The sequence below is a fragment of the Lientehia hominis genome, assembly GCF_021044755.1.
Classification (GTDB): domain Bacteria; phylum Bacillota; class Clostridia; order Lachnospirales; family Lachnospiraceae; genus Lientehia; species Lientehia hominis.
In genome coordinates this window covers 1-54,852 of the sequence record NZ_JAJNOR010000005.1, presented here as the reverse complement: position 1 = coordinate 54,852, position 54,852 = coordinate 1, and the positions used below count along the sequence as shown (strand labels likewise).

The following is a 54,852-nucleotide window of genomic DNA, read 5'->3' as shown; positions in this document are numbered from 1 at the left end:
TAAAAAAGAAGATGGAAGAGCTGCTTACGGAGGCTATGCCGAAGGAAAACGCAGGCGATTTTAATCAGGCGTTGATGGAAATAGGGGCTTTGGTGTGTATCCCGAATGGACAGCCCCATTGCGGCGAATGTCCATTGCGCGGTCTTTGCCTGTCCAATAGGTACCAAAAAACGGACAGTATTCCGGTGAAGACGCCGAAAAAATCCAGAAGGGTCCAGGAGAGGACGGTCCTGGCGGTAGCATGCGGAAGTGAGGTGCTGATTCATAAAAGGCCGGATAAAGGGCTTCTGGCTGGTCTTTATGAGCTGCCAAATACGGAAGGGCATCTGGAAAAAGGACAGGTATATGCTTATCTGGGAATTTCCGAGGAGGATATCCTTGTTATGGAAAGACTTCCGGAGGCGAAGCATATTTTTTCCCATGTGGAATGGCGGATGACCGGATATTATATCAAACTGAAAGAAGAATGGGGAAAGCTGAGAGATTCCAGGGACAACCTGCCGGGAGAGCTGGTGGACAAAGCAGATGCAGAAAGCCGGTATGCGCTGCCGGGAGCCTTTAAGGCATATGTGGGATATCTGTTTCATTGAATATACAATGTGCACAGATGAAAAATGAATCGAGGGGGTAATCTTTTAAAATCTACCAAATCATATTTTCACACGGAAAAATTACTTGCTTTCTGAAAAATACCATGCTATATTTTTGAATAGCAGAGGGTGAACAAAGGGGTTCATGGATTACATTTTCGTGTGATTCTGGACTCTTTTCACATTTTATTGGGAATAATCCTTATGAAAGTCCTGTGCGATATTACTCAGGTAATATGGCTTGGCATATGTAGACGTCTTAGAAGACATCACAGCGGACAGCATGCGGACATCATAGCGGACAGCATGCGGACATCATAGCGGACACCAAAGCGGACAGAAAAACGGACACCTGGCAGACACAAAATTGACATTTCTGCGGACAACGAAGACGGCATCATGAGGACATCACAGAGAACTTCTGAGCAGACATCAAGGTAGACAGCGAAGGCGGCATCATGCGGACATCATTGAGGACATCAGGGCGGCATCCGGCGGACCAGACTGTATTTCAGGAAGGCTGACGAAAAGCGCAAAAAGGCAGGGCAGCTGCAGAAGCTGCTCTGCCTTTTTGGATTCTGAAAACCAGGATTGACGAAAATGCTGGGATAAGGTATCTTTATGTAGAGAAAGAGTGGACGAGATGAGGGGCAATCCAAGGGAATCAACCCATGTCAGGCAGATAGAAAATGGGCGTACACAGCCTGAGGATCAGTATAGTAAAAACGCGGATTAGATGGAGGAGACATGAAGTATCAGGTATTGGCGACAGATTTGGACGGGACACTTGTTACAGATGACAAGCAGATCACGGAACGGACGAAAGCAGCGATTCAGACAATGGTAAAACGAGGCGGGATTCTGGTCCTGGCTTCCGGCAGGCCCAGCTATGGCGTATGGCATGTAGCGAGAGAGCTTGGCCTAGACAGGGACGGAGGCTATATTTTGTCCTATAACGGGGGTGAGCTTTTGGAGTGCAGTACGGGCGAGGTGGAATTTTCCGTCAGTATACCTTCCGAGAGGATTCCGGATATCATAGAGCTTTCCCGCCGTTATCAGACTGCCATCCTCACTTATGAAGGAAGTGACATAATCACGGAAAACGGAAATGATATCTATGTAGCCGGAGAGGCTAGGAATGTGAAGATGGACGTGAAGGAAGTGCCGGATCTAATCTCCTATATCACTTTTCCCATCGTGAAGCTGATGATGGTCGGCTCGGAGGAGCAGATTCTTAAAATGGAGCCTATTGTGCGGGAGGCCCTTGGACCTGAGTTCGCGGTATTCCGTTCTGAGGCGTATCATCTGGAGATTCTGCCGGCCGGCATCGATAAAGGCACCGGACTCCAGAGAACGATGGATCATCTGAAGATTCCCAGGGAAGCGGTGATTTCCTGCGGCGATTATGACAACGATATCCCCATGAATGAAGCGGCGGGATTTGGCGTGGCTATGGCGAATGGATGTCCGAGGATCAAAGAGCTGGCTGACTACGTTACTTTATCCAATGAACAGGATGGGGTGGCAGAAGTGATTGAAAAGTTCATGTTATAATATATTTTACCTCAAGGAAGGGACAGAGATGGAAAAATTTATTCTGGATACTCATACCCATACGGTAGCCAGCGGACATGCTTACGGTACGGTTTTGGAAATGGCTAAGGCTGCTTCAGAGGAAGGGCTCGAGCTGCTGGCAATCACAGACCATGCGCCGAAGCTTCCGGGTACCTGCGGGGAAATGCATTTTCGGAATTTCAAGGTGATAGATAAGATACTTTTTGGTGTGGAGATCCTGATGGGCGTGGAGCTCAATATCATAGACTACAAAGGGACTGTGGATATGGAAAAGGGCCTTTTAAGACAAATGGCCATCGGCATTGCCAGTATGCATACGGTCTGTCTGACTCCGGGTACAGAAAAAGAAAACACTGCCGGGCTTGTTAAAGCTATGGAGAATCCGGGAGTCCATATTATCGGCCATCCCGATGACGGGAGATATTCCATAGACTATGAAACGCTTGTCAGAGAAGCGAAAGAGCAGCGCGTGCTGATCGAACTGAACAACAGCTCTTTGATGCCGGGAAGCGGCAGGAAGAATTCTGTGGAAAACCTGGAGAAGATTCTGAGCTTTTGTGAGAGATACGGACATGAGATCATCGTTAATACAGATTCTCATTTTCCGACTTCTGTCGGCCGTTTTGATAAGGCGAGAGAGCTTCTTTTGAGGGTGGGCTTCCCGGAAGAACTGATCGTAAACACAAATACGGGAAAATTGAAAAAATATCTTAATAGGTCTGGACTTTAAAGTGGTAAAATGCTAAAATGTATAGGAAGCCGAGTCTTCGGACGGAACAAGGCTTTTTCTAAAGCATTTTAAAGGAGAACGACAATGAATAAAAAGTTGAAGACGGAAGCCGTGGACCACTTATTTCAGGCTATCCTTACCTTGAAGGATGTCAACGAGTGCTATACATTTTTTGAAGATGTATGTACGATCAATGAGCTTTTGTCGTTGTCTCAGCGCTATGAAGTAGCCAGAATGCTTCGGGCTAAGAAGACGTATCTGGAAATTGCGGAAAAGACAGGGGCTTCCACTGCGACCATCAGCCGTGTGAACCGTTCTTTGAATTATGGAAATGACGGATATGACATGGTGTTTGAAAGGCTTGAAGAGGAAGAGAAGATGTAGATTCCGAGGTATCCCGTTCATTAAGACAGAGAAGTATGTATGGAATGCGGAAAATAGAATAAGAAAGCCGGGAGAAACCGACGCGGTTTCTTCCGGCTGTTTATGTTTTATTGGAATATAACAGGTCATTTTTCTTTTTTATCTGCAGGGCTGTCCTTTTTCTTGGCGGCCCGCATTTCATCGATGATCTGTTCGATCATCTGCTTCTTCAGGTATACATCGAAGCTGAGCGTACAGATAAAAGAAAAGAGCTGAAGATAATCTTTGTCTTCTTCCGGATAGCTGCTGAAGGAACGCTTGGAAAGTTCAAAACGGGACTGGACTTCTTTCATCAGATCGACCAGCTGCAGTTTTTCAATCTTGACTATTTCATTATAGACTTTATCCAGCTGGTCATGGTCTTCGGTAAAATACTTCTCTGAAAGAGACGAGAGCAGCACCTGAATATCTCCAATGGAGAGAAAGCCCTTGAAATAATAGATGAAGGCCAGCAGTATCAAATGATCCTTCGAATACTTTTTCTTCACAGGCGGAGGAAGAAGGTCATTCTTCGCATAATTGTTTATCATGGTTTTGGTGAGGACCTTGTCGTCGTCATGGCGTTTGCCGAATGACAGATGCTGTTCCATAAATGTCGTCACCTGGTCCATATAAAGGTCAATGTCAGGTATATCCTTTGTATGGATGTAACTGAGCCCTCTCAGTTTTGTAAGCAGATCGTCTATCAATTTTTCATTGGTTTTCATGTACTCACCTCATGTACCATTATATAGTATTTAATACCAGATGACAAGACATAAATATAAAACCAGGCGGCCGGAAATATCGGTTCCTTTTGACATTGTACAGGAAATAGCTTATAATAATAGGAAAAATGTAACATACAAGGAGGATACTAAAATGGGGATAATTCAGAGATTTAAAGACATTATGACTTCTAATATCAACGCGCTTTTGGATAAGGCGGAAGATCCTGGAAAAATGATAGACCAGTATATGAGAAATCTGGAAAGTGATTTAGGGAAAGTAAAGGCAGAGACAGCTTCTGTGATGGCAGAGGAAACCAGGAGCAAACGGGAGCTCGATGAATGCACGGCCGAGATCGATAAGCTGCAGCAGTATGCGGAAAAGGCTGTCATGGCGGGAAATGACGAGGATGCGAAACAGTTCCTGGCCCAGAAATCCAGCCTTGTGGACAAACAGGCTTCCCTCCAGCAGGCGTATTCCCTTGCGGCAGAAAACGCCGGCAAGATGAGGCAGATGCACGACAAGCTCTGTTCCGACATCGCCCTTCTGGATTCCAGACGTGACGCCATCAAGGCCAAGGTCAAGGTTGCCAAGACTCAGGAGAAGCTCAATAAAATGGGCGCCAGCATCGACGGGGCCAAAGGAAATCTCAGCGCGTTTGACCGCATGGAAGAAAAAGCGAATAAGATGCTCGATGAGGCAAATGCCATGGCAGAGCTCAACAAAGAGCCTAAGAGCGCTGATATGGATGCTTTGAAGAGTAAATACGATTCCCAGCCTGCAGCGGCAGTGGATGACGAGCTGGCGGCTCTTAAGGCAAAGCTTGGGAAATAAGATAACCTGAAAAGAAATCACGAAATAACAGGAGCGTGCTATGGGACTTTTTGGCGGCCAGATGGCCAATGTAGTGGAATGGGAAGAATACCGCGATGACGTTATTTTCTGGAAATGGAGCAACAAGGAGATAAAAAAAGGCAGCCGCCTTATCATCCGCCCCGGCCAGGACGCGATATTTATGTATAACGGCAAGGTGGAAGGTGTGTTCCGCGACGAAGGAAGCTTTGATATTGAGTCAGATATCATTCCGTTCCTTTCCACATTAAAAGGATTTAAGTTTGGTTTTAACAGCGGCATCCGCGCCGAGGTGCTGTTTATCAACACCAAGGAGTTCACGGTGAAGTGGGGGACAAGAAACGCGGTGAACCTGCCGGCGGAAGGACTTCCCGGCGGGCTTCCCATCCGTGCATTTGGAGTCTTCAACTGTAAGATTTCTGATCATATGACTCTTATCGATAAGGTGGCGGGGATCAGAGGCCAGTACGAGGTGGACGATGTGCGGGAACGTGTTTTGGCACAGCTGGATCCTCTTCTCATGAAATGGATTTCCAGAGAAGGAAAGGATATATTCAATCTTCAGACGAATGCCGCGGACATCGGAAAAGGAATCTGTACGGATTTGGATATGGAGATGAGAAAGATAGGGATTGCCATCACAGGTTTTTCCATTCAGAGTGTTTCTTACCCGGATGAAGTGCAGAAGATGATAAATAAGACAGCTTCCCAGAGTATGATAGGTGATATGGGCCGGTACCAGCAGGCAGCCATGACGAATGCAATGGAAAAAGGCGGAGCAGGCGGACATATGGCGGCAGATATGGCCGGAATGCAGATGGGAATGATGATGGGGCAGCAGATGGCGAACCAGATGCGTCAGGGTATGGAAGACGGTTTTGGAACTGCCGGAGGACAAAAAACAGGAGAAATGCCGTCCGGAAAGACAGATGACGGAAAGAAACCGAATTTCTGCCCGAACTGCGGCACCAAGACGAACGGAGCTAATTTCTGTCCGAACTGCGGCCAGAAGCTTTGAATTTCAGAAGCCAGATACCGGTATTTTCAGTGTCTGGCTTCTCTCTTCGGGAGTAAATAGATGAATAATTACGATACACTGAACCCCATGCAGCGGGAAGCGGTCGAAACGACAGAGGGCCCGCTCCTGGTGCTGGCCGGAGCCGGATCAGGAAAGACGAGGGCACTCACCCACAGAATTGCCTATTTAATTGAGGAAAGAGGAGTGAATCCCTGGAATATCATGGCTTTGACCTTTACAAACAAAGCCGCGGGAGAGATGAGAGAGAGAGTCGACGACCTGGTGGAATACGGCGCCAGTAGTGTATGGGTATCCACATTTCACTCCACCTGTGTGCGGATTCTGAGACGCCACATCGAATGTCTGGGATACACGACTAATTTTACCATATATGACAGCGACGATCAGAAAACGCTGATGCGGCAGGTGCTGAAGAAACTGGATTACGACACCAAAGTCTACAAAGAGAGGGCGCTGCTCTCCACCATTTCCTCTTGTAAAGATGAACTCATCTCTGCGGAGGATTTTGCTGCACAGACAGCTGGAGATTTCCGTCAGTCCAAGGTGGCGGACGCATATCTGGAATACCAGGCGCAGCTGAAAAAAAACAATGCCCTGGACTTTGACGACTTAATAGTAAAGACGGTGGAGCTTTTCCGGACAGACCCGGCGGTGCTCGACTATTATCAGGAGAGGTTCCGCTACATAATGGTAGATGAATACCAGGATACCAATACGGCTCAGTTCCGGTTTGTGGAGCTTTTATCTTCCAAATACAAGAATCTCTGTGTGGTGGGGGATGACGACCAGTCCATCTATAAATTCAGAGGCGCTAATATAGAGAATATTTTAGAATTCGAAAGCGCGTTCCCGGGGGCAAAGGTCATTAAGCTGGAGCAGAACTACCGTTCCACGGGAAATATTCTCAATACGGCCAATGAGGTCATCCGCCATAATATGGGGCGGAAGGAAAAACGGCTGTGGACGGAAAATGAGGAAGGGATTCCGGTCCATTTCAGACAGTATGATACGGCATATGAAGAGGCTGACGCCATAGCGGCGGATATTGCGGGAAGAGTGGCGGAAGGAGCGCAGTATTCAGATTTTGCGGTGCTTTACCGGACAAACGCCCAGTCGCGTCTTTTGGAAGAGAAATGCGTGAACAGGAGCATCCCCTACCGCCTGGTGGGAGGGGTGAACTTCTATCAGAGAAAAGAGATCAAGGACATTCTGTGTTATTTAAAAACCATCGATAACGGTATGGATGATCTGGCAGTTCAGAGGGTCATCAATGTGCCCAAGCGAGGGATTGGAGCCACCAGCATCGGAAAGATCATGACTTATGCGGAGGGAAATGGTCTGAGCTTTTTTGAGGCCTGCAGGGCAGCGGACCGGATACCGACCATCGGAAAGGCCGCGGGAAAAATACAGAGCTTTGTCACACAGATACAGGCCTTTAAAAGTAAATTGGAGTATTATTCCATCGAGGATCTGATTGATGATATTGTGGAATCTACCGGATACAAGGAAGAGCTTGAGAATGATGATACGGTAGAAGCAGAGACAAGGCTGGAAAACATTGAAGAATTGAAAAACAAGGCCGTGGATTATGAGGATGGCTTGGAAGAAGGCGAGGAAGCGCCGACCTTAAGCGGATTTCTGGAAGAAGTGGCGCTGGTGGCCGATGTGGATAACATGGACGATTCCGAGAACCGGGTTGTCCTGATGACCCTCCACAGTGCGAAGGGACTGGAATTTTTGCGGGTCTATCTGGCAGGGATGGAAGACGGCCTGTTTCCCGGCATGATGTCCATAAATTCGGATGATCCGGATGAATTGGAGGAGGAACGGCGGCTTTGCTATGTGGGGATTACCAGGGCGAGGGAAGAACTGGTACTTACATGTGCCAGACAGAGGATGGTGAACGGGGAGACAAGATTCTGTAAGCCTTCCAGATTCCTGGCGGAGATTCCGCCTCTGTGTCTGGAAAGGGACGAGGTACCTTCCATGTTTACGTCAGGCGGCCGGTTTGGAGGGGATGGCGTCTTTGGGGGCGCCAGGGCTTCCGAAGGACATTCCGGCTTTGGCGAAGATCGCCGGCTCGGCGACAATGTATTTGATCTCCAGAAGCCAGGAGGAAAGCCGTGGGCGGCTCCCCCTGCCCGCCGCCGGAATTCTCCTTCCGGGGATTCCGGGCTCAAACAGTCTTATATGGGGAAACAGTTTACGGTGACGAAAGCCGACGGGCTTTCTTATCAAGTGGGTGACAGGGTCCGTCATGTGAAATTTGGAGAAGGGACCGTGGCGGATATTACAGAGCAGAAAAAGGACTTTGAAGTGACGGTGGACTTTGATACGGCAGGAAGAAAAAGGATGTACGCTACTTTTGCAAAGCTGGTTAAAATCTAAGCCGTTATGTGTGGACTTCCTAAAAAATAAAAACACGGCGGATACCGAAAGTATCCGCCGCGTCTTTTACATTTAAGTCTGCTCAGCAAGTAATATTTTGTCAGTTTATGCGGCAAAAGTTGTATGCCCGTGTTTGAACGTGTTGTCGTGATGAGATTTTGAAGGAATCTCTACAGCTTCTTTGCGTGCCTGATATATTTCTACGATAGCACCTGCTACGAAAGAAACCGCTACAACTGCTGCAACCGCGATTGCTAATAATAATAATTCTGTCATGATAGATACTTCCTTTCCGCTGATATCAGCTTTATATAATTATTCATCGTTGTCTGTAGCTGTTACATATGCCCTGTAAACTTATACTGCCGTTCCGACAGGAAAGTTTTTCTTGGCGCCCATACCGACATTATCAGAATGTCTGTGAGCGGACACCAGCTTAACCACACAGCCCGCGATGCCGGCTGCTGCAGCTGCCGCTGCAACCATCCCAACTCTGATCAAAAAATAAATTCCCATATTATCCTTCCTTTCTTATGCCATATATCTCAAGTCTGTATAGTACATTTCTGTTTACTTCTATGGTTTAATTATAGCAGACTGCAAGGATTAATTTTGTGGAAATTATACGATTCGGAGTAAAAAAATTTGTGCAGAATAATGATGAGTTGTTTCAGAAGGAATACAAAATCCGGTATTTGTTAAAAATAGAAGAAGGAATGGAACATGGTTTTGTGAGCTGACAAAATATTTAAAAAGTATTAAATCTCTGAAATTTGGAAAGTTTTAATAGTAAATCGGACAGATTAGTGATATAATAACTGCAAAATGAGTTTTAGTGCAGAAAGGACGTGCAGGATATGAATAAAAAGCTGGAAGAGGTTTTAAGCGTGAGCAAACTGAATGAGCTGATTCACAAAAATGAAAAGCATGAAGAAAAGAAGAGCAAGGTGCTCTGGGTCTTGGCCATCATCGGCGCGGTAGCGGCAGTGGCAGGAATTGCTTACGCAGTATATCGTTTCTTCACGCCTGATTATCTGGAAGACTTTGAAGATGACTTCGACGACGACTTTGATGATGATTTTTTTGATGATGACGACGATGAAGTTACAGAAAAAGCAGAAAAGGCAGAGGATGAAGCCGAGGGAGATTCCATCGCCAAAGCGGCGGAAGAGGCTTTTGAGGAAGCATCTGAGGAAGAATGAGCGAAGAACGCGGATAGGTGAAAAAAATCATCAGGGCTGCCAGTTTGGCAGCTCTTTTTCATTTCATAGGAAAGTTCGTCCTATGAAATGAAAAGCCCTCTGGGCAAGATCGCACTGCGGTGTATACGGCGAAAACAGTAGAAAAGGACTGGATGAGTAATGAAAAAAGGTGATATTTTTAAAGGAACGATAGAAAAACTTGTTTTTCCGAATAAGGGGATCCTGTATATAGAAGGGGAGCCTGTCATGGTAAAGCATGTGCTGGCGGGACAAAAAATAGAGGCAGCTGCAGGGAGGAAGAAAAAGGGGAAAATGGAAGGAAGGCTGATCCGCGTGCTGGAAGCGTCGCCTCTGGAAACTGTACTGAATCCCTGTGTGCATTTTGGCGTCTGCGGAGGATGCAGTTATCAAACAATCCCTTATGACAGCCAGCTCGCAATTAAAGAGGCCATGGTGAGAGAATTAATACAGGACAGCTGTCCAGAGGAAGTATTTGAAGGGATAAAAGGAAGCCCTCTGCAGGAGGGATACCGGAACAAGATGGAATATTCCTTTGGCGATGAAGTCAAGGACGGCCCTCTTGCTCTGGGTATGCACAAGAGAGGAAGCTTCCATGATATTGTGACGGTCAGGGGCTGCCGGATTGCAGACCGGGATTTTGAAAGGATTCTTTCAGGAACATTGGAGCTTTGTTCTTCCGAAGGACTTCCCTTTTATAAGAAGATGAAGCACCTAGGATATCTCCGCCATCTTTTGGTGCGTAAAGCCTGGAAGACGGGGGAGATCCTTGTGGCGCTGGTGACGAGCGGCCAGCTGGAGGATGCGTTTCAGGCGGAGAACAGAGAGGCGGGAAAAGAAAAAGAGGAAGCTTTTTTTTGGCGTTTTTCCCGTATGCTGCAGAATCTGCACTTGGATGGGAAGCTGGCAGGTATTCTTCATATGAGAAATGACAGCCAGGCTGATATGGTGAAAAGTGACGAGACCACAGTGTTGTTTGGTCAGGATCATTTTTATGAGGAGCTGCTCGGACTGCGATTTAAAATCACTCCATTTTCCTTTTTTCAGACCAATTCTGCCGGAGCGGAGATATTATATCGTACAGCCCAGGAATATGTGGGAGATACAAAGGACAAGCTGGTTTATGATCTTTACAGTGGGACAGGAACCATTGCCCAGGTTCTGGCGCCTGTATCCAAAAAGGTGATCGGAGTAGAGATTGTAGAGGAAGCCGTAGAAGCGGCGAAAAAAAATGCCGTTTTAAACGGCTTGGACAACTGTGAGTTTCTTGCAGGAGACGTTCTTAAAACTTTGGATGTCATTGAAGAGAAACCGGATTTGATCGTGCTGGACCCTCCGAGGGATGGGATTCACCCGAAAGCGCTGCCGAAGATCACTGCGTATGGCGTAGAAGATATTGTCTATATAAGCTGCAAACCCACTTCCCTTGCGCGGGATCTGAAGGTGTTCACGGCTTCTGGATATGAAGTGAAAAGGGCCTGCGCGGTGGATATGTTTCCCGGAACCGCAAACTGCGAGACCATAGTTCTGCTGCAGCGCGTTGGGCGGTGAAAGTTATAATGGATTGTAAATTTATGAAATCTTAAGCAGCCTTTATTTATATGCTGATAAAGGATGTTTAAAATCTGAGACGAGGGTAAAGACTAGAGAATACAGGCAGATCTGCAGGTAACGTATCGCGCTTATGCCGCCAAACCTCGTGTTCATCGAATGGAATGAATGTCCCAGTTAGGCTCAGATCAATGATTCTGTTCCGAAAATGACAGAGTTTTAATATTCTTTATATATGAGGAGAATTCCGGCTGAATGAGACAAGTTAGATCAGACAGTGGAAAAAACAGCGGCTGCTTTTTAGAAAGGATAATAGAAATGCGGAAAATCAATGTGACATTTGATAATGTGGATATGGTTGAAGAATTTGTCCATGTTGTCCAGGATTATCAGACAGACGTGGATTTGAAAAGCGGACATTGTATGGTGGACGCGAAATCAATTGTGGGCGTTATCAGCATGGGGCTTCAGAAAAAGATGGATTTGATCATCCATACGGAAACCTGCGAAGAATTAGTTGAACGGCTGGGATTTTGCAGAGTTTCATAAATTTATAAACGAATAACAAAAGAGAAGACCGGAGACAGAATGCTGCTGTTGCATCTGATTCCGGTCTTTTATGTGCCAGGAAAGATATTAAAAGTTACTTGCAATGATGAGAGTTAGAAAAATAGGATAAAATCAGGAAAGTTGGAGTCTGATACAAAATGTCTGACAAATATGGGAAACAGGACCTGCCCAGGCGCTGGGAAAGGAAACAGCCCTTTAAGGAAAACGCTTCAAATGGCTGAAACGTTCTGCATGGGAATAAAGATTACAATAGTACTACGTTAAGATAAGAGGTAAGGATATGGGAGGGCTGATTGTTGTATTCATTGATTTATGTATAATCATTTTTGACCTTATGGTGTTTACTAAAATGATAGTTATGAAAAATGATGGAAAAAAATGGCGGTTTGTTATGTATATAGGCTGCGTGGTCATAATCTGTAGTTATTTTATAGCTACCTATGTATATCGATGGCCATCGGCTGTTGCTTCCGCCGTTTTTATGAGCATTCCCAGTCTGATATTTTTTTTCGTTTTATCGAAATATAAAGACGCCCGCTTTTTTCTTACGTTTTGTTTTGTGGATTCTGTCACTTTGATTTTTGCCTTTTTGGCTCGTTATATTGGAATACTCGCTGGAAACACGGGAAGTATCATTTTACTTTTTGTATTGTTTGCTGTGCTATTGACGATTTTCATGATTGGAAAGCCGTATTTCGGACGATATCGTACCCTTTTGGAATATGTGGATACTGGTTGGAGAGCCATGATGATATGTTCCATACTCATCTATTTTGCTCTGGTCTTTTTTGCGGCATACCCTAAGCCAATGGTGGAACGGATAGAATATGCGTCAACGTATCTTGTGTTTTCAGCGGTTGTACTGTCTTGTTACTCCGTGTTTATTACTTCAGCAATTAAGACCATCAAAATTTATGAACAGAGTATACAGCTGCAAAAAGAGAAGAAATGGCATCAAATGGCTTACATTGACGCGCTTACAGGCTGTTCTAACCGCATGGCGTATATGGAAAAGATAAATGATAAAATGGGGCATAACGCGGGAGATAACGTTTTAAAAGGTACAGTAACTTTGTTAGAAGAGATTTTTCAGGAAGATAATTTCTTTCTTTATCGGATTGGGGGAGATGAGTTTGCGGTTCTTGCAGTCGATGTAACGGAGCAGCAGCTCTTATGTAAACTTCAATTATTGAAATGCAAAACAGATTCTGACAAAATAACTCTGCCATGCAGTCTTTCTGCAGGATACTCTTTTGTTGATTCAAAAGAAAATAATGCTGTGGAACAGGCGTTTATCCGGGCAGACAAGATGATGTACAGAAATAAACACAGTAAAAAATAGAATCTTTACAAGTAGTATTATGATATTAAACATTTTCAGAGTTTGGAATATCCTAATCCTATAATCGTCTTGCCGTGCCCGGCAGGATGGAAAAACCAGGAGGATCAGGAATAAAATGAGAAAAAGAATTTCACTGGAACCAGAGGCGGTGGCAGTAAGCAATGCAAATGCCGTACCGCCCCTTATTTTTCAGCTTCCCCCCTGCGAAGGACGGCAGGTTCTGGAAAAGGCACAGGATACGCCGATATGTATGTTTCCGGCATGCATACAGAAAACCATGGTGAATACCGGAGAATGGGGAAAAGTGCGTGTCTTCGTGGTCAGGCCCGAACGGATATCCTGTCCGGCAAATGTAATATTTTACATCCATGGAGCGGGGTGGGTATTTGGCAGTTTTCACACCCATGAAAAACTGGTCAGAGAGCTGGCTGCGAGAACAGGATCCGTCCTGGTATTTCCGGAATATTCCCGGGCACCGGAGGCACGCTATCCAGTGGCCATTGAACAGTGCTATCATATACTCTGTATTCTGCCGGGACTGCTCAGACAGATGGGAATAGAGATGAACCCGGCAGGGCTGACAGTGGCAGGGGACAGCGCCGGTGGGAATATGGCTATTGCCATGACCCTGATGGCGAAATACCGGGGAGGTCCCTGTATCCATAAGCAGCTTTTGTATTATCCGGCGACGAACGCCTGCTTTGATACTTGTTCATACCAGCAATTTGCGGCGGACTACTATCTTTACAGGGCCGGGATGATATGGTTCTGGAACCAGTATGCTGTCTCTGAATGTGACAGAAACCAGATTACCGCATCGCCACTGCGGGCCAGCAAAGAGCAGCTGGAAGGCCTGCCTGCCGCCATGATACTCAATGGGGAAGCAGATGTTCTGAGAGATGAGGGCGAGGCTTATGCGAGGAAGCTTAGAGAAGCAGGAGTAGAGGTAACGGCGGTGCGGTTTCAGGCGATCATACATGATTTTGTGATGCTGAATGCCCTGGATCAGACAAGAGCATGCCGCGCCGCCATGGATGTCTCTGTGGCATGGCTGAACAGGGAAAGCTGCCCGGCGCCTTGCTGCTGACTGCCTCTTGTTTTTTCTTATTCAGTATGGTGCGGAGCTTCTGCCGGTGCTTAACTGGAACTCGAGCGGAGAAATCAAAGGAGAAGAATAGACGGAAGACGTGGCATATGTGGAAATTCCTTTCGATGTCGAAAATAGGCAGTCTGCCAGGGGATATCGTGATATTGTTCTTACAGAACGCCGTTGATTTCTATGATTTTTTATTGAGAGGAATTCTTGACAATACAATAACAATATGATATGGTAGGGAAAAGAAAAGAGATTTTCATCGCTGGCGGAATCAGTGGAAGAACCACAGGGTGATGAAAGTTTGGGAATTGGCCGACCGTCTGGGCAACATTTGTTGATAAAACGAATGTTGCCTTTTTTATACTCTGCATCTTGGGGGAGAAGCTTTTCTAGAAGCAGAGTTACATAAAATGTTTTCTTTCGTGGGGGAAACCAAGGGGAAACAAGCGGTAAGTAAACAAGCGAGAGAAGGAGGAGGTATTGATGAGCAGATTAAGTATCATCACTCAAAACAAGGCTCAGACCACAGTAGAGGAGCTCTACAAGGATCTGGAGCGGCGTATCAGCGCGAGCCCGCCAGGACTATGTCCCGTTGATCTGGCGTCATCTTTTCTGAAGATGTGCCATGCTCAGTCATGCGGGAAATGCGTTCCCTGCCGTGTGGGCCTGGGACAGCTGCAGAAGCTGATGGAGGACGTACTGAACGGAGAAGCGACTCTGGAGACAATCGACTTAATTGAGAAAACAGCGAAGAATATTTTCTATTCCGCAGACTGTGCCATTGGTTATGAGGCTGCGAAAATGGTATTAAAGGGAATCAAGGGATTCCGGGATGACTTTGAAGAGCATATTTTGAGAGGCCGGTGCAAGTTTGAGCTGAACCAGCCTGTGCCCTGCGTATCCCAATGTCCCGCAGGGGTGGACATTCCTGGTTATATCGCTCTGGTGGCGGAAGGCCGTTACGGCGATGCGATCCGCCTGATTCGGAAAGACAATCCGATGCCTTCCGTATGCGGGCTTATCTGCGAGCATCCCTGTGAAGTGCGCTGCCGCAGGACGATGATAGATGATCCTGTGAATATCCGCGGACTGAAGAGATTTGCCGTAGACCATGCAGGCGACGTACCGCTTCCCGTACCTGCGGTACCTACAGGGAAAAAAGTGGCTGTCATCGGCGGAGGCCCCGGCGGTATCAGCGCGGCTTATTATCTGACTTTGATGGGCCATGATGTGACGATCCTGGAACAGAGGAAAAAGCTGGGCGGCATGCTCCGCTATGGAATCCCCAATTACCGACTGCCCAGAGAGGTTCTTGACAGAGAAATCGAGCATCTGCTCAGCATCGGAGTTAAAGTAGAGACCGGGGTGTCTGTGGGCGAGACCCCCAGCATAACGGATCTGAAAAAGGAATATGATGCAATCTATATTGCGATCGGCGCTCACATTGACAGAAAGATCGGCATTGAAGGCGAAGACGCCAACGGCGTGGTTTCCGCCGTGGAACTGCTCCGCGGAATCGGCGACGGCGATATGCCTGATTTCAGCGGGAAGGACATCGTAGTCATCGGCGGCGGCAATGTAGCCATGGATGTAGCGCGTTCTGCAATCCGTCTGGGTGCAAAGCGACTGCGTATTGCGTATAGGCGGAGAGCCGTGGATATGACGGCCATGCCGGAAGAGGTTGCAGGTGCGGTGGAGGAAGGATGCGAGCTTCTTGATCTTCATGCTCCGCTGCGAGTGGAAAAGGATGCGGACGGAAATGTGGCGGCCCTTTGGGTGAAGCCTCAGATCATCGGACCGGTAAAAAATGGAAGGCCGGTGCCTGTGAACTCTTCTGAAGAAGATGTCCGTCTTTCCTGTGATATGGTGATCGTGGCCATCGGACAGGGCATTGAGTCCAAGGCTTTTGAAAAACAAGGCATTCCTGTAAAACGCGGAGTCATCGAAGCTCTTAACTGGAGTGGTGTGAATGCAAAGGATATCACCGGTGTGTTTGCCGGCGGCGACTGTGTGACAGGACCTGCTACCGTAATCCGTGCCATTGCGGCCGGAAAGGTTGCTGCTGCGAATATAGATGAGTATCTTGGCTTCAAGCATACGATTTCCGTGGATGTGCAGATCCCTAAGGTCCGCCTGGACGACCGGAAGAGCTGTGCCCGTGCGAACATGAAGGAGCGCCAGCCTTCCGACAGGGCGAAGGATTTCGATCTGATCGAATGCGGCATGACCTGCGAAGAAGCGAGCCAGGAAGCGAGACGGTGCCTGCGGTGTGACCACTTTGGCTTCGGTATCCTGAAAGGAGGCAGAGTAGAAAAATGGTAAATCTCACAATTAATGGTAAACAGATCAGAGTGAAGGAAGGAACCACGATTCTGGACGCTGCCGCTTCCGCAGGGATTTTTATTCCGACTCTTTGTTATCTGAAGGATATCAATGAGATCGGCGCCTGCCGTGTCTGTGTTGTAGAAGTGGAAGGCTGCGCTAAACTGGTGACGGCCTGCAATAATAAAGTATGGGAGGGTATGGATATCCGTACCAACAGTCCCAAGGTAAGAGAGAGCAGAAGAAATAATGTAGAGTTGATTCTGTCTCAGCATGACTGTCAGTGTGCTACCTGCGTGAGAAGCGGGAACTGCAGTCTTCAGACTATAGCCAACGATCTAGGCATTCTGGAGCTTCCTTTTGAGAAAAAGCTTCCGAAGTCCAATTGGCCGATGGATTTCCCCTTGATCCGGGATGCCAAAAAGTGCATCAAGTGCATGCGCTGTGTACAGGTTTGTGACAAGATCCAGGGACTGAATATCTGGGATGTGGCTGGGACCGGTTCGAGGACCACCGTTGACGTTTCCAGAAACAGAAAGATTCAGGAATCTGACTGTGCGCTCTGCGGCCAGTGTATCACACACTGTCCTGTTGGGGCTCTGAGGGAGCGCGACGATGTCCAGAAGGTGCTGGATGCGCTGGCAGACCCGGAGAAGATCACAGTAGTGCAGGTGGCGCCCGCCGTGCGTGCGGCATGGGGGGAGGCGTTCGGCCTTCCCAGAAAGTTTGCGACCGTGAAGCGTCTGGTATCAGCCCTTCGTCAGATTGGCTTTAATTACATATTTGACACCAATTTCAGCGCGGACCTGACCATCATGGAAGAGGGAAGCGAGTTCCTGGAAAAGGTGAAGAACAAGGAGAATGAAACGTTCCCGATGTTCACATCATGCTGTCCGGGGTGGGTACGTTTTATGAAATCCCAGTATCCCGGTATGGTGGACCAGTTGTCCAGCGCGAAATCGCCTCAGCAGATGTTTGGAGCCGTTGCAAAGTCCTACTATGCGAAGCTGCTGGATGTGGATCCTTCCAGAATCTACAGTATCTCGATCATGCCCTGTGTAGCGAAAAAGCACGAGTGCGCAATACCGGTCATGAATGACGCGGGTGCAGGCCCGGATGTGGACGTGGTCCTGACTACCAGAGAAGTAGACCGCCTGATCCGCGCGGAGCACATCATTCCCTCTGATCTGGAAGAAGAAGAGTTCGATATGCCTTTGGGTACCGGCTCAGGCGCCGGCGTCATTTTCGGGGCTACCGGCGGCGTTATGGAAGCGGCTCTTCGAAGCGCGTATTATCTGGTGACAGGAAGAAATCCTGATCCAGATTCCTTCAGCAAGGTGCGTGGTATGGACGGCTGGAAAGAGGCTGAGTTCAACCTGGCGGGTCAGAATCTGAAAGTGGCCGTTGCCAGCGGGCTTTCCAATACCAGAAAACTGATGGAGGCCATCCGAAAGGGTGAAGTCCAGTACCACTTTGTGGAAATCATGGCATGTCCGGGCGGCTGTGCAGGCGGCGGCGGGCAGCCGATAAAAGACGGAGAAGAACAGGCGGAAGCCAGATGCGAGGTTCTCTATGGACTGGACAAGGTGAACAACCTGAGGTTCTCTCATGAAAATCCTTCTGTCCAGAAATGTTACCAGGATTATCTGGAGGCACCGCTGTCTCATTTGTCTCATAAGCTTCTGCATACGGACCATCATGCATGGCTGATGCCGGAAGAAGAGACAGAAGAGTGATCAGAAGCCGTCTGAATAACTAACATTGCTACCCATTATTATACCTTCTATATAGGAACAGGGCGTCCGTGTAATGCGGCGTCCTGTTCAATTTTTGCTTGACAATTTAAAAACAAATGGATAAAATAAAAAAGAATCGAGTGGCTGCAATGCGTAAATCCGGATGTCGGATCTGCGCATTTTTTTTGTGTGATGAAGAGTTTCTTGGACTTCCTATTGTACAAGAAAAAGTGTGCACAATTCATGGATTCGGGTTGTGGCAGCTTCCCCCAAAAGACTCCAGAGACGACTGAATATGAGGAGGAAACAGAGACAATGGAAAAAGAGATTACTATGAACCGGATGGGGACAGCGCCCATCAAAAAGCTGATGCTGGCCATGGGGATTCCCATGATTTTATCCATGGCGCTGCAGGCTTTGTACAATATTGTGGACAGCTTTTTTGTAAGCAGCATAAAGGACACGCCTGCTGTGGCACATTTGGGGGATTATGCAGTGAATGCCCTGACTCTGGCCTTCCCGGTCCAGATGCTGATGGTCGCGATTGGAATTGGCACCGGAGTTGGAGTAAACGCACTGCTGTCAAAGAGTCTTGGCCAGGGCGACAGGGAGAAAGGAAGCTGGATTTCAGGCAACGCCGTCTTTTTAGGGCTCTGCACCTATATTGTATTTTTACTGTTCGGAATCTTCGGCGTGAATGCTTATATGGTTTCCCAGACAAAGGATCCTGTTGTCCTTCAAATGGGAAAGGCATATCTGGAAATCTGTTCAATCCTTTCCTTCGGAAGCATCCTGTTCATGATCTACGAGAAGCTTTTGCAGGCCACAGGCCGGACCATGCTGTCGACTGTCGCCCAGGTGGCCGGGGCTGTGACCAATATTATCCTGGATCCAATATTGATCTTCGGATATCTGGGATTTCCGGAATTGGGGATTGAAGGCGCGGCATATGCGACTGTTATTGGGCAGGCGGTTTCCCTTATTCTGGGAATCCTGTTTCATATGATATGTAACAGAAGGGATATCAATACAGGCTTTCAATATCTGCGCCCGAGGATAAAGATCATTACAGAAGTCTACACCATTGGAATTCCAGCCATTATCATGCAGGCACTGATGTCATTCATGACATATGGCGTGAATATCATATTTGGAGCGGTTTCCACAGCGGCGGTAACGGCATATGGAATTTATTATAAGATCCAGCAATTTGTCTTTTTTGCGGCTTTCGGTATGAATAACGCCATGATTCCAATCATCGGATTCAATTACGGGAAACGGGACAAAAAGAGGATACAAGAAGGGATCCGATACGGAATGCTTTATACGCTGATCATCATGCTGGTGGGAGCCATGCTGCTGCAGGTATTTGCAGGACAACTGATCGGTATTTTTTCCCTGTCAGATGAAACACGGACGCTTTGTATCCGGGCAGTGCGCATTATTACATTGGGCTATTTGTTTGCCGGTGCCAATATCGCTTATCAGGGTATTTTTCAGGCACTGGGGTATGGGGTCCGTTCCTTATTGGTGTCCACGGTACGGCTGATCATAGTGGCGCTTCCGCTCGCATGGATTTTTACCCGTCTTCCCAACGCGGAAACGTTGATCTGGACTGCTTTTCCCATAGCGGAGGGCGCGGCGTTGATTCTTGCGGCAGTGCTGATGAGACAGGTCGCAAAAAAGAGGCTTACTTAGATTGCCGGCGCTTTTATTACGGTTCTGAACAAAAAATGGTATAATGGATCAAGAAAAAGGAGGCAGATAATATGATGAAAAGGATTATTACCATCAGCAGAGAATTTGGCAGCGGCGGGAGGACGATCGGAAGGCAGACAGCGGAACGGCTTGGAATTTCCTTTTACGACAAAGAGCTGATTGAAAAAGTGGCGAAGGAATCCGGGCTTTCAGAGCAGTTTGTGGCGGAGCAGGGCGAGGATTCACCGACTAAAAACCGTTTTGCCTATTCCTTTTTAGGCAGAGAGAGCAACGGTATGTCAGTAAATGATTATCTCTGGTCAGCTCAGAGAAAGATCATCCTGGAGCTTGCGGAAAAAGAATCATGCGTGATAGTGGGACGTTGTGCGGATTACATTTTGAGGGAAAGGGAAGACTGCCTGCATGCCTTTATTTGCGCGGATGTGAAAAAGAAAGCGGAGCGGATCGTGAAGCTGTACGGAGAGACAGAAAAGAAACCTGAGAAAAGGCTAGCAGAAAAGGATAAAAAACGCCGCTTGAACTATGAATATTATACGGAGCGAAAATGGGGAATGGCGCAGAATTATCATATTTCACTGGACAGCGGTGCCATCGGTCTTGAAAAGTGTGTGGATATTCTGGTGGATCTGACCAGGATGGATTAATGTGTTTAACCGTACTCAGGTTCACGGACCGGATACGGACTGAATTAAAAATGAATATTGACAGACAGCGGCAGCCGGAAAGGATCTGCCGCTGTCTGTTTTAGTGTCTCCATTTAAAATGGCGGATGGGTGTTGTTGTATTTGGAGTCTGATTCCAGTATAATGTAGAATAATGATATCTTTTGGCTGTAAAAGGGAAAAGAGGGAATCGGGATGGGAATCTGCAGGCTGTGCCCGAGAGAGTGCGGCGTGGACCGTAAATCCGGACAGACAGGCTATTGCGGCGTCGCCGGCGGCGGGATCTATGCGGCGCGGGCTTCGCTTCATATTTGGGAGGAACCTTGTATTTCCGGTAAAAATGGATCGGGCACCGTATTTTTCAGTGGCTGTAACCTTCGGTGCGTTTACTGCCAGAATTACCAGATCGCCTGCGCTGAAACGGGAAAACAGATTACAGTGGAAAGGCTGGCGGAAATATTCCTGGAGCTTCAGGAGAAAGGTGCGGCCAATATAAACCTGGTAACGCCGACTCACTACACGCCGGAGATCATAGCTGCTGTAGAGAAGGCCAGAGCTGACGGATTATCCCTGCCGGTCGTATATAACTGCGGCGGCTATGAAAAGACGGACACGCTGAAAACTCTGGAGGGAGTCGTGGATGTCTATCTGACGGATTTTAAATATATGGAGAAAGAGACGGCACGGCGGTATTCCGGGGCGGAGGATTATCCGGAAACGGCGAAGGCCGCATTGAAAGAGATGGTGCGCCAGCAGGGCCGGGCGGCGTTTGCCCCGGATGGAAATATGAAAAGAGGCGTGATCGTCCGCCACCTGCTTCTTCCGGGACATTTGAAAAATGCGAAAGCAGTGGTGGGCTATGTGTATGAGACTTACGGAGACCAGGTCTATCTGAGCCTGATGAATCAATATACACCGCTGCTGCAGGTAAATAAATGGCCGGAATTAAACCGGCGCGTCACTAAACGAGAATATGACAGACTGGTGGACTATGCCATTTCCATCGGAGTAGAGAATGGTTTCATTCAAGAAGGCGAGACGGCCGGAGAAAGCTTTATCCCTGCGTTTGATCATGAGGGGATATAAAGGAAAATAAATTTGGACAGCAAGGATAAAATACAGCCGGACGGCGGGAGGAAAATATGAGCAATGCAATCGTAACTTTAAAAAAGGGAGCAGGACGGACTTTGAAATCAGGCGGTCCCTGGATCTACGACAATGAGGTGGAAAGTATCCTGGGAAAATTTGAGGATGGGGACATTGTACTGATACACGACTTCGACGGGTATCCGCTGGGAAAAGGGTTTATAAACCGGAATTCAAAACTGACGGTCCGTATGATGACCCGGGATAAAGATGCCGAGATAGATGAGGAATTTCTCCGGATGCGTGTTAAGAACGCTTGGGAATACCGGAAACAGGTGGTGGATACTGACAGCTGCAGGGTGATTTTCGGAGAAGCCGATTTTCTGCCCGGTATTGTGATAGACAAGTTTTCCGACGTGCTGGTGGTACAGTCGCTGGCGCTGGGGATCGACCGGTTTAAGGTACTGATCGTTGATATACTGAAGCAGTTCATGGAAGAAGACGGAATCGCCATCCGCGGCGTTTATGAACGAAGTGACGCGAAGGTCAGAAAGCAGGAAGGGATGGAATGTGTCAAGGGATTTCTTGGGGAACCCTTTGATACGAAAGTGGAGATAACAGAAAATGGTGTCCACTATTTGGTGGATGTGAAAGAGGGACAGAAGACAGGCTTTTTTCTGGATCAGAAATATAACCGCAGGGCAATCTGGAAGCTGTGCCCCGGTGCGAGGGTATTGGACTGTTTTACGCATACAGGATCCTTTGCTTTAAATGCAGGATTAGCAGGGGCGGAGAGTGTGATTGGCGTAGACGCATCTGAATTGGGAGTGGCCCAGGCAAGGGAAAATGCGGCATTGAATCATTTGGAAGAGAAAGTGGAGTTTCGCTGTGCCGATGTATTTGAGATGCTTCCTGAACTGGAGAAACAGGGGGAGAAGTTTGATGTGGTGATCCTGGACCCGCCGGCGTTTACAAAATCCAGGAATTCCATAAGGAATGCGGTAAAAGGTTACCGGGAAATCAATCTGCGGGCCATGAAGCTGATCAAAGACGGGGGATATTTGGCTACTTGTTCCTGTTCTCATTTCATGGATTATGAATTGTTCACTCAGACGATTGGACAAGCCGCCAAAAATGTTCACAAGCGGCTGCGGCAGGTGGAATTTCGCACCCAGGCTCCGGACCATCCGATACTTTGGGCGGCAGATGATTCATATTATTTGAAATTTTATATCTTTCAGGTGTGCGATGAAAAATAGCAGGGCCGGTACTGACAGAGCAATCGGTCTGCAGTTACGGCATAAGCATAAGAACGGTCAGAGAGGGAAGGAATAGACAGGGAATGAGTCAGTTAAAAGGCGAAAAGAGGAATAAACAGTTTAAAGCTCCAGCTGCGAAGGGGAAGGAAACACCGGAATACGAAATTCATAGTAAAAAGACGGGATTGAGAGAAACGTTCTCAGAATCAAAAGGGAATGCGAATACTGGTAAGAGGAAACCTGTTTCTTTAAAAACCAGCTATGCAGCTGCAGCCAGCGATGGACGCAGGAGGGATCAGGAATCATTCTGTCCGGTTTCAATGAAATGCGGAGGCTGTGAATATCAGAGGATTTCTTATGAGGAGCAGCTGCGGATGAAACAGAAAATGGTGGAATCTTTATTAAAAGGAATCTGCCGGGTCCATCCTATAATCGGAATGAAAGATCCCTTCCATTATCGCAACAAAGTACATGCAGTTTTTGACCGGAAAAAAGATGGGACAGTCATTTCCGGAGTATATGAAAGGAACAGCCACAGAGTCGTTCCCATAGACGACTGTCTTATTGAGGACGAGCAGGCGGATGCGATCATCCGGGACATCCGGGGACTGTTAAAATCCTTTAAGATTCGAATATTTGATGAGGACACCGGCTATGGCCTTCTTCGTCATGTTCTGATCAGGCGGGGCTTCAGCAGCGGAGAAGTGCTGGTGGTCCTGGTGCTGTCCTCTCCGATTCTGCCGTCTAAAAACAATTTTGTGAAAGCTCTTCGCGCGCTCCATCCGGAGATCACGACCGTTGTGCTGAATGTCAATGATAAGAGGACCAGTATGGTGCTGGGAGAACGGGAGATCACCCTTTACGGAAAAGGATATATTGAAGATACTCTGTGCGGGAAAGTATTTCGGATTTCTCCCAGATCTTTTTATCAGGTAAACCCTGTCCAGACAGAGGTTCTTTATGGTAAAGCGATTGAATTGGCCGGCCTGACAGGAAAAGAACGTGTCATTGACGCGTATTGCGGGATCGGGACGATCGGGCTGACGGCCAGCAGCCGGGCCGGTGAGGTCATAGGGGTAGAGCTCAGCAAAGATGCGGTCCGGGATGCCATAGCGAATGCCAAACGAAATGATGTGAAAAATGTCCGCTTTTACCAGAATGATGCAGGAGAATTTATGAGCGGGATGGCAGAACAGCGGGAGAATGCCGATGTGGTGTTTATGGATCCTCCCAGACAGGGAAGCGATGAGGCATTTTTGTCCTCTGTTTTGCGTTTGGCCCCGAAAAGGATTGTCTATATTTCGTGCAATCCAGAGACCCTGGCACGGGACCTGAAATATCTGGTGCAGCGGGGATATCGGGCAGAAGGAGCTTGGCCGGTGGACATGTTCCCGTGGACAGGACACGTGGAATGTGTGGTCCAGCTAACCCGTATAAAATAAGGATTTGCATGTGGTTTGACTGGTTGTAATACAGGGTTTGCCTACCTTTTGCCTACCGTGGATTTAAGTGGTAGGCAATCAACCAGTTACCTCCTCAAAGATACGCACCGCATCGGAACGCATCTTTTCCGTGTTAAAGACATAGCGGTTCATCGTGGTGGAAATATCCTTATGGCCGAGCCGCTCCATGACAGTCTTTGGACTTGCCCCGTTTTCGGCCAATAAGGTGCCATGCGTGTGACGGAGAGAGTGGCTGTGGAATAGCACAAGCCCCAGTTCGTTGTGGATCACACGGGCACAATATTTAAAGGACTCCGGCGTAAGGAGCTGTCCATTTTCTTTTACCGACAATGGCATGATCTCCCGATAAGGAACGGTTTCGCTGGCAGGAAACTGAACGATTGAACCATCAGGGCGTACATATGTTTTTAAGTAATAGGGACCATAAAATAACATGGTCTCTTTTCTTTTTATGTACTCTTTCCGGATAGCTTTTTGAATGGTGCTTCCCATATCTACCGTCCGATAGGATTCGTATTTGGGGGGCCTTTGATACCAAACTCTATCCTCCTTTTGGACCTGCTGATTGATGGAACAAGTACGCGCGCCAAAGTCAAAGTCCGTAAGCAGGTCCAGGCCATAGGTCTCCCCAATCCTGGTCCCGAGATGATAAGATGTCAGCAAAGGCAGATAAAAAGAGGAGCCTTCCGGAAATCGGGACATGATCTTTTCCCAGTCATCTGCGGAACAGATATATTCCCGCTTGATCTTAAGTTCTGGACTTTCTTTTAATCTCCCCAATTTTACATAGCTGCAGGGGTTATACTTTATAAATTTCATCGGGATTACCGCATATTCCAGGGCGCCAGACAGGCAGGCAAGGAGATTCCTTACCATACTGACAGAGAAGCCCTTTAATTTGACGTTATCGATCCAATTCTGGACAATGTCCGGTTCGATGGCACTCAGGCGATATTTTCCCAAAGCCGGCTTAATGTGGTTGCGGGTCTTGCTTTCATAATCCAGATAGGTATTATGGCCCAGGTTCTTTTTTACGTGGTTTTCCAGCCAATAATCCAGATAGTCGGCAAGGCTGATAGTAGATGGAGTAAAAGTACGTCCCGAGGTTTCATATTCGGCCTTCGCCTTCGTCCCCGCAGTCAGGGCGTCCGCTTTTGTCCGATATCCGCCTTTTGAGATGGGTTTCCTCTTTCCGCCTATTTTGGCTCCCTCGAAAGAATATTCCCAAGTAGCCCCTCTTTTCCTTGTTCTGAGTTGTCCCATTGTATCATCCTCCTTTTGAATTTTAACTTTAATATCCACCTGAGCATGGACAAAAAGGGTATAAAAATAACAGCCAGCGAACGATTGTTCCGCTTGCGATGGCTGCCCGAAGATGATACAATATAGTTGATTAGGGCGTATCTCTTCGGGATATGCTTGCCGGTCTCTGTTGGCGCAGGGGCCGGTTTTTTAATAGCATTTTTTACACGCTTCGTATCCTTGTGCTTCAGCATCAGATTTGCTCATTTGCCTTGAAACATCAGGATTCATTTTTCCGCAATCCGGTTTATTGTGATATTTACTACCAGTTGCAGAAATCCATACCATTTGTTCTACGGGTTGCTGGACGGAGGTCTCAGTAGTAATAATTTCGTTACTGGCCTCCGATGTGTTTTCAGTTTCTGGCTTAGTGCTTACCGTAGTTGTTGCTTCTGTTTGCGCTAATGTGGTTGTAGATGTAGTGGCTTGGAGTGTAGCTTTAGTTGTAGATGCTTCTGTGGTTACTTGTTTCTGCGCGAATGACGGGCTATCAGCTGTTTCGTTTGAATCATTACAAGAAATCAGCGATGTGGCTATAATAATACAAACCAGTAAAGTTATAAATTTCTTTTTCATACTCATTTCCCCTGTTTATTCATCATCATCGGTTTCTAGTAACAAATCTGATGTATAATTTTCATCAGTGGATTGGGACTGACGGAATTCTTCAGCCAACATAGTTTTATTAAATTCAGCTGACGGCTCAATATTTGTTACCATTTCTTCCAGTTCATCTAAGCTTACCTTGAAAAATTCTTTCCGCATATTTACTTTGTTAAGGCGCTTATTATTAAGCAGTTCGTGTAGCTTATTTTCTAAGCCCACTGCATCATTAGAGAAGATAAAACTGTGGACATCGAATTTAAAAGGAACGCTGGCACTTCCGAGTTCGTTCACACGGTCTTGTGGGTCTAACCGACGCGTCATCCCCACCTTAAATACATTTTCTCCGAAAGATCCCAAATTACTGATTATGTAAACATTTCCGGCTTTTCCGTTTTGAAGGTTGCTGATTTCTTCTTTCTTTATGACAACATCGGATAGCTGGCTTTGCAATTCAAGTATACGGGTTTGTAGTTTGGCCACTTCGTCGTCAGATAAATCTGCAGTAAGGCTTTCCTGCAATTTGGAAATTTCAGCATTATATTTTGCTTCTTCTGCTTCTATCTTTTTCCTTTCTGCTTCCAATGCCTTTCGTTCTTCTGCCTCTTGACGCATTTGTTCGCGGATAGCTAACTGCTCCTGGCGAGCTTGTTCTTTTTTGACATAGTAGTTATATTCAATTTTTACAGCATTTATAAAAAAGTATTCTAATTCACCGATAAATTTCGTGAGAGTACCAGCAATACTCTGATTTCCTTCGCCCGCTATTTTAAGGTACTTAGAAGAAACATTTTTGATATCTTCTATAGATTTATCAAGCTTCTCATATTTCAGATTATATAATATGTTTTGTAATTCTGCCCTTAGAGCTATTACCATTAGACTGTAGATGCTTTTATTTGCCTTTGTTGTATATCTGGAAGAATATTGATCCATGAGCTTGTCAATCTGTTTTTCGTTTTCTCTGTATGCTTTTCGGAGGCTCTTGATATCCATACAGTGTAATTTGAGGATAACAGAAGGAGCAATATTGTCCGCGTCTTTATAATCTTGCCAGGAAACCTTACAATTGCTATAAGAAATATCTGATGCAAAAAAGTTACTAATTGCATACTCTATACTTTTGTAAAGCTCTTTACTTCTCGAAAGTTTATTAGTATTTGTTCGTAGCTGCTTATCTAACTTCGTATTTTTGTCCATAAGAGCTGCGATCTCTTCCCGTAGCCTGGAAATGGTTATGTTACAATCAGCTATATCACGGTTGAGATTGTTGAGTTTAACAGTTGCTTCAGAATTCATACTTTCAATTTTTTCTTTTACCTGATAATACTCGTCCGCCCCAATAGAAGACATTTTATCTTCTAATATTTTAACGGTATTACGAAGTTCTTCATTTTCTGCTTTGATTTTTGAAATTCGAAAAATATCTATGAATCCCATTAGTGCCCCTCTTTCCCCTCATCTCTAAAGTATATATTTCTTTACTCTGCAAATAATATTCGCAGAGGTGAAACCATAATGAAAATAAAAGTAGAATATAAAATCCGTCAAATCCGTTTAGGCCGTCATTTGACACTTGATAGGCTGTCGGCACTATCTGGAGTAAGCGTTACTGAAATAAATGATATTGAACGCGGCATTCGCGAGGCTACAGTGTCTACATTATGTATGATTGCTGTTGCTTTGGAGGTAGAAGTTTGTGATTTATTTATCTATTTTCCGGCATAACGGAAATCCGAAATTATTTAATATCCCATCTCGTTCCATTAGTAGAAGCCACAATATACCAATCGAATATATGATTAAGTGCTTGATTTATTACGCGTTTGAGTGTATCATATAATCAAGAAAAACAAACACATGTTCGAAAAAGAGATGGGGGTACTGCTTATGGATTATCGGACTGAGATAACAAAATTATTGCAAAGGCCTATTGAAGATTACATATTAAAATTGATTTATACTTTTATCAAAAGGCTATTGGACTAGGGACTTTCCTAGTCCCTTTCTTTTGTTATGTTCTCAACGATTTTCTCCAATACCTCCCATTCATCTACTGATAATTCCGCTAAAGCTTCGATAAACCTATGACGGAAAGAGTCTTCTTCATCCTTTAGAACGTCTGCTGCGAATTCAGCAATCTGTTCTCCCCGTGTTTTCTGTATGAACATATCTCCTAATCCATTACGGAGCCAGTCTTCGTTTACATCAAATTCCCTGCATATAGAGAATATTACCGCATCGGAGGGCATTCGGAGACCATTTTCATAATTTGTTATGGTATTTCCTTTTACCCCTACTATTTCTCCAAACTTCGTTTGAGTAAGTTTTAAAGATTTTCTTAACATTCTAATTCTGTCTTTCAAAGTTTCACTTCCTTCCTATGCGACCATTATATATCCAAAAACTCTCAAAGTCAATAATTTATTTAAAATATTTGCAAAACTTATTGACATATATTTCATAGAGAGTTATAATACTCTCATAGTCATACAACAAGCACAGTGAGGTGATGAATATATGTGTGAACGCGAAAAACAGCTTCTGGAATCTTTTGCGGAATCGCTTCCTAAAATGACCGAATTTGAAAAAGGCTACATTTTAGGAGTGGCGGAGAGTAAGGTTCAGGATAAGAAGAACGAAGAGAAAGAATCTAAGGAGATGGGATAAGGAGGTGTGAGAATGAGAAAGAGAAGCAAGAAAATATGGGCGTACCTGGACGGTAAGAAGCTGGTGGAAGTGATCCAGGCCGCACTGGACAACAACATGATGGTGGACGATCTGAAACAGAAGCTAATCGAAGAGAATCCAGGACATGAAGTCACATTCAAAGTTCAATAATTGAGGAGGAAAAAATGCCAATCATGGAATACGAACCGCTTTACAACGCGAAGGAACTTACCAAGGTATTAAAAATTGGAATCAATGGAGTATACGAGTTGTTGAGCTCCGGGAAATTACCTTATCTGCTTATAAACGGCGGGAAAAAGGTGCGGGGAAGCGACTTAGAACGATTTATCGAAACGTATCCGGTAGCCACGAGGGGAGAAGAAGAAACTTGAGCACCTATTTATCCTGGTCATGCTGCTGGCCTATTTTGCGGCGGCGACAACGGAGGAAAGAAAATGCGTAAAGCACTGAAAGAAGCCCGCCAGAAGGCAGGCATGACACAGCAGCAAATGGCGGACAAACTAAACATTGGATTGAGACATTACCAGAAAATCGAATCTGGTGACACTAATGGCTCTTTCGAGGTTTGGGACGCCTTGGAGGACATTCTAGAGATACATCAACGGAAACTCCGAGAGCATCCAGATACTCATCACGTTCAAGCAAAAAATCAGTAGGGACATTTAGCAAGTCTGCTAAAGATACAAGCCCCTCAAAAGTAGGTCGGGCATCGCCGCTTTCGTATTTTTGATAGTTACGCAAGCCGGTATCCAGGTAATCAGCCACCTGCTGCGCGGTGTATTTTTTTGAAATCCGTGTGGCACGCAAACGATCTTTGAACATAATGATCCTCCTTATAATATATTCTTGACATATGCCATATTATGGCATATAATCAAAAGAAATAATACGCCATGACATGGCATAACAAGGAGGAAGCCACATGAAAATTGAAATTTCAGGAAGCAGATGTATTAGCTGCGCAAAGTACACACAGTATTACAGCCGGTCATTGTGTACATATGAGATGGAGCCAATTAACCGGGGATATTGCGGGCAAAGGCAGTGCGTAACACAGCCGGGGAACCGATGCAAGAAGTACAGGGAAAAGAGTAACGTAGGAACCGTATATTTGAAAGAACAGAGGGAGTGAAATGCGTAAAGCACTGAAAGAAGCCCGCCAGAAGGCAGGCATGACACAGCGGGACGTTGCCGATTATCTGGGGATTACGGAGCGATATTACCGCCAAATAGAAGCTGGACAAAGAACAGGAGATTTTGAATTATGGGATTCGTTGGAAGATTTACTTAAAATACATCAACGATTACTTAGGGTAATCTCTTCCGACTAATTCATCAAGGGAGACATTGAAGTAATCCGCGAGTTTAATCAGAACGGACAATTCCGGTTCCCTTGCTCCTAATTCATAGTTCCGGTATCCCCGAACAGTAACACCGAGCAATTCCGCCATTTGAGCCTGTGTGCAGTTTAAGGCAAGGCGTAACTCTTTTAGTTTGTTGGAAAATTCCATAAAACCTCCTTAAAAATGTTGACAGGAACAAAATGTTCCTATATAATAAAAACGAGGAGAGGAACAATATGTTCCTCATATCGTATTACAATTAATTAATAATTTATCATACCACAAAAAAGGAGGAAAAGTCTATGATTTCAAATGATGTGAGCAAATTGGAAAAGGAAAATTCCATTTTAAAAGAAGTGTTAGCAGAATTGTCAAAGAAGATGGAACAGAACCGGATAGTCAAGCCGAAAAGCTGTCAGTATTGCAAGCACTACCTTCAGTATTATATAAAAGGCGGAATGGCTTATAGGGATGAGTACACACCAATCTACAATGGACATTGTACCAAAGGAGTGCCAATTAAAAAGGGAGGAAAAAGGAACCCGAAACCGGATGATACGTGCGTATATTTTGAAATTGGTACATATGGAACAAAATATTATTGAGGAGGTGAAGAAATGGAGATCAAAGAAGAATTATACGAAGTCATGACGGCCCATACAGCGGCTATCTATCATGATGCCCTGGGCCTGGACATTATCCTGGCGGATGGCGGGGTATTGACGGCGGAAATAGAAAAAGAGCCCCAAGTAGCGGCAACTACATAAGGGGCCCAAAGAAATAAAACCTATGCGTATTATAACGCAAGTTTGGAGGTTTGGCAATGGATTACGAAAAATTATGGCGGACGTTAAAGGGCGAGGCCCTCACCAGGAAGCGGATCGCTGCCATGATGGAAGTGTCTTGGGACGAAGTCATGGACATGATGGAGCAGATGGAACAGGAAGAGTACACGGGTGGGGACTTTTACCTGGAAACGGATGGTGGATGAGATGACAGGGTACATAAGCACGGACCGGGAGCGCCGGATCGTAGTCTCGGATGCGGAAGCGTTTGACTATGCAGTGGGCCACCTGGATGAACTGACCACGGACAGCGAGAGATCCAGTCTGGTCAACGCAGCCCTTTATGATCCGGAGCTTCAGGAGGCACTTTTTTTATACGCAAAAATGATCATCCCGCAGGCGAAGGGGAAGGCCAGGGAGGAACTGGTGGAGTTTTTCTTTTCCGGCGGGGAATTCGAAAGGAGTGAGGTGGATGGAATATAAGGATATAGACAATGCGAACCGGCTGCTGGTCACAACAGATGTAAAAGGAAAAGCTTATGTGGAAGTGAACCAGAGGATCAAAGCCTTCCGCATGTTGTATCCGGAAGGATATATAGAGCCGCAGGTGATCAGCAATCAGGAAGGGGTCTGTGTCATGAAAGTGGAAGTCGGACACTACGAACAGGGAGAAAAGCGTGTGCTGGGTATCGGGCACGCTTATGAAAAGGAAGACGGCTCCTATATCAATAAGACCAGCTATATTGAGAATTGCGAAACAAGTGCGGTTGGCCGGGCCCTGGGAATGCTGGGTATCGGAATCGATACGAGTGTTGCGAGTGCAGAAGAGATGGAACACGCGGTACAGCAGCAGGAGGGGATGAAGCCTATCAATCAGGCGACCATCAGAGCACTCCGGGAACTGTTCCGTAAAAATGGGATCGATGAGGCAAAGGTACTGGTGCTCTATAAGATCGGCTGCGTGGAGGAAATGACCAATAAGATGCACGTAAACCTTATCAACCACCTGGACCAGGTGAAAAAGGAGTGTGGGATCTGAGGTGAGATATGCAGGCATATACGGTCATCAAAAAGTACCGGGAGACCAAAGAGGGGACCGATCTGGTCATCCATATCCCGGACAGGCAGCTGGGCGATATGATCGCTGAGAAGCGGATACGGGATGCAGAGATCCGTATGGACGACGGGCGGCATATCTCAGCAGAGCAAAGGCGGAAGGCCTATGCCACGATCAACGATATCGCCATGTGGATGGGGGATGCCCCGGAAGCGGTAAAGGAATGGATGAAATACCGGCATATCTGCCGGACGGGTGATGGGTATTTTTCCCTGAGTGATTGTACGATGGATACCGCCCGGGAATTTATCAATACTCTTTTGGATTTTTGTCTGGAACAGGGCGTGCCCCTCGGTGAGTACGGAGCCCAGAGAACGGATGATATCGGAAAATATCTCTGGTGCTGTTTAAAATACAAAAAATGTGCCGTGTGCGGCAGGCCGGGAGAAGTCCATCATTGGGATGCTGTCGGGATGGGGAATGACCGGACGAGGGTGGATGACAGCGGGCATCGGAAGATATGTCTGTGCCGGGAGCACCACACCGCAGCACACAGCCGTGGAAATGCGTCATTCGAAAAGATGTATCATGTCTACGGCATCTTATATCCAACAGCTCCATGACCTGTCTGGTCATGCTGCTATATAACTATTGTTGCATTTTGTCACACACAGTAACCTATTGTAAGCCGGTCAAGACCTCCGGGGAGACCCGGAGGGAAAGGAGGCAGGATGAAGGACATATCGGAGCTTGTGCCGGTCGGATATAGAAACGCCATCCCGAGGGAAGAGCTGATGAGGCGCACAGGGGTGGGAGACCGTCAGATGCGGGAACTGATCAAGGCATCTCCTGTGCTGATCTGTAACCTGCAGGATGACAAAGGATATTTCAGGCCGGCGGAGGATGAAGAGCATCTGGTGAAGATGTTCCGCCGTCAGGAGAATAAAAGGAGCCTTTCGACCGGGAGGACAGTCCGGAAATGTGATGACTGGATCCGGGACAGAAGGGCAGAGAAGAGTGATCTGGTGAAGAACCAGATAAGCCTTTTTGAGTGGTTGGGAGGAGCAGATGGGAAACATGCAGAGAGACAAAGGTAAACGCGGAGAACGCGAGCTTGCCGGGATTCTGCGGGACTACGGTTATCCATGTCGAAGAGGACAGCAGTTCTCCGGAGCAAATGGTGATGCGGATGTAGTCGGGCTCCCGGGGATCCATATCGAATGTAAACGTTGTGAGAGATTAAATCTAAAAGCGGCGCTGATGCAATCCAGAAGGGATGCCAGAAGTAGTGAGATCCCAGTAGTGATGCACCGTAAATGCCGTGAGCCGTGGAAGGTGAGCATGTATATCCAAAACTTTGAGAAGATATACCGAGCTGGAGTGTGCAGTACGTTCCGCAGGAAGATATACGGCGGGAAGATCACGCTCCTTTTGGATGACTGGATCTGTTTTTACCGGGAATGGCAGGCTGAAAAGGAGCTTGAACAGGAGAGAGAATGAACTATATAGCCGAAATGAAAGCGTTTTACGATAGGCTCGAACTAAACCCGCAGCCCGCCCCTGTGATCGCCTTATGGCATGCGCTGATGTCCATAGCGAATAAAGCAGGGTGGCCAGATATGTTTACGGTAGCCTCATCAGTCCTTGGCCTTCGGGCTGGATTAAACGCCCAGGCGATCAAAAGAGCCAGGAACCAACTGGCCCAGAATGGTTACATATCCTGGCAGCCGCGTGGCGGGAACCTGTCCGCGATGTACCACATCCAATCTCTTGTGGTACAAAATGATACTAAAAATGTACCACAGTCTGAACCACAAGTTGTACCACAGTCTGGACCACAAAGTGAACCACAAGTTGTACCACAAAGTGTACCCATTAATAAACATAAACTAAAACAGATACAAAAGAAAGACTCTAACGAGTCAAAAGAAAAGTTCACGCCTCCTACGGTCGACGAAGTGAGGGCGTATTGCGTGAGCCGTGGGAACAAGATAAACCCGGACACGTTCGTAAATTTTTACAGTTCCAAGGGATGGATGGTCGGGAAGAACAAGATGAAAGATTGGAAGGCGTGCGTGAGAACATGGGAGCAGACTGAAAAAGAGAAAAACAGGCCAGGGAAGAAAAATGTCTTTTCCGGATACGACTCCCAACGGGATTATGATGCGGATGCCTTAGTGGATCAGATAAACGGGATGGGAGGATGACCATGTGCACAATGAGGATAGAGGAGTGCCTGCGCTGCCCGTACACGGATACTTGCGACCTGGATGTATTGCCGGAAGAACGGGCCATGCAGGACAGGCTGGACCGGGAGCTGGAGATCGTGGAGCCGGAAGTCTTAAGACGCCGGGAGACACTGAGAAGATACAACAGGTCCGATAAGGGCAGGTTGCGCAGCAAAAAATACCTGGAGTCTGAGAAGGGGAAACAGGCCCAGGAGAGAAGGGGCCGGAGGCGGATAGAGAACGGTAAAAACGCCGAATACTGCCGGAGATATTATCACAGGCAAAAGGCTTTGAGGGAGGCACATCATGAGCAGACCGATCACTGACGCCCAGATAGCCGAGATCCACCGCCTGCGGGATGAGGGATACAGCAGGCATCGGGTAGCAAAGATGACCGGACACACCAGCGAGACGGTCGATAACCACTGGTTTGATGCCGATTATCTGGAGTGGGTGGATGGGTTCAGGGTCCGCTGGGAGAACATGAGAAAAAGATTTAAGCGAAAATAAGCAGAAAGGAGACGAGCCCCGGCCGGGTGATGACATGTCGGCTCCTAGAGCAATGAAAACGGAATTATATAACGATAACTTTCAGAATTATAAGCGGTATGGGATACCAAAGGCACAGCTTGTCATAGCGGATATCCCGTACAACATAGGCAACAACTTTTATGGCAGCAATCCCATGTGGTACAACGGCGGAGACAATAAAAACGGCGAGAGTAAGCTTGCCGGAAAGGCAGCGTTTAACACGGATTTTAATTTCAACATCGCGGAATACTTCCACTTCTGCAACCGGTTACTAAAAAAAGAACCAGAAAAGAGCAATGGAAGAGGGAAGTCATCAGATGCTCCATGTATGGTTGTGTTCTGCAGTTTCGAACAGATGCCGACGGTAATAAGATATGCCGAAAAGCACGGGTTTAAGCATAACATACCACTGGTATTCTGCAAAAACTACAGCCCACAGGTTTTAAAGGCCAATATGCGGATATGCGGGGCGACGGAATACGCCTTATTGCTCTACCGGGACAAGCTGCCTAAATTTCGAAACGGCGGACACATGGTCTTCAATTGGTTTGAGTGGAAAAGGGACAGCCCAAAGGATTATCCCAAAATCCATCCGGCACAAAAACCCGTAGGTGTCTTAAAAAGGCTCATAGAGATCTTGACAGATCCGGGGGATGTAGTGATCGACCCATGCGCCGGAAGCGGGACGACCTTACGGGCCTGCATGGAGTTAGGGAGAAACAGCTATGGATTCGAGATATCCAAAGAATTTTATCGGCGAGCCAAAAATGAAATGCTGTCCGGCGTAAAGGTATCTACTGATGGTGTAGAGGGACAGAGATGCCTAGAGGAATATCCAGGGGTGATGCCATGAAGAGAATGTGCAGCATGTGCCGTAAAGCGAAAGAGGAGACGGAATTTCGGTACATGAGAAAGAAAGACCGCCACAATAGCTACTGCAAGGATTGCGAGAGGATATACCAGCTGTATTACCAGAGGGTGAGAAGAGAGCTGTTAAAAGGTGAGAGATATGGATAGATCAGTAGATCACGATGATAAGTATGACTATCCGGGGGTGATGCCATGATTACTTCTTTTCCTTGACGTCTTCCAGGAGGGACAAGGAATCAGCGAGCAGTTCAGATTTGCGGCGCGCCTTGCGTTTGGAATCTCCCGTGATCAGATAATATTTAAATGAAAAGCGCCGGATTGTTTTTATGATGATACCTGCCACGAAGGATAGAACAATCCCCACGTATATAGGGGTCATTTTAGGCGATAAAAAGATTGTTTTAAGATTATTCAGCAAGTTAAAAAAAGAATCATTTAAGATACGCTCCCAGTCCATATATGCTCCTTTCATGTAGCATGGTCTATAAATTTAGTATAAGGGAAGTGACACTGGGAGTCAATCCGATAAAGGGAAAAGAAGGAGGATAATCTATGACCAACGGTACCAGGATCCGATATAGAGACAATGAGCACCTGGCAGATATCATAAAGTGTCCGTATCCGGTAGAGGACAGGCCGTGCGACAGGCTGGCGGAGGAACGGAACTGCAAGAGATGTAAGATGGAATGGCTGGAGAGGGAGGAAGAAAAAAGACACATGAAACCATACAAAGAAATCAGGGCGACTGGAAAAGCAGACATTGAGGATGTGACTACACAGAGAATGATTGGGTATCTGGTGCGGGCTGGAGCCAAAGTTGCACAGGAAGAAACCGCCCATGAATAGACCACGGTACAATCACGAGGTTGCCGGATAGAGCCAAGAGGGAAGGGGAGGCCATTGGACAGAGATCAGTTGAAAAACTATAAGCCACTAAAACGGGAATTGAAGATGCTGGACAAGGTGCTGGAGAAGCTGTATAACCGCCGAGGGGACATTCCGACAGTCATGGGGAAGGTGATGTCTTCCAGCAAGGATTTCCCATACATAGAAACCCATATCACCGTAGAGATGGAGGCGCCGAAGGAAGCCGACGAACTGGGCCGCAAGATACGGGAGAAGGAAGAGCGGAAAGAAGAAGTCCGGAGAGAGATCCGGGCAGTAGAGGAATTTATCGAAGGTATGCCGGAAGGAGAATACAAAAGGATTTTCGAGTTATGTTTCCTGGAGGGGATGAAACAGGATGAGATTGCTGATATCATGAATTACAGTAGAGCTCGAATATCGCAAAAAGTCAACGAATATCTTCAACATTAACACAATTAACATTTTAGTGTGATATAATTATAATAGAACGATTAGAACTAATCGTCGGTGATCATACTTTTCTCCACCTCCCTTAAGGCTGCCACGGGGTCAAAGCCTGGCAGCTAACTAAAGTCAGCAGTGTATAGACTATAAGCTGCAGGTCCCGGGATCCGGGATAATAGAGCACCTGGTTACGGCTGGGTGCTTTTCCTCCCCTCTTTTCAAAAATGTTTTTTTAATGTATACTGAAAGAAAATGTGTGGGGGAGACATAAGGATGAATTGTGCACAAATTATAAGGGGTATAGCTCAAGCAATAATTCTGTTATTGCAAGTTTTTATAGCGTCTTGGACTCTAAATTTAAGTAAACAACAAAAGAAAGGTGTTTTTCAAATATCATATAATAATTTTGGTGCTGGTGAACGAGACGGAACGAAAAAACAATGGAATTATGACTTAGGGGAAATGTTAGTATTTTATAATATCGGCGATGACTTTGCCAAATTAACAAGGTCGATTCTCATAGTCAACGGGCGCCAGATTACAAATGACGCATTACCCTTGGAAATGACGTTCGGCAATAAAAAAGGGCAATTTGATACTTATTTGGTTGATTTAGGAATGGATGAACATCTATTGAATGAGTCACTTATTAATGTCGAATTAAACCTCGAGTTGGAAAATAGCACGGGATATAAATACAAACAGATTATCAGCATTCAATTTGAGAAAATTCAAGATCATTCAGTATGGTCATTAAGAAAGTATAATTGGATTATTAAAAAAAGGTAATTTGATCAAGAGCCGCCTCCGGGTAGGCTCTTTTACATTGCGAAAATACCCAGATAGGAAGGTGAGGTGAGCCAGTGTATGGCAAAAGGTAAATATCAGGACTGGCTTACGTCAGAAGGGCTGTTAAAACTGGAAGGATGGGCCAGGGATGGACTGATAGATGAGCAGATAGCTGGGAATATCGGTATTAACCCGGCTACGCTTTACGACTGGAAAAATAAATATGCTGAGATTTCCGAGGCCTTAAAAAAGGGCAAGGAGGTCGTTGACAGGCAGGTAGAGAATGCTTTACTTAAAAGGGCGTTGGGCTATCAATACAACGAAGTGACCAGTGAAATATGCGATAATGCAAAGACTGGAGAGACATCAATGCGGATCACGAAGATTGTGACGAAACAGGTAGCTCCTGACACTACTGCACAGATCTTCTGGCTTAAGAACAGGAAGCCCAATGAATGGCGGGACAGACATGACATAAAAACTACCAGCATAGAGGATTCTGTCGGCACCTACCTTGACAAGCTGGGGGAGGCGGTAAAGGATGGGTCTGGATGATTTATACAGTCCCAAACAGCAGGAAGTCCTTCGATTTGCCATGAATCATGATTATTTTATGCTGATCAATCACGGGGCAAAGCGTTCAGGTAAAACAGTAATAGATAATGATCTGTTCCTCCATGAGCTACGCCGGGTACGACAGATAGCAGATCATAACGGGATTGTTCTGCCGCAGTACATCCTCGCCGGCTCTGACTTGGGAGCAGTTCAAAGAAATATTCTAAATGAGCTAACAAATAAGTATGGTCTGGAGTTTCAATTTGACCGCATCAACCGATTTAAACTATTCGGTGTACAAGTATGCTGCTTCGGACACTCAAAGATCAATGATCTTGGCAGGATACGAGGCATGACAGCCTACGGTGCATATATCAACGAAGCGACGGTGGCTAACCCGGAAGTATTTAACGAGATCAAATCTCGATGTTCTGGTGATGGAGCGAGACTTCTGGTAGATACGAATCCAGACAGCCCTTCCCACTGGCTGAAAAGGGATTATATAGATAAGGCAGACGGAAAGACAATCGTAGATTTCCGCTGGAAATTACGGGATAATACGTTCCTGTCAAAGCGATATATCCAAAATATAATAGACACAACTCCGTCAGGGATGTATACAGACCGAGATATCAATGGAGGATGGGTGGCGGCTGCGGGCATTGTTTATCCGGACTTTGACCGCAAGGTACACTACATCCGAAAAGACAAGATTCCGGAAATCGTGCGGCACTTTGTTGGTGTAGACTTTGGGTGGGAACATCCCGGGGTATTTCTCCTGATAGGGGAAGGGATAGACGGGAATTTATACATCTTGAAGGAATGGTGTAAAAAGCACTGTTCCATTGATGATTGGATCAAGATAGGCCTGGAACTGGAGGAGAAATATGGATATATCAATTTCTATTGTGATTCCGCCAGGCCGGACCTGATATTTGAAATGCAAAGAGCTGGATTAAGGGCGATAAAAGCAATGAAAGATGTGACCGCGGGCATTGCGGAAGTGGCGACGCTGTTTAAAACGCGTCGTCTTTTTGTTGTCCGGGATCAGGCAGAGGAATTCGATAAGGAGATCGATACTTACGCCTGGAAAGAGGGGGCAGAAGAACCGGTGAAGGTAGAGGATGATGTGATGGACGCCATGCGATATGGAATCTACAGTGACAAGAAATATGGAGAGAGGTGACGGGAATGAGCCTGATGGATTTACCGATATTTATCATACAGGAGTTATCTGGCCCCTACGGGCCGGAGATGACGGAAAAACTGCGCCGGATCGTAGAGTGGTATAATATCTATGCTGCAGGAGCGGAATTTGAAACCGAGCAAGAAGAATCCGAAGAATTTACACCGACAAGACTGAGGTCTAGGAAGATCAAACGACTGATCAGCAAACAGGCAGAGTTCATGGTCGGGAAAACTCCAGATATTAAAATATCCTGTCCGAATGAGAAGAAAACAGATCAGGGGAAGCCGAATGAATCGGATATGCAGGAATATATTAAAGAGGTGCTTAAGAAAAATCTATGGTCTGATAAACTTTTGAAAGGGGCAAAGGACTGTTTTATCGGTGGGAAAGTTGCTTTAAAAGTAAATGTGACCCCTGATAAACTGGGGATCATGTTTGTACCTGCAGATGGTTTTTTTTATGAGACGGAGTTGGATGATGTGGATGTCCTGAGAAAGGTCGTCCTTTTTTATTGCGTCAACGACAGTGAGGATAAGACGGAGCAGCGTTGGTGGCGGCAGCGATACCGGATGGATAAAGGCCACTGCTATGTATCGGAGAGTCTGCATGATGGATACGGCGAGACCGTACCGGGACATGAGATAGAGGACAGAGATACAAAGCTTGATCGGATTCCAGTGTATGTTATTGTCAATGATGGCCTGTCGGGTGACACGGATGGGGAATCTGATGTAGATACGATCATGGATGAGGACTCCTGGTATAATAAGATGCGGTCTGCAAATCTGGACAGCATCCGAAAAACCATGAACCATATCACCTGGGTTTCCGGTGCATCACCAAAAGCTTTTGAAAAACTCACCAATACGCCGGGGGCTGTCTGGGATCTGCAGGCGGACCCCATCAACCAGGGAAGGATACCTTCCGTTGGTACAGTGGAAAATTCATTTTCTTACAAAGAAGCTTATGCGGATACCCTTGGAAACATCTCGGAGAATATGCACGACAGTCTCGGGATTCCGGAACTAAGCCTTGAAAAAACGCAAGGGCTTATGACATCAGGCAAGGGGCTGAAGATGCTGTACTGGCCCCTTATCTGCCGTTGTGAAGCGAAATGGACCGCCTGGAAACCGGCACTGGAATGGCTGACCGAGATGGTCTTGTATGCGGCCGATGTGTTTCCGAACCTCAAAAAGATATATGGCGATTTCCGGACAGCGGATCACGTGGTCACTATTGACAATCAGTATCCTCTTCCGGAAGATGAAGCAGAAGAGCGTACCCTTGATTTACAGGAAGTCGGCGTTGCCCGGTCTATAAAATCCTATCTGATGGAATGGGGAGGCCCAGACCACAAAGGTCTGACAGATGACGAAGCAGACGCAGAGATAGAGCAGCTTATCCAGGAAAAGCGCATGTTAGAAGATAGCTTTGCCGGTGAAATGTAAGGCGGTGTGATAGATGCCATATGGACATATCAGGCAGTATGAAGATCTGGTACAGGAAGCCCAGGCGAAGAGAATGCGGATTACACGGAGGCAGAAGCGGCAGATTGCTGATCTGTACGGAGATATTGCCTCAGAGTTTGGGCACAGCTTGGCCGGGAAAAGCGAAAAGTCTTTGCAGTACCGCTGGCTGAAAGATTATGCTAAATCCTTAAAGGGGCAGAGTGAGTCTATATACAAAGAACTGCAAGGGATTGTAGGGAACAGCATTCTGGATACCGCAAAGGCTACTACAGGGGCGCAGGAGGCGTTCTGGGGCGGCATTGCCCCGCGGATGTCGGAACGGTTCCGGGATGTGTTTTCAACAATTCCGAAGTCTTGTGTGGATGAGCTGATGAACGGAGGGATCTATAAGGATTTCACTGGTTTGTCAGAGCGATTGTGGAATTATCAGGGAAAGTTTAATCAGGATATAGGATATATCATCAACAGAGGAATCCTTGAGCAAAAGTCCGCTTATGATCTGGCGAAAGACCTGGAACTGTATCTGAAACCGGGGGCAGCGAAACCTTGGAAATGGCAGAAGGTGTATCCACGTAGTAACCAGATGGTGGATTACAATGCACAGCGTCTGGCTCGGACTTCTGTCACCCATGCTTATCAGCTGTCCTTCCAGCGGAGTACGCAGGATAATCCATTCATAGAACGATATCAGTGGCATTCCTCTAACGGCGGCCGAACCTGCGATCTGTGTAGGCAGCGGGACGGAAAATTGTTCGACAAGGACGATGTACCGTTGGATCATCCGAATGGCGTGTGTATTATAACTGCGGTCATAACAAAGTCTTATTATGAGATCGCAGAGGAACTAAATGACTGGGTTAATGGAGGCGAGAACCCGGCGTTGGACAGATGGCTTTTTCCTGATGAAGATGAGGATGCTAAGGGACTTTTCAAAGGGATTTTTAGACAGAATATTTCAAAACAGCTGGATTCGTTTGACAGGCATGTTAAATATATCAGTAATCCACATGTTTCAGCATTGCTGCAACAATCCAGAAACCGTGTAGAATTTAAGAAGTCGTATGAACAGCGTTCGTATTATAGTCATAAGGACGGAAAAGTCTATCTATCTGCTGATGCGAAAGGGGATGTGATCGCCCATGAATTGTTCCACGAGATTGATGAAGCCTACGGGATTACAAGCAATGGAGCACTTACAGAAAATATTCTTCTGGATTATAGGAACATAGTCTTGAATGCTGAAAAGAATGGAAAAACAATAATAGAAATGTTATACTCGACTCATCCGGAAGCGTTCAGAAAAAATGGTGCAAAACTAAAGGCTGAATACCGGCCGATCTCGGATATGCTAAGCGGTGCAAGTGGTGGAGAGCTTCGTCTTGGCTTTGGACATAGCGCGGAATATTGGAAAAAGCCTAAAAAAGTTGAAAAAGAAGTATGGGCCCAATTTGGAAGAATAGAGTATCAGGATGATGACCAGGTATGGATATTGGTAAATGACCTGTTTCCCAATGTAAGCCGGGAAATTTTCGGAATTTTGGAAAGGATGATAAAGTAGTGTATTATGGAAAAATGACAGATGAACTCAACAAGTTATACGAGGAGTACTACGAAATGTTTGAAGATTATCCTGACTGTCATGAGGAGCTTGAATACGGGGATATAACTTATAAACTATATATCAGGGATATTAAGAAGGCACTGAAAAAAGGTAAGCCATTAACAGATATTGTGAAATTCAAACACATAGATGGAGATTGGGATAGTTAGATATTTTATAAAATAATCGCTCGGAGAAATCCGGGCTTTTATTATACTCAAAATTCGCTTGGGCGCGGGCGTAATCGGCGCGGGTACACGGGGACGCGACCCCGATAACAAGCGTAGTATCGGAGGGAGTAACAATGGATAGGAAATTTTTAGAAGGCCTCGGTCTGGAGAAAGATACTGTTGAAAAAATCATGGCGCAATACGGAGTTGATATCACCGGCTACCAGACGCAGAAAGGCACGGATGAGGCCACGATTAAAGCACTGCGGGAAGATATTATTAAAAAGGGAAACCGCATTGCAGAGCTTGAAAAAGTCGACGTTCAGGATTTGCAGACACAGCTGCAGCAGGAAAGGGAAGGCCGGGAAAAAGACCGAAAAGAGTATTCTCTTCGCTCCCTTCTGGCGGCGGAAGGATGTACAGATGTGGACTATCTTCTGTATAAGTTGGGAAACGCCGTAGAATTTGATGATAAGGGAAAAGTAAAGGATCAGGAAAATTTCATCAAATCTACGAAGGAAACCTATGCGGCACAATTCCAGGAAGCAAATACAGGTGGAACAGGCGGCGCAGGAAACTTTCCACGAAACCATGACAGTCGGACCCCGGATGAAAAGAACCCTTATACCCAGAAAGGATGGAACCTCACGGAACAGATGCGCCTTGAAGTATCTGACCCGGAGCAGGCTAAGAAACTAAGAATGGAAGCAAAGATTGAATAGGAGGAATTAAACTATGGCAATAACAACAATTGCAGATTTGCAGATCGTACCGTCTAAATTTACGGAATATACTCTGCATAGGACAACTGAAAAATCCACTTTGGTGAAAAGTGGGATAACTACTTCCGATCCGGAAGTATCGAGAATTATAGACGGAACGCCAAAAGGCGGCAACCTGATCACCATGCCTTTTTATAAGCCGCTGACTGGTGAAGATGAGGTGTTTGGCGAGGAAGAGATTGGCGTGGATAAGATTACTACCGATAATGAGACAGCAACTTTACTGGTTCGTCAGAAAGGCTGGGGAGATAGCGATCTTTCAAAGGTGTTCGGCGGAACCGACCCACTGGCTGCCATTGCAAACCTGATCTCGGATTGGTGGAATGAAAGAGAGCAGGCTGTGATGCTGTCCGTACTTAAGGGCATTCTGGATCCGTCAAAGGGGGCGCTGAAAGAACATGTACTGGACGTATCTGCAGCAGCAGGGACGGATTGTATCATTGGTGTGGATAACACTCTGGACGCAAAACAGCTGATGGGGGATGCCTATGACAAATTGGGAATGGTATTTATGCACTCAGCCACCTATACTCAGCTGCAAAAGCATCAGAACATTGAGACAGAATATGATGCAACCCTGCAGATAAAGATCGATTATTATTTGGGTTATCAGGTGATTGTGGATGACGGGATGCCCTACGATTCTACAGAGAAGACCTATATGACCTATTTTCTCGGAAAAGGTGTGTTTGCCCGTGATGATGGAATGCCGCGCGGTTTAGTGGGAACAGAGACTGATCGAAATAAGAGAAAAGCAGAGAATATACTGATCAATCGTCGAGCCCTGGTCATGCACCCGTTAGGTTTGGCGTGGAACCCTTCCGCGACAATGACCGGCGGAAAAAAATATGCGGCTAATACCGATCTCGAAAAACCGGCAAACTGGACGCGCAAGAAAGATCTAAAAAACATTCCGATTGTAGCTTTAAAACATAAAATTGAAGCTAACCCGGCAACACCGGAAGCGCCGGCTAATTAAACAGGAGGATAAAACATGGCACTGAATGAGCAGGAGCAGGAAGAGAAGCTGAAAGAACTCAAGCTGAATCTTCGAGAAAAGGAAGTGCCGTTTTTCGATGAAGAGGAGCTAAAATATCATCTTGAAAGAGCGGGGAATGATGTTGATTTAGCGTCGTATCACTGCCTGGTGATCAAGGCCGAGGAATGCTCGTTGAGCGTTTCCGGCCTTTCTCTGGCAGATTCCTCCGCCTACTGGATGCGGCTGGCGGCTATGTACCGTCCGAACTGCACGGTTATCACGAAAGGCGGGTGAGTGACATGGTACACCAACTGCATCAGTTAAAACAAGCCATAAAATGCCGGGGAATGGATTGCTCATTCATAAGACAGGGCGAAAACGAATTTCATGAACCCGTGGGAGAAGTGGAAGTCCTATCCTGCAGGGGACTTTTTCACGAGGCCAATGGATTTCTGAATGTCTCACTGATAGAGTCCGGGAAGGTGTATACAAAGAAAGAATCTAAGTTATTAGTTCTATATCACGCCGAGCTTCAGAAGGAAGATACCGTGTTGATCGAAGGGGTGAGATACAAGGTGATTGGCATAGATGACTTGGGGAACCTTCATTTGTGCCTGGACTTATCTCTGGAGGTGGTCTGATGTTCGATATGGGAGACTTGAAGCAAGGGATCGTTTTTCTTCCTGACAGAATGAAAAAATCGTTGATGGGATTTGGAAATACAGCGGCGAAGGACCTGCAGGGAAAAGCGCAGAGCAATCGTCCCTGGACAGACCGAACCGGTCATGCAAGGCAGAGACTGAAAGGTTATTGCACAGAGAGCGAGGATGGACTGAGAATCTATCTTGCTCACGGGGTGGATTACGGCGTAAAACTGGAATTTGGATATGAAAAGCGGTACGCGATCATTTATCCCACCCTTCGTAAGTGTGGACCGGAGATCATGGCCGGATGCAGGAAGATATTGAGAGGACGATGAGATGGAATGGAAAACCATATATAGACATCTAAAAGAAGCCGGGTATGAGGTGTATTCCCTGGGGCAGCACAAAGGAGACTGTACATCTCCGTATCTGGTGCTGAGAAACAATGGCGCCGGATTGGATCACAGCGTCTCAGTGCAAGAATATGAAATCCTACTGTATTATCCGGTAAATAGGTACAGCGAATTTGAAGGATACATAGACGGCGTGAGAACCTGTATGAACAGCCTGTATCCGCATGTAACGCTCGTGGATGACCAGCAGCCCCATTATCCTGACGACGATGTAAAAGCCTACATGACAAGCTTGATCTATCAGGTACAAAAGGTAAGCAATGTAAACCGATTTTAAAAGAAAGGAAGTATAAATTATGGCAGAAGCAACACCGAAAAGAGGTACAGAAAAAGCAACGATTGACTGCTGTATGATTGTTGTAACGACAGAAGAAGAATCACCGAGGTGTATCGGGATCACATCTGGAACGAAATTGAGTGTGGAACCCCAGATGGAGACGACCGATGCCGTGAAGCTGATGATAAAAGGAACTCTTAAGGCGCAAAAGCCGGAGAAACAGACCCTGACTGGACATACGATAACTCTGACAGATAATCTGACTATCCTGGAACTGATCGAGATCCTTCAGGGTGGGTTCCTTACAAAAGATGCAGAGACACAGAAGATCACAGGCTATACGCCGCCGGCGTCAGGCGAAGAGTATACACCCGTGAAGTTTAAGCTGGATGCTTATTCCGCGCAGATGGCTGGGTCCGATATCACCGGTTATGAAAAGGTGTCTTATCCTGGGTGCACTGGACAGCCGGCGGGACTTAATTCCGAAGATGACGTGTTCCGGGCAACTGAATATACGATCAACTCTGCGCCAGGGAATGGGGAAGCACCGTATACCATTGCATACGTGGATGTACTGCCGACGATTGCAACAGCATAAGGAGAATGGAATATGGTAAGTAAACTGGAGGAATTAAAAAAATATGCGGGAGGCTCCGAAGTGGAGCTTCCCGGTTTTGTCTCTGATGAGCCATTTGTGGTAAAGCTGAAACGACCGTCTCTTTTGGAAATGGCAGAATCCGGGACCATTTCCAATCCGCTTTTGGGAACGGCAGCAGAGCTATTCCGGGATGGCGTGACAAAGCCGATAAACAGCGGAGAGAAATTTAAAGACATGGCGCAGGTTCTCCATTGCATCGCAGAGGCGGCGCTTGTTGAGCCGTCCTATCAGGAGCTTAAAGAAGCCGGCATCCAGCTGACGGATTTTCAGCTACTTCACATCTACGATTATGTACAAACGGGGGTGAACGCCCTTAAATTGTTTCGTGAAAAGCAAGGAGCTAATGCGAGTAATGAATCTGGCACGGGCGCGGAAAACAAGCGCCAGCCAGGTGCTAAGAATCGAAGATGATTATGTATCATTCTGCTTGGATGAAGCCTGCGAGTATATCAAAGGCCGTATGTATGATGGGGAATCCCCTGTCTACGAGACGGAAGTGACCAGCATGAGTGAATTTTATGCAAAGTTAGGAGTGTAAGGCAATGGAAGAACTGGGCATTGCAAAAGGGTATATTGAGCTGGATCTGACCAATATGGAAACATCCGTTGCCAGCGCGACTAAGGAATTGGATAAGATCGAGAGATCGGGAAAACTGGCTCAGTCAGAGATCAATAAGCTGGAAGCGGTGAGCAAAGGGACCGGAAACGCCTTTCATGACGCTGCGACAAAGGCAAAGACACTCTCGACAAACATTGAGCAGGCAAAGAGTAAATGCAATGTTTATAAAAGAGAGATCGAGGGCCTGAATACGATTATCTCCCGGTCAAAAAGCGAACAAAAAGACCTGAATGAAAAAATCAGCGCAGCAAAACAAAAATACAGTGAAGCGCAGGAAAAGGTGAAGAATCTCTCTGGAGCGTATAAAGAAGCTCAAAATGAAATCAAGGCTGTCACAAAAGAATATGGGGAGAACAGTACTCAGGTACAAGCGGCCATTGAAAAAAACCGAGAGATCACAGACAGTTATGAGAAGGCTCGGGATAAATCGGAGAAATACCGAAATGAACTTTTCCAACTGGAAAATAAACACGATGCCTTGGGAGTGGAAATAGAAGATGCTGGCGAAAAGGTAAAGGAATTTCAGACCGACTTAAACAACACGGAAGTAGCCGTGAGCCAGATGAGCCGGGAGCTGGAGCAGGCACAGAGCAAAGCCACGGTATTCGGTGGAGCCATGAAGGAAGCCGGCACAAAGATGCAGACCATTGGGGACGGGATGAATCGGATGGGAAACGGTCTTACCCTGGGGATAACAACACCATTGGTGGCGGCAGGAACCGCAGCGACAAAGCTTGCTCTGGATGCTGGAGATAGTTTTGCAAAAGTCTCCACAATTGCGGACGAGACTGTGCTCGGCATGGATGAAATAAAATCCGGCGTGATGGAAATATCCGACAAAACTGGTGTTGCTGTGACGGAGTTCAACGAGGCTTTATACCAGACTATTTCTGCAACCGGAGATACTGCAAATGCCATTGGCTATACGACAATTGCTGCAAAAGCTGCGAAGGGAGGTTTTACCGATACCGCAACCGCCGTAGATGGTTTGACTACCATCATGAACAGCTATGGCCTATCTGGTGTGGATAACATGCAGAAGGTCTCTGATATGATGCTGATGACGCAGAACTATGGGAAAACAACCTTTGGTGAACTGGCAGGTAGCATGGGTCAGGTGATTCCCATTACGTCCCAGCTTGGTATGAGCATCGAAGAAGTCATGTCCATCATGGCGACGCTGACCAAAAACGGTATTGGAACCTCTGAGGCGGTAACGGGCCTTAAAGCAGCACTGTCCAATATCATCAAGCCAACCTCTGAAGCTTCAGATGCCGCTGCCGCTCTTGGACTTGATTTTTCTGCCTCTGCCTTGCAGAGCAAAGGCCTTACAGGAGTCATGGAAGATGTAAAAGCCGCCTTGCAGACAGCAGCTCCGGAATACGCAAACCTGTCTGAGAAAGTAGGACAGAATCAGGCCAGGATGGCAGAGCTGGAAGAACAGGGGAAGAAAAGTTCTGAAGAGTACAAGAATCTTAAGGCCGAAACGAAAGAACTCTCTGGAAGTATGGACGCTCTCGCACAGGCATCGGACAGTCCCATAGGGGGTTTTGCTACCTTATTTGGCTCTGTAGAAGGTCTTAACTCTATGATGGTCCTGACTTCCGAGACGGGCGCGAAGGACATGCAGGGCGCAATGTCAGCCATGCAGGACAGCGCAGGTGCCACGGAATCCGCGTTCGAGAAAATGAATGATTCCGACATGGGGAAAATCAAAAAAGAGATCAATAAATTAAAAAATGCTGGAATCAAGGCCGGGGAACAACTACTTCCATTGATCACGAAGGGAATAGAGTTCATTGGTGATCTGGCGGAAAAATTTTCTGACCTATCTCCTGAGCAGCAGAAAACAATTGTGTATACCGCCGGATTTGCGGCCGCATTAGGGCCGGTTCTAAAAATTGCCGGTTCTACGACAAAGGGAATCGGGAGCCTTACGAAAGGGATAGGTGGGTTGCTTGAGAAGGCCGGAAAGAAGGCTCCCCTGAAAACTATGTCCGATGGCGTGGCAGATGTGGCAGGAGAAGCGGGAAAGGCGACGTCAACTATGGGTGGTTTTTCAGGCGTTTTGTCAAAGCTTGCCTCGCCAACTGGGGTAGCGGTACTTTCTGCGGCGGCAATCGTAGGGATTGGAACCGCTTTTATCATTGCCAGAAAAAAAGCTGTGGAAGCCAATCTAAAGGAGCACTTCGGAGACGTCAAACTATCTGCGGAGGAAGTGGAGGACGTTGCCAAACGCCTGACCACTACGGATTGGACGGTCAAGGTCAGTGCAGCCGTTGAGGCGAAGGAGCAGTTAGAATCTCTGGAGAGTGATTTACGGTCAACCGTTCAGGAAATGGACAAAGCGGCCTGGAAAATCAGTGTCGGTCTGGAGCTGTCCCAGGAGGAACGGGAGGGATACAAAGAATCCGTATTAAGCTACGTGAACCAGGTGCAGGATTATGTCGAGCAGCAGCATTATACGGCAACTCTGGCGATAGACGCGCTTTTGGAACCGGGGACGGCGGCATACTCCAATTTGTCCGAATTTACAAAGGAATTTTATAATGGAACATCGCAGGAATTAAAGGCTCTGGGCGATGAGCTGGCACAAGCGGTCGATGATGCCTGGGCTGACGGGATAATGGACGATGATGAATTTGCCGTGATTGAAGAAAAGAGGCAGAAGATTCAGGAATACATGGAAAAAGTATCTCAGGCCGAATACGAAGCTTCGCTTGGACGAATTGTTGCCAGCGCGCCAAAAAATGGATCAATTGACGCAGAAAGTTTTCAAAAGCTGCAGGAGGAAATCCATAATCAGATTCAAGAGCGCCTGGACGAAGCAGATCAAGCATATGATACGGTTGTTGCAGCATTAAATATGGAGTATCCGAACGGGGGCGAAGATTACGAGAGGATTCTGGCTGATATCAACAGCCAATTTTATGCGAAACAAGGAGAAATACATTTAGGTGCGATAGAAGCTGAGATTGATACCATTCAGGGAAACTATGAAGCAGCAGCAGATGATGCAGCGGACGAGTTCGCAGAAGGTATTTCAACGACATTTACAGATAAGTTGGAACAGTATCCAACGGATATAGGTGGATTTTTTGACGCACTAGAAATGGATTTCATGAAGGGTGCTTCCGATATGGATGGGCCTACGAAAGACGCTGTAGGAAAACTCTTGAAAAACATGGAACCGGACATACAAGAACTGGAGAGCATTGCACAAAAGTACCGGGATATGGGAGAAATCCCTCCTGACAACATCCGAAAAGGACTGACCGATTATAATAAACTGGCTGCCATGACGGGCGATGTCGACGCATCTTATAAACTGCTGGCAGATCAGGTGGCGGATTCGCCAGAGCTTCAGAACACGATCTCAAACGCTATAGAAGCCGGACAGCAGATACCGAAAGGGTTGGCCGAAGCACTGGAAAATAACTACGGGATTGTGTTTGATGCGGGAACAGGTGTAATGGAACAGGTACTTACCGCGGCAAAGACCAGTTACCCGGACATTGAAAGTGCAATGGAAGCCCTGGGAATGGGTGTGCCTAGTAATCTGGCGAGTGGTATTAATGCGATGAGTCCGGAAGTCCGGGACGAAGTATTGGGGATGCTGAATGAGATGGCTAACGGAATAGCCATTCAGGAGCCGCAGATACAGAGCCTTTTTAACAACTTAGGTATTAATGCTTCCGATAGTTTAATTGGATCGCTAGTAGGGCAGGAGCCGAGCGTACAGGCCCAGGCGGTGAGTCTTTTGGGGCAATTGAATCAGGCGGATGAAGCAATGCGGCCGGGAATCCTTGGTAAGCTAATGGAACTCGGTATTGCTGTGGACGATAGCCTTGGACAAGGGATGTATGATAATATTAAATTTGTACAGGGCGCTGCCAAAGGAACAATCGAGGCAGTAAATAAGTCTACGGGCGAACAGATAGGCATAGTTACGCCACAATTTGTGGAAAACTTAAAAGCAATGGGAATAACAGGCATCGAAGGAATGGAGTTGGTGCTGAATGAATCCAACTTAAATCCGCCTACGGTAGAAGACCCTTCGGACGACTGGAAGAAGAAAGCAAAAACCGGACGGGATGAGATGCAAAACCAGCTCAGTAAGAATCCTCTTAAAGCATTTATCCAAACGGTTGCACAACAGTTTTCAGGTACGGCCGTGAGACACGCCAACGGTGGCTTTGTCAGAAATGAGCAGCTCTCCTGGCTGGCAGAAGGGAATAATCCAGAAGTCGTAATACCGCTCAGTACATCAAAGCGGTCACGGGCGTTGAGCCTTTATGAGCAGACCGGCGCCATCCTGGGAATGAACGATGCTTCGGCGGCATTAAGGGCAAGTACCTTTGATGATTTTACAACTTCGGGAATGTTTAAAAACGAACTTATTACAATCCAGGCTCCCAGCGTTGATACCAAAGCCTTAGCGAAAGAAATCGCAGCATTGCTTCAAATTAAGCCAGAAGTAACGGTTGAAATGAAGGACGGGGACGTGTACATGGACAGCGAGCGTGTTGGAAGGAAAACGGCTCCAGTAGTATCGAGAGTTTTGTCAAAAAAGCTTTGAATTTACCCTCCCGCGGAGTATAATAAAATTAATATATTTTACGGGAGGGAATTTATATGAAAAAGGTATTATGTGTGGGTATTGTATTAATATTGTGTTGTAGCTTATTTGGATGTGGGGATGATAATGCTAGTTTCGCTCCTGTTTCTACCGCACCTTCAACTTCAAAATCTTCTAATCACCAACCGAGCGATGAATATTCTAATAAGATTAACACACCCGTTAACGAAGGGTATACTGATTCTTCGTCTGAAAGTCAGCAATTATATAACGATGGTGTACAAGTTGTGTCTACTAAGTTAGTAAAAGATGTTGGAAATAGTGGAGTTGTTGTTTATTTGAGCGAGCTTAAAAATGTTAGCGCTGCTACAATACATTTTGATGATGTTTCTATTGATCTATTCGATATAGACGGGAATATAATTAGCACTGATAAACTTGCATCTATTAGTCCTGCCACTTTAAACCCAGGAGAATCAGCATATATTTGTGAAGGTCTTTTAACTGAGGATGTTCCAAATGAGCAAATTGGAACACCAGAAATTCATTATTCAGTTGAAAAATTGACAAAATATCGTGAATGTGATATGGAATTTACTCCAGGTGAATTAGAATATGATTCCAGTTGGGGGACGTCAATGCTCGGTCAGCTGACTAATACTGGCTCTTCGGATTATGATAAAGATGTATTTGTAGTTATTCCTGTGAAAAACAGTAAAGGAGAGATGGTTACTGTATTAAGGGGAAGCGTGGATGGACTAAAGGCAGGAGAGACTAAAGGCGTGGATGCTAATGATGGTTTGCTTTTGATGGGAACGATACCTGAAGAATGTACTTACTCACAAATAGTTTGCACTCATGGTGATTATCGTTAACAATATCGTGTTCATAATTAGAGTGTATATTTATAGGAGGATTAGTATGAAAATGGGATTGAGGACACCGTCATATAAAAAATCTTTTAAAGCAAAAACTACAGGGAAAGTTAATAGGAACACGAAGAAGGTGATAACTCCAGGATATGGTCAAAAGGGAATGGGAGTTATTAAAGACCCTAAAAGAGCTATGTACAACAAAGCTTATAATAAAACAACTGTAGGAATTAATGATATAAATCATAACGAAAAACATTCTAATTATATAAACGATAGCCCTCCGAGCGAAACAGGTATTGGTAAAATCGTAGCTTATGTAATATCGACAATTTTGATGATTGTTGGTATCATATTTTCCTATCAAGGAATTACAGGTAATTTAGATATAATAGCTGGTTTAGGTAAAGCTTTGCTGGGCTTGGTAATGTTTATAATTGGTATCGTAATTGCGCTTGTAACAAGAAAATTGTAACTACTCATATGAATAGCAAACCCGCTTACAAATTTAGGCGGGTTTGTAATATACAAAAATAGATTTCAATCCACAGTCTATGTGACTGACAAAATTAGTATGGCGCATGATAGAATGATATGATAAAATCTGGATAGGAACAATCGTGTTACAGGGTGGCTGACCTCTATTCTACATAGGATGGGGGTGGTGCAGATGAGACATTTTGATTTTAAAGACCTGATGGCCTTCGGAATGTTTATCATTGCATTGCTGACATTCGTTTTTACGTTTATCAGATAGTGCATTAAGCATAGAAAAACCACCCTGAACTTGACCGGGACGGGTGGGATTTCTAATTTCATATTCTGGTCAGCCACCTTGTGGGCGGTTGTTCCTTTTCTATGTTTACTATAACATTTTCAGGAAAATTTATCAAGGAAAATTTAAAGAGCGGGTGACCGTTCTTTTTTATTGGAGGTATTTATGAAACTAATTGAACATAGGGGAGAAGTCCTGTCAGAGTATGCTCCTGACCTCCCCATAAGCCAGGTAAGGCGTTGCGAAATGCAGCGTCTTTTTTAATTCCGTAGGTAGGGCGGAAAAATAGTTGAAAAACCTCTTGACTTTTGCCAGACATAATATATAATAGAGTTATGCCAGACAAAAGTGAGGTGAGAGAATGAGTCCACGGACAGGCAGACCAACGAATAATCCTAGACCAAACAAAATAAGTATCCGAATTAGTAATGAAGATAAAAAAATTTTGGACAGATACTGTGAAAAAGAAAAGGTCAATAAGACCGAAGCCATCAGTAGGGGGATTAAGAAGTTGGAAGAAAAATAAAACAACCGTCGCACCTACCACAGCACAAACGGTTGTTTTCCAAAGAAGTTTCCTTCTGTAAATATTATTATAATGCAGATTGGAACTTCTTTCAAGAACAATTTTGAAAGGGGATTTATATTATGCAAAGTTTAATAGTTACAGTAAACAATCAAGACATGACAGTTAAAGAATTTAGAGGTCAAAGAGTAGTAACATTTAAAGATGTTGATATGGTTCATAATAGACCGGAGGGAACGGCGGGGAGAAACTTTAGAGAAAATAAGGAAAGGTTTATTGCCGGTGAAGATTATTTTAGAATTTGTCCCGACGAAATTCGTCGCAACAAGATAATGGGTATTTCTTCAAAGGTACAACAGGATATGGTATTTCTAACGGAATCCGGATATCTTATGCTTGCAAAGTCTTTTACTGACGATTTAGCATGGCAGGTGCAGCGGCAGTTAGTGAAATCATATTTCAAGGTCAAAGAGCAGAAAGAGTCTAAACAAGACCGTACAGAGATTATGATGATGAACGCCCGCAGCCGTATGGCTCAAACTTATATGAAACTGGCTCAGGTGGACACACTTTCCAGTACATATAAAAATGTTCTTGTGTCAAAAGCAAGCGAAGTTCTGGCCGGGGAACCAATCATACCGCTACCCGCCATTGAACAGAAGAAGGCTTATTCTGCAAAAGATATCGGTATTATGTTTGGGATTTCCGCGAACAAGGTCGGCAGGATTGCCAACCAGCATCGGTTAAAGACGGCACCTTTTGGTGAGTACCGCAGGGACAAGAGTCAACATTCCGCGCATGAGTGTGATACCTGGGTGTATTTTGACACAGTGATACCGGAATTTGAACGTATTCTCGGAATCGAGGTGGCTTGATATGATGAAAGTTGCTGATATTAGAGAAG

General features: G+C 46.0%; 67 protein-coding genes, 1 pseudogene and 1 riboswitch (1 of these 69 only partly in view). Of the genes and pseudogenes, 58 read left to right on the top strand and 10 right to left on the bottom strand.

Annotated features, from left to right (window positions below):
- The 4 genes from mutY to LQE92_RS09125 all read left to right on the top strand — a co-directional run.
- Positions 1-590 carry the 3' portion of an A/G-specific adenine glycosylase gene (gene mutY, locus LQE92_RS09140; RefSeq protein WP_231062678.1) on the top strand. The gene continues 553 nt to the left of window position 1, outside the view, so only the last 590 of its 1,143 coding nucleotides appear in the window; its start codon lies beyond the left edge, outside the window; it ends in the stop codon at positions 588-590.
- Between the two features lie 747 nt (positions 591-1,337).
- On the top strand, positions 1,338-2,144 hold the full coding sequence (locus tag LQE92_RS09135; RefSeq protein WP_231062677.1) for a Cof-type HAD-IIB family hydrolase: 807 nt from the start codon (positions 1,338-1,340) through the stop codon (positions 2,142-2,144).
- 28 nt (positions 2,145-2,172) lie between these two features.
- Positions 2,173-2,895: a phosphatase gene (locus tag LQE92_RS09130; RefSeq protein WP_231062676.1), complete on the top strand. Its 723-nt coding sequence runs from the start codon at positions 2,173-2,175 to the stop codon at positions 2,893-2,895.
- Positions 2,896-2,979: 84 nt separating this feature from the next.
- Positions 2,980-3,279 carry a YerC/YecD family TrpR-related protein gene (locus LQE92_RS09125; RefSeq protein WP_231062675.1) on the top strand — a complete coding sequence of 100 codons (300 nt, stop codon included), beginning with the start codon at positions 2,980-2,982 and terminating at the stop codon, positions 3,277-3,279.
- 125 nt (positions 3,280-3,404) lie between these two features.
- On the opposite strand, the gene LQE92_RS09120 is transcribed toward LQE92_RS09125, so the two are convergent.
- On the bottom strand, positions 3,405-4,025 hold the full coding sequence (locus tag LQE92_RS09120) for a DUF1836 domain-containing protein (protein ID WP_231062674.1): 621 nt from the start codon (positions 4,023-4,025) through the stop codon (positions 3,405-3,407).
- A gap of 154 nt (positions 4,026-4,179) precedes the next feature.
- Here LQE92_RS09120 and LQE92_RS09115 point away from each other — a divergent pair, with 154 nt between their 5' ends.
- Genes LQE92_RS09115 through LQE92_RS09105 form a run of 3 tightly spaced genes read left to right on the top strand, consistent with a single transcriptional unit; the run spans position 4,180 to position 8,305 of the window.
- Complete coding sequence (locus LQE92_RS09115; RefSeq protein ID WP_147596969.1) at positions 4,180-4,860, top strand: PspA/IM30 family protein; 681 nt, start codon at positions 4,180-4,182, stop codon at positions 4,858-4,860.
- A gap of 40 nt (positions 4,861-4,900) precedes the next feature.
- The gene (locus LQE92_RS09110; RefSeq protein ID WP_231062673.1) at positions 4,901-5,896 is read left to right on the top strand and encodes an SPFH domain-containing protein; all 996 of its coding nucleotides are present in this window, start codon (positions 4,901-4,903) and stop codon (positions 5,894-5,896) included.
- Positions 5,897-5,956: 60 nt separating this feature from the next.
- Positions 5,957-8,305, top strand: coding sequence for an ATP-dependent helicase (locus LQE92_RS09105; RefSeq protein WP_231062672.1), 2,349 nt, complete (start codon positions 5,957-5,959; stop codon positions 8,303-8,305).
- A 105-nt stretch (positions 8,306-8,410) separates the two neighbouring features.
- Here the strand turns inward: LQE92_RS09105 and LQE92_RS09100 are convergent, their stop codons facing one another.
- Positions 8,411-8,581 (bottom strand): hypothetical protein, encoded by a 171-nt coding sequence (locus LQE92_RS09100; protein ID WP_231062671.1) that lies wholly within the window; start codon positions 8,579-8,581, stop codon positions 8,411-8,413.
- An 81-nt stretch (positions 8,582-8,662) separates the two neighbouring features.
- Positions 8,663-8,821 carry a hypothetical protein gene (locus tag LQE92_RS09095; protein ID WP_231062670.1) on the bottom strand — a complete coding sequence of 53 codons (159 nt, stop codon included), beginning with the start codon at positions 8,819-8,821 and terminating at the stop codon, positions 8,663-8,665.
- Between the two features lie 341 nt (positions 8,822-9,162).
- Between LQE92_RS09095 and LQE92_RS09090 the strand changes: the two genes are divergently transcribed.
- The 12 genes from LQE92_RS09090 (at position 9,163) to rlmD (LQE92_RS09035) (ending at position 24,310) form a co-directional block, all read left to right on the top strand.
- Positions 9,163-9,507, top strand: a complete 345-nt coding sequence (locus LQE92_RS09090; protein WP_231062669.1) for a DUF4366 domain-containing protein — start codon at positions 9,163-9,165, stop codon at positions 9,505-9,507.
- A gap of 159 nt (positions 9,508-9,666) precedes the next feature.
- Complete coding sequence (rlmD, locus tag LQE92_RS09085; protein WP_231062668.1) at positions 9,667-11,076, top strand: 23S rRNA (uracil(1939)-C(5))-methyltransferase RlmD; 1,410 nt, start codon at positions 9,667-9,669, stop codon at positions 11,074-11,076.
- Positions 11,077-11,331: 255 nt separating this feature from the next.
- Positions 11,332-11,625, top strand: a complete 294-nt coding sequence (locus LQE92_RS09080) for an HPr family phosphocarrier protein (protein WP_231062667.1) — start codon at positions 11,332-11,334, stop codon at positions 11,623-11,625.
- 301 nt (positions 11,626-11,926) lie between these two features.
- Complete coding sequence (locus LQE92_RS09075; RefSeq protein ID WP_231062666.1) at positions 11,927-12,988, top strand: GGDEF domain-containing protein; 1,062 nt, start codon at positions 11,927-11,929, stop codon at positions 12,986-12,988.
- Positions 12,989-13,103: 115 nt separating this feature from the next.
- Positions 13,104-14,075 (top strand): alpha/beta hydrolase, encoded by a 972-nt coding sequence (locus LQE92_RS09070; RefSeq protein WP_231062665.1) that lies wholly within the window; start codon positions 13,104-13,106, stop codon positions 14,073-14,075.
- A 257-nt stretch (positions 14,076-14,332) separates the two neighbouring features.
- Positions 14,333-14,417, top strand: a riboswitch (ZMP/ZTP riboswitch).
- Positions 14,418-14,567: 150 nt separating this feature from the next.
- Positions 14,568-16,406: an NAD(P)-binding protein gene (locus tag LQE92_RS09065; RefSeq protein WP_231062664.1), complete on the top strand. Its 1,839-nt coding sequence runs from the start codon at positions 14,568-14,570 to the stop codon at positions 16,404-16,406.
- A complete protein-coding gene (locus tag LQE92_RS09060; RefSeq protein WP_231062663.1) occupies positions 16,400-18,142 on the top strand; it encodes an NADH-dependent [FeFe] hydrogenase, group A6 in 1,743 nt (580 codons plus the stop codon). The genes LQE92_RS09065 and LQE92_RS09060 overlap by 7 nt, the downstream gene beginning before the upstream one ends.
- Before the next feature lie 315 nt (positions 18,143-18,457).
- A complete protein-coding gene (locus tag LQE92_RS09055) occupies positions 18,458-19,840 on the top strand; it encodes an MATE family efflux transporter (RefSeq protein ID WP_231062662.1) in 1,383 nt (460 codons plus the stop codon).
- A gap of 71 nt (positions 19,841-19,911) precedes the next feature.
- Positions 19,912-20,505 (top strand): cytidylate kinase-like family protein, encoded by a 594-nt coding sequence (locus LQE92_RS09050; RefSeq protein ID WP_231062661.1) that lies wholly within the window; start codon positions 19,912-19,914, stop codon positions 20,503-20,505.
- Positions 20,506-20,718: 213 nt separating this feature from the next.
- Positions 20,719-21,609, top strand: a complete 891-nt coding sequence (locus tag LQE92_RS09045; protein ID WP_231062660.1) for a radical SAM protein — start codon at positions 20,719-20,721, stop codon at positions 21,607-21,609.
- 56 nt (positions 21,610-21,665) lie between these two features.
- Complete coding sequence (locus LQE92_RS09040) at positions 21,666-22,868, top strand: class I SAM-dependent rRNA methyltransferase (RefSeq protein ID WP_231062659.1); 1,203 nt, start codon at positions 21,666-21,668, stop codon at positions 22,866-22,868.
- Positions 22,869-22,951: 83 nt separating this feature from the next.
- The gene (gene rlmD / locus LQE92_RS09035; RefSeq protein ID WP_231062658.1) at positions 22,952-24,310 is read left to right on the top strand and encodes a 23S rRNA (uracil(1939)-C(5))-methyltransferase RlmD; all 1,359 of its coding nucleotides are present in this window, start codon (positions 22,952-22,954) and stop codon (positions 24,308-24,310) included.
- Positions 24,311-24,388: 78 nt separating this feature from the next.
- Here rlmD (LQE92_RS09035) and LQE92_RS09030 read toward each other — a convergent pair whose 3' ends face one another.
- The 3 genes from LQE92_RS09030 to LQE92_RS09020 form a co-directional block, all read right to left on the bottom strand.
- Positions 24,389-25,594: a tyrosine-type recombinase/integrase gene (locus LQE92_RS09030; protein WP_231062657.1), complete on the bottom strand. Its 1,206-nt coding sequence runs from the start codon at positions 25,592-25,594 to the stop codon at positions 24,389-24,391.
- A gap of 189 nt (positions 25,595-25,783) precedes the next feature.
- A complete protein-coding gene (locus tag LQE92_RS09025) occupies positions 25,784-26,209 on the bottom strand; it encodes a hypothetical protein (protein ID WP_231062656.1) in 426 nt (141 codons plus the stop codon).
- A gap of 15 nt (positions 26,210-26,224) precedes the next feature.
- Positions 26,225-27,676 carry a GIY-YIG nuclease family protein gene (locus tag LQE92_RS09020; RefSeq protein ID WP_231062655.1) on the bottom strand — a complete coding sequence of 484 codons (1,452 nt, stop codon included), beginning with the start codon at positions 27,674-27,676 and terminating at the stop codon, positions 26,225-26,227.
- 78 nt (positions 27,677-27,754) lie between these two features.
- On the opposite strand from LQE92_RS09020, the gene LQE92_RS09015 reads away from it, so the two are divergent.
- Complete coding sequence (locus LQE92_RS09015) at positions 27,755-27,964, top strand: helix-turn-helix domain-containing protein (RefSeq protein WP_231062654.1); 210 nt, start codon at positions 27,755-27,757, stop codon at positions 27,962-27,964.
- A 269-nt stretch (positions 27,965-28,233) separates the two neighbouring features.
- Here LQE92_RS09015 and LQE92_RS09010 read toward each other — a convergent pair whose 3' ends face one another.
- Positions 28,234-28,602, bottom strand: coding sequence for a helix-turn-helix domain-containing protein (locus tag LQE92_RS09010; RefSeq protein ID WP_231062653.1), 369 nt, complete (start codon positions 28,600-28,602; stop codon positions 28,234-28,236).
- A 154-nt stretch (positions 28,603-28,756) separates the two neighbouring features.
- Between LQE92_RS09010 and LQE92_RS09005 the strand changes: the two genes are divergently transcribed.
- From LQE92_RS09005 to LQE92_RS14695, 4 genes and pseudogenes are all read left to right on the top strand, one after another.
- On the top strand, positions 28,757-28,906 hold the full coding sequence (locus tag LQE92_RS09005; RefSeq protein WP_231062652.1) for a hypothetical protein: 150 nt from the start codon (positions 28,757-28,759) through the stop codon (positions 28,904-28,906).
- Between the two features lie 12 nt (positions 28,907-28,918).
- Positions 28,919-29,077: a hypothetical protein gene (locus tag LQE92_RS09000; protein ID WP_231062651.1), complete on the top strand. Its 159-nt coding sequence runs from the start codon at positions 28,919-28,921 to the stop codon at positions 29,075-29,077.
- Positions 29,078-29,091: 14 nt separating this feature from the next.
- Positions 29,092-29,298: a helix-turn-helix domain-containing protein gene (locus LQE92_RS08995; RefSeq protein WP_231062650.1), complete on the top strand. Its 207-nt coding sequence runs from the start codon at positions 29,092-29,094 to the stop codon at positions 29,296-29,298.
- A gap of 63 nt (positions 29,299-29,361) precedes the next feature.
- A pseudogene (locus LQE92_RS14695) lies at positions 29,362-29,481 on the top strand (helix-turn-helix transcriptional regulator); the annotation flags it as partial.
- On the opposite strand, the gene LQE92_RS08990 reads toward LQE92_RS14695, so the two are convergent.
- A complete protein-coding gene (locus tag LQE92_RS08990) occupies positions 29,474-29,749 on the bottom strand; it encodes a helix-turn-helix domain-containing protein (protein ID WP_231062649.1) in 276 nt (91 codons plus the stop codon). The pseudogene LQE92_RS14695 and the gene LQE92_RS08990 overlap by 8 nt on opposite strands.
- A 100-nt stretch (positions 29,750-29,849) precedes the next feature.
- Between LQE92_RS08990 and LQE92_RS08985 the strand changes: the two genes are divergently transcribed.
- Entirely contained in the window at positions 29,850-30,059 is a 210-nt protein-coding gene (locus LQE92_RS08985; protein ID WP_231062648.1) for a hypothetical protein, read from the top strand.
- A 1-nt stretch (position 30,060) separates the two neighbouring features.
- Positions 30,061-30,258: a helix-turn-helix transcriptional regulator gene (locus LQE92_RS08980; RefSeq protein ID WP_231062647.1), complete on the top strand. Its 198-nt coding sequence runs from the start codon at positions 30,061-30,063 to the stop codon at positions 30,256-30,258.
- On the opposite strand, the gene LQE92_RS08975 is transcribed toward LQE92_RS08980, so the two are convergent.
- Positions 30,232-30,438, bottom strand: coding sequence for a helix-turn-helix transcriptional regulator (locus LQE92_RS08975; RefSeq protein ID WP_231062646.1), 207 nt, complete (start codon positions 30,436-30,438; stop codon positions 30,232-30,234). The genes LQE92_RS08980 and LQE92_RS08975 overlap by 27 nt on opposite strands.
- 134 nt (positions 30,439-30,572) lie before the next feature.
- On the opposite strand from LQE92_RS08975, the gene LQE92_RS08970 reads away from it, so the two are divergent.
- The 12 genes from LQE92_RS08970 (at position 30,573) to LQE92_RS08915 (ending at position 35,724) form a co-directional block, all read left to right on the top strand.
- Positions 30,573-30,875, top strand: coding sequence for a hypothetical protein (locus LQE92_RS08970; protein WP_231062645.1), 303 nt, complete (start codon positions 30,573-30,575; stop codon positions 30,873-30,875).
- 12 nt (positions 30,876-30,887) lie between these two features.
- Entirely contained in the window at positions 30,888-31,037 is a 150-nt protein-coding gene (locus LQE92_RS08965) for a hypothetical protein (RefSeq protein ID WP_231062644.1), read from the top strand.
- A gap of 56 nt (positions 31,038-31,093) precedes the next feature.
- Positions 31,094-31,261 (top strand): hypothetical protein, encoded by a 168-nt coding sequence (locus LQE92_RS08960; protein WP_231062643.1) that lies wholly within the window; start codon positions 31,094-31,096, stop codon positions 31,259-31,261.
- Entirely contained in the window at positions 31,227-31,538 is a 312-nt protein-coding gene (locus tag LQE92_RS08955) for a hypothetical protein (RefSeq protein WP_231062642.1), read from the top strand. The genes LQE92_RS08960 and LQE92_RS08955 overlap by 35 nt, the downstream gene beginning before the upstream one ends.
- A complete protein-coding gene (locus LQE92_RS08950; protein ID WP_231062641.1) occupies positions 31,528-32,094 on the top strand; it encodes a hypothetical protein in 567 nt (188 codons plus the stop codon). The genes LQE92_RS08955 and LQE92_RS08950 overlap by 11 nt, the downstream gene beginning before the upstream one ends.
- Before the next feature lie 8 nt (positions 32,095-32,102).
- Positions 32,103-32,735 carry a putative HNHc nuclease gene (locus tag LQE92_RS08945; protein ID WP_231062640.1) on the top strand — a complete coding sequence of 211 codons (633 nt, stop codon included), beginning with the start codon at positions 32,103-32,105 and terminating at the stop codon, positions 32,733-32,735.
- 108 nt (positions 32,736-32,843) lie between these two features.
- Positions 32,844-33,209, top strand: coding sequence for a hypothetical protein (locus tag LQE92_RS08940; RefSeq protein ID WP_231062639.1), 366 nt, complete (start codon positions 32,844-32,846; stop codon positions 33,207-33,209).
- Positions 33,181-33,612 (top strand): hypothetical protein, encoded by a 432-nt coding sequence (locus tag LQE92_RS08935; protein WP_231062638.1) that lies wholly within the window; start codon positions 33,181-33,183, stop codon positions 33,610-33,612. Before LQE92_RS08940 ends, LQE92_RS08935 begins: the two co-directional genes overlap by 29 nt.
- Positions 33,609-34,319: a hypothetical protein gene (locus tag LQE92_RS08930; RefSeq protein ID WP_231062637.1), complete on the top strand. Its 711-nt coding sequence runs from the start codon at positions 33,609-33,611 to the stop codon at positions 34,317-34,319. Before LQE92_RS08935 ends, LQE92_RS08930 begins: the two co-directional genes overlap by 4 nt.
- Positions 34,320-34,321: 2 nt before the next feature.
- Positions 34,322-34,666, top strand: coding sequence for a hypothetical protein (locus LQE92_RS08925; protein WP_231062636.1), 345 nt, complete (start codon positions 34,322-34,324; stop codon positions 34,664-34,666).
- The gene (locus tag LQE92_RS08920) at positions 34,647-34,850 is read left to right on the top strand and encodes a hypothetical protein (protein ID WP_231062635.1); all 204 of its coding nucleotides are present in this window, start codon (positions 34,647-34,649) and stop codon (positions 34,848-34,850) included. The genes LQE92_RS08925 and LQE92_RS08920 overlap by 20 nt, the downstream gene beginning before the upstream one ends.
- 34 nt (positions 34,851-34,884) lie before the next feature.
- Positions 34,885-35,724, top strand: coding sequence for a DNA-methyltransferase (locus LQE92_RS08915; protein WP_231062634.1), 840 nt, complete (start codon positions 34,885-34,887; stop codon positions 35,722-35,724).
- Positions 35,725-35,937: 213 nt separating this feature from the next.
- On the opposite strand, the gene LQE92_RS08910 is transcribed toward LQE92_RS08915, so the two are convergent.
- Positions 35,938-36,198, bottom strand: a complete 261-nt coding sequence (locus LQE92_RS08910; protein ID WP_231062633.1) for a hypothetical protein — start codon at positions 36,196-36,198, stop codon at positions 35,938-35,940.
- A 95-nt stretch (positions 36,199-36,293) separates the two neighbouring features.
- Between LQE92_RS08910 and LQE92_RS08905 the strand changes: the two genes are divergently transcribed.
- From LQE92_RS08905 to LQE92_RS08810, 20 genes are all read left to right on the top strand, one after another.
- Positions 36,294-36,587: a hypothetical protein gene (locus tag LQE92_RS08905; protein ID WP_231062632.1), complete on the top strand. Its 294-nt coding sequence runs from the start codon at positions 36,294-36,296 to the stop codon at positions 36,585-36,587.
- Between the two features lie 54 nt (positions 36,588-36,641).
- Positions 36,642-37,058 carry a sigma factor-like helix-turn-helix DNA-binding protein gene (locus LQE92_RS08900; protein ID WP_231062631.1) on the top strand — a complete coding sequence of 139 codons (417 nt, stop codon included), beginning with the start codon at positions 36,642-36,644 and terminating at the stop codon, positions 37,056-37,058.
- A 267-nt stretch (positions 37,059-37,325) separates the two neighbouring features.
- Positions 37,326-37,841, top strand: coding sequence for a hypothetical protein (locus LQE92_RS08895; RefSeq protein WP_231062630.1), 516 nt, complete (start codon positions 37,326-37,328; stop codon positions 37,839-37,841).
- A gap of 78 nt (positions 37,842-37,919) precedes the next feature.
- Positions 37,920-38,396 carry a transposase gene (locus LQE92_RS08890; protein ID WP_231062629.1) on the top strand — a complete coding sequence of 159 codons (477 nt, stop codon included), beginning with the start codon at positions 37,920-37,922 and terminating at the stop codon, positions 38,394-38,396.
- Entirely contained in the window at positions 38,383-39,582 is a 1,200-nt protein-coding gene (locus LQE92_RS08885) for a PBSX family phage terminase large subunit (RefSeq protein WP_231062628.1), read from the top strand. Before LQE92_RS08890 ends, LQE92_RS08885 begins: the two co-directional genes overlap by 14 nt.
- A 14-nt stretch (positions 39,583-39,596) precedes the next feature.
- Positions 39,597-41,033: a phage portal protein gene (locus tag LQE92_RS08880; protein WP_231062627.1), complete on the top strand. Its 1,437-nt coding sequence runs from the start codon at positions 39,597-39,599 to the stop codon at positions 41,031-41,033.
- 13 nt (positions 41,034-41,046) lie between these two features.
- On the top strand, positions 41,047-42,612 hold the full coding sequence (locus LQE92_RS08875; protein ID WP_231062626.1) for a phage minor head protein: 1,566 nt from the start codon (positions 41,047-41,049) through the stop codon (positions 42,610-42,612).
- A 56-nt stretch (positions 42,613-42,668) separates the two neighbouring features.
- Complete coding sequence (locus LQE92_RS08870) at positions 42,669-42,824, top strand: hypothetical protein (RefSeq protein WP_231062625.1); 156 nt, start codon at positions 42,669-42,671, stop codon at positions 42,822-42,824.
- Between the two features lie 134 nt (positions 42,825-42,958).
- Positions 42,959-43,546: a phage scaffolding protein gene (locus tag LQE92_RS08865; RefSeq protein ID WP_231062624.1), complete on the top strand. Its 588-nt coding sequence runs from the start codon at positions 42,959-42,961 to the stop codon at positions 43,544-43,546.
- Between the two features lie 13 nt (positions 43,547-43,559).
- Complete coding sequence (locus LQE92_RS08860) at positions 43,560-44,585, top strand: major capsid protein (RefSeq protein ID WP_231062623.1); 1,026 nt, start codon at positions 43,560-43,562, stop codon at positions 44,583-44,585.
- Between the two features lie 15 nt (positions 44,586-44,600).
- Complete coding sequence (locus LQE92_RS08855; protein WP_231062622.1) at positions 44,601-44,879, top strand: hypothetical protein; 279 nt, start codon at positions 44,601-44,603, stop codon at positions 44,877-44,879.
- A gap of 5 nt (positions 44,880-44,884) precedes the next feature.
- The gene (locus LQE92_RS08850; protein ID WP_231062621.1) at positions 44,885-45,226 is read left to right on the top strand and encodes a hypothetical protein; all 342 of its coding nucleotides are present in this window, start codon (positions 44,885-44,887) and stop codon (positions 45,224-45,226) included.
- Positions 45,226-45,564 (top strand): hypothetical protein, encoded by a 339-nt coding sequence (locus LQE92_RS08845; RefSeq protein WP_231062620.1) that lies wholly within the window; start codon positions 45,226-45,228, stop codon positions 45,562-45,564. Before LQE92_RS08850 ends, LQE92_RS08845 begins: the two co-directional genes overlap by 1 nt.
- 1 nt (position 45,565) lies before the next feature.
- Entirely contained in the window at positions 45,566-45,919 is a 354-nt protein-coding gene (locus LQE92_RS08840) for a hypothetical protein (protein ID WP_231062619.1), read from the top strand.
- 19 nt (positions 45,920-45,938) lie between these two features.
- Positions 45,939-46,517, top strand: a complete 579-nt coding sequence (locus LQE92_RS08835) for a hypothetical protein (protein WP_231062618.1) — start codon at positions 45,939-45,941, stop codon at positions 46,515-46,517.
- Positions 46,518-46,529: 12 nt separating this feature from the next.
- Positions 46,530-46,988 carry an esterase gene (locus tag LQE92_RS08830; RefSeq protein ID WP_231062617.1) on the top strand — a complete coding sequence of 153 codons (459 nt, stop codon included), beginning with the start codon at positions 46,530-46,532 and terminating at the stop codon, positions 46,986-46,988.
- Positions 46,989-47,119: 131 nt separating this feature from the next.
- A complete protein-coding gene (locus LQE92_RS08825) occupies positions 47,120-51,775 on the top strand; it encodes a phage tail tape measure protein (protein ID WP_231062616.1) in 4,656 nt (1,551 codons plus the stop codon).
- 56 nt (positions 51,776-51,831) lie between these two features.
- Positions 51,832-52,650, top strand: a complete 819-nt coding sequence (locus LQE92_RS08820) for a hypothetical protein (protein ID WP_231062615.1) — start codon at positions 51,832-51,834, stop codon at positions 52,648-52,650.
- A gap of 46 nt (positions 52,651-52,696) precedes the next feature.
- Entirely contained in the window at positions 52,697-53,122 is a 426-nt protein-coding gene (locus tag LQE92_RS08815; RefSeq protein WP_231062614.1) for a hypothetical protein, read from the top strand.
- Positions 53,123-54,070: 948 nt separating this feature from the next.
- Complete coding sequence (locus LQE92_RS08810; protein ID WP_231062613.1) at positions 54,071-54,823, top strand: ORF6N domain-containing protein; 753 nt, start codon at positions 54,071-54,073, stop codon at positions 54,821-54,823.
- Positions 54,824-54,852: the final 29 nt, after the last annotated feature.

Excerpts from the sequence above, each read along its gene's own strand:
- LQE92_RS09135 (WP_231062677.1), top strand. The coding sequence starts at position 1,338 with ATGAAGTATCAGGTATTGGCGACAGATTTGGACGGGACACTTGTTACA.
- LQE92_RS09130 (WP_231062676.1), top strand. The coding sequence starts at position 2,173 with ATGGAAAAATTTATTCTGGATACTCATACCCATACGGTAGCCAGCGGA.
- LQE92_RS09125 (WP_231062675.1), top strand. The coding sequence starts at position 2,980 with ATGAATAAAAAGTTGAAGACGGAAGCCGTGGACCACTTATTTCAGGCT.
- LQE92_RS09120 (WP_231062674.1), bottom strand. The coding sequence starts at position 4,025 with ATGAAAACCAATGAAAAATTGATAGACGATCTGCTTACAAAACTGAGA.
- LQE92_RS09115 (WP_147596969.1), top strand. The coding sequence starts at position 4,180 with ATGGGGATAATTCAGAGATTTAAAGACATTATGACTTCTAATATCAAC.
- LQE92_RS09110 (WP_231062673.1), top strand. The coding sequence starts at position 4,901 with ATGGGACTTTTTGGCGGCCAGATGGCCAATGTAGTGGAATGGGAAGAA.
- LQE92_RS09105 (WP_231062672.1), top strand. The coding sequence starts at position 5,957 with ATGAATAATTACGATACACTGAACCCCATGCAGCGGGAAGCGGTCGAA.
- LQE92_RS09100 (WP_231062671.1), bottom strand. The coding sequence starts at position 8,581 with ATGACAGAATTATTATTATTAGCAATCGCGGTTGCAGCAGTTGTAGCG.
- LQE92_RS09095 (WP_231062670.1), bottom strand. The coding sequence starts at position 8,821 with ATGGGAATTTATTTTTTGATCAGAGTTGGGATGGTTGCAGCGGCAGCT.
- LQE92_RS09090 (WP_231062669.1), top strand. The coding sequence starts at position 9,163 with ATGAATAAAAAGCTGGAAGAGGTTTTAAGCGTGAGCAAACTGAATGAG.
- rlmD (WP_231062668.1), top strand. The coding sequence starts at position 9,667 with ATGAAAAAAGGTGATATTTTTAAAGGAACGATAGAAAAACTTGTTTTT.
- LQE92_RS09080 (WP_231062667.1), top strand. The coding sequence starts at position 11,332 with ATGAGACAAGTTAGATCAGACAGTGGAAAAAACAGCGGCTGCTTTTTA.
- LQE92_RS09075 (WP_231062666.1), top strand. The coding sequence starts at position 11,927 with ATGGGAGGGCTGATTGTTGTATTCATTGATTTATGTATAATCATTTTT.
- LQE92_RS09070 (WP_231062665.1), top strand. The coding sequence starts at position 13,104 with ATGAGAAAAAGAATTTCACTGGAACCAGAGGCGGTGGCAGTAAGCAAT.
- LQE92_RS09065 (WP_231062664.1), top strand. The coding sequence starts at position 14,568 with ATGAGCAGATTAAGTATCATCACTCAAAACAAGGCTCAGACCACAGTA.
- LQE92_RS09060 (WP_231062663.1), top strand. The coding sequence starts at position 16,400 with ATGGTAAATCTCACAATTAATGGTAAACAGATCAGAGTGAAGGAAGGA.
- LQE92_RS09055 (WP_231062662.1), top strand. The coding sequence starts at position 18,458 with ATGGAAAAAGAGATTACTATGAACCGGATGGGGACAGCGCCCATCAAA.
- LQE92_RS09050 (WP_231062661.1), top strand. The coding sequence starts at position 19,912 with ATGATGAAAAGGATTATTACCATCAGCAGAGAATTTGGCAGCGGCGGG.
- LQE92_RS09045 (WP_231062660.1), top strand. The coding sequence starts at position 20,719 with ATGGGAATCTGCAGGCTGTGCCCGAGAGAGTGCGGCGTGGACCGTAAA.
- LQE92_RS09040 (WP_231062659.1), top strand. The coding sequence starts at position 21,666 with ATGAGCAATGCAATCGTAACTTTAAAAAAGGGAGCAGGACGGACTTTG.
- rlmD (WP_231062658.1), top strand. The coding sequence starts at position 22,952 with ATGAGTCAGTTAAAAGGCGAAAAGAGGAATAAACAGTTTAAAGCTCCA.
- LQE92_RS09030 (WP_231062657.1), bottom strand. The coding sequence starts at position 25,594 with ATGGGACAACTCAGAACAAGGAAAAGAGGGGCTACTTGGGAATATTCT.
- LQE92_RS09025 (WP_231062656.1), bottom strand. The coding sequence starts at position 26,209 with ATGAAAAAGAAATTTATAACTTTACTGGTTTGTATTATTATAGCCACA.
- LQE92_RS09020 (WP_231062655.1), bottom strand. The coding sequence starts at position 27,676 with ATGGGATTCATAGATATTTTTCGAATTTCAAAAATCAAAGCAGAAAAT.
- LQE92_RS09015 (WP_231062654.1), top strand. The coding sequence starts at position 27,755 with ATGAAAATAAAAGTAGAATATAAAATCCGTCAAATCCGTTTAGGCCGT.
- LQE92_RS09005 (WP_231062652.1), top strand. The coding sequence starts at position 28,757 with ATGTGTGAACGCGAAAAACAGCTTCTGGAATCTTTTGCGGAATCGCTT.
- LQE92_RS09000 (WP_231062651.1), top strand. The coding sequence starts at position 28,919 with ATGAGAAAGAGAAGCAAGAAAATATGGGCGTACCTGGACGGTAAGAAG.
- LQE92_RS08995 (WP_231062650.1), top strand. The coding sequence starts at position 29,092 with ATGCCAATCATGGAATACGAACCGCTTTACAACGCGAAGGAACTTACC.
- LQE92_RS08990 (WP_231062649.1), bottom strand. The coding sequence starts at position 29,749 with ATGTTCAAAGATCGTTTGCGTGCCACACGGATTTCAAAAAAATACACC.
- LQE92_RS08985 (WP_231062648.1), top strand. The coding sequence starts at position 29,850 with ATGAAAATTGAAATTTCAGGAAGCAGATGTATTAGCTGCGCAAAGTAC.
- LQE92_RS08980 (WP_231062647.1), top strand. The coding sequence starts at position 30,061 with ATGCGTAAAGCACTGAAAGAAGCCCGCCAGAAGGCAGGCATGACACAG.
- LQE92_RS08975 (WP_231062646.1), bottom strand. The coding sequence starts at position 30,438 with ATGGAATTTTCCAACAAACTAAAAGAGTTACGCCTTGCCTTAAACTGC.
- LQE92_RS08970 (WP_231062645.1), top strand. The coding sequence starts at position 30,573 with ATGATTTCAAATGATGTGAGCAAATTGGAAAAGGAAAATTCCATTTTA.
- LQE92_RS08965 (WP_231062644.1), top strand. The coding sequence starts at position 30,888 with ATGGAGATCAAAGAAGAATTATACGAAGTCATGACGGCCCATACAGCG.
- LQE92_RS08960 (WP_231062643.1), top strand. The coding sequence starts at position 31,094 with ATGGATTACGAAAAATTATGGCGGACGTTAAAGGGCGAGGCCCTCACC.
- LQE92_RS08950 (WP_231062641.1), top strand. The coding sequence starts at position 31,528 with ATGGAATATAAGGATATAGACAATGCGAACCGGCTGCTGGTCACAACA.
- LQE92_RS08945 (WP_231062640.1), top strand. The coding sequence starts at position 32,103 with ATGCAGGCATATACGGTCATCAAAAAGTACCGGGAGACCAAAGAGGGG.
- LQE92_RS08940 (WP_231062639.1), top strand. The coding sequence starts at position 32,844 with ATGAAGGACATATCGGAGCTTGTGCCGGTCGGATATAGAAACGCCATC.
- LQE92_RS08935 (WP_231062638.1), top strand. The coding sequence starts at position 33,181 with ATGGGAAACATGCAGAGAGACAAAGGTAAACGCGGAGAACGCGAGCTT.
- LQE92_RS08930 (WP_231062637.1), top strand. The coding sequence starts at position 33,609 with ATGAACTATATAGCCGAAATGAAAGCGTTTTACGATAGGCTCGAACTA.
- LQE92_RS08925 (WP_231062636.1), top strand. The coding sequence starts at position 34,322 with ATGTGCACAATGAGGATAGAGGAGTGCCTGCGCTGCCCGTACACGGAT.
- LQE92_RS08920 (WP_231062635.1), top strand. The coding sequence starts at position 34,647 with ATGAGCAGACCGATCACTGACGCCCAGATAGCCGAGATCCACCGCCTG.
- LQE92_RS08915 (WP_231062634.1), top strand. The coding sequence starts at position 34,885 with ATGTCGGCTCCTAGAGCAATGAAAACGGAATTATATAACGATAACTTT.
- LQE92_RS08910 (WP_231062633.1), bottom strand. The coding sequence starts at position 36,198 with ATGGACTGGGAGCGTATCTTAAATGATTCTTTTTTTAACTTGCTGAAT.
- LQE92_RS08905 (WP_231062632.1), top strand. The coding sequence starts at position 36,294 with ATGACCAACGGTACCAGGATCCGATATAGAGACAATGAGCACCTGGCA.
- LQE92_RS08895 (WP_231062630.1), top strand. The coding sequence starts at position 37,326 with ATGAATTGTGCACAAATTATAAGGGGTATAGCTCAAGCAATAATTCTG.
- LQE92_RS08890 (WP_231062629.1), top strand. The coding sequence starts at position 37,920 with ATGGCAAAAGGTAAATATCAGGACTGGCTTACGTCAGAAGGGCTGTTA.
- LQE92_RS08885 (WP_231062628.1), top strand. The coding sequence starts at position 38,383 with ATGGGTCTGGATGATTTATACAGTCCCAAACAGCAGGAAGTCCTTCGA.
- LQE92_RS08880 (WP_231062627.1), top strand. The coding sequence starts at position 39,597 with ATGGATTTACCGATATTTATCATACAGGAGTTATCTGGCCCCTACGGG.
- LQE92_RS08875 (WP_231062626.1), top strand. The coding sequence starts at position 41,047 with ATGCCATATGGACATATCAGGCAGTATGAAGATCTGGTACAGGAAGCC.
- LQE92_RS08870 (WP_231062625.1), top strand. The coding sequence starts at position 42,669 with ATGTTTGAAGATTATCCTGACTGTCATGAGGAGCTTGAATACGGGGAT.
- LQE92_RS08865 (WP_231062624.1), top strand. The coding sequence starts at position 42,959 with ATGGATAGGAAATTTTTAGAAGGCCTCGGTCTGGAGAAAGATACTGTT.
- LQE92_RS08860 (WP_231062623.1), top strand. The coding sequence starts at position 43,560 with ATGGCAATAACAACAATTGCAGATTTGCAGATCGTACCGTCTAAATTT.
- LQE92_RS08855 (WP_231062622.1), top strand. The coding sequence starts at position 44,601 with ATGGCACTGAATGAGCAGGAGCAGGAAGAGAAGCTGAAAGAACTCAAG.
- LQE92_RS08850 (WP_231062621.1), top strand. The coding sequence starts at position 44,885 with ATGGTACACCAACTGCATCAGTTAAAACAAGCCATAAAATGCCGGGGA.
- LQE92_RS08845 (WP_231062620.1), top strand. The coding sequence starts at position 45,226 with ATGTTCGATATGGGAGACTTGAAGCAAGGGATCGTTTTTCTTCCTGAC.
- LQE92_RS08840 (WP_231062619.1), top strand. The coding sequence starts at position 45,566 with ATGGAATGGAAAACCATATATAGACATCTAAAAGAAGCCGGGTATGAG.
- LQE92_RS08835 (WP_231062618.1), top strand. The coding sequence starts at position 45,939 with ATGGCAGAAGCAACACCGAAAAGAGGTACAGAAAAAGCAACGATTGAC.
- LQE92_RS08830 (WP_231062617.1), top strand. The coding sequence starts at position 46,530 with ATGGTAAGTAAACTGGAGGAATTAAAAAAATATGCGGGAGGCTCCGAA.
- LQE92_RS08825 (WP_231062616.1), top strand. The coding sequence starts at position 47,120 with ATGGAAGAACTGGGCATTGCAAAAGGGTATATTGAGCTGGATCTGACC.
- LQE92_RS08820 (WP_231062615.1), top strand. The coding sequence starts at position 51,832 with ATGAAAAAGGTATTATGTGTGGGTATTGTATTAATATTGTGTTGTAGC.
- LQE92_RS08815 (WP_231062614.1), top strand. The coding sequence starts at position 52,697 with ATGAAAATGGGATTGAGGACACCGTCATATAAAAAATCTTTTAAAGCA.
- LQE92_RS08810 (WP_231062613.1), top strand. The coding sequence starts at position 54,071 with ATGCAAAGTTTAATAGTTACAGTAAACAATCAAGACATGACAGTTAAA.